This window comes from Halorubrum sp. SS7 (assembly GCF_005435055.1).
Classification (GTDB): Archaea; Halobacteriota; Halobacteria; order Halobacteriales; family Haloferacaceae; genus Halorubrum; species Halorubrum salinarum.
This window is the reverse complement of the sequence record NZ_SGXV01000017.1, coordinates 1-56,832: the sequence shown is the minus strand read 5'-3', so window position 1 is coordinate 56,832 and position 56,832 is coordinate 1. Positions and strand designations below refer to the sequence as shown.

The following is a 56,832-nucleotide window of genomic DNA, read 5'->3' as shown; positions in this document are numbered from 1 at the left end:
CACATCGAAGAGCCGCTCGGCGTCGTCCGCCTGCCGGCGGTAGATGCCCCGCCCCTTCAGCCGCGGGACCTCGTGACGGTGGAGCCGCTCCGCCTCGGTGTCGTACACGAGCGGGAACACGTTCGTCCGTCGCTTCGCGACCGTGAACCCGGACATCGCGTCGAGCAGCGCCGCGTCCGGGTCCGGCGTCGCGAGCGTCACGTAGCCGACGGGCGTCGGCGCCTCGCCGCCGTCGGCGCGTCCCGGGCGGGGGTCGACGGTGTCGGCCAACACGTCGCGGAGCGCCGCCGCGGCGTCGAGCAGCGTCTCCGCGTCTGTCCCGTCGGCCTCGACGAGCGTCGCCAGCACGACCACCTCGCCGAGCGTGTCGTCCGTCTCGCTGGTCGCCCACAGCCGCTCGAACGCGTCCGTCCGCTCGTCGACCGCCTCGAAGCCGTGCTCGCGCCGGTTCGCCGCGACCGCCGCCCGGTAATCGGAGATGTCCATGTGACACCCACGATCCGCATGGTAAAAAATGACACACACGATCGGCGGGCGGACCCCCGACAACAAGGCTATACGCGCGCCGGTGCTGTCGGACCTGTGACACCGACTCGACGGCGGTACCTCCGCGGCGTGTGCGGGGCGAGCGCGGGCGGACTGCTCGCACTCGCCGGGTGTGCGTCGACGGGCTCCGACGGCGGCGGTCCCGGCAGCGACGGGTCCGACAGCGACGGCCTGCCGGGGTCGGACGGGAACGACACCGACGCCGGCGGGACGCGCCCCGAGGGGACCGGCGGCCCGGGCGTCTCGATCGTCGCCACTGACGGCGACGCGGACTTCCCGGTCCGGCCGAGCGTGGCGGTCACGCGCGAGGCCGCGACGACCGACCACCCGCCGCAGTTGCGCACGACGCTGACGAACGCGGGCGACGAGCGGGTGCGCGTCGGCGAGGGGCGCGCCGTCCACTTCGAGTACGTCTCCGACGCCGACGGCGCGCTCGTCTGCCTGCCGGGCGACGGCGAGTACCCCGCCGAACCCGACTGCTGGCGGCTGACCGACGCGATCGCCACGACCGAGGAGTACCGGACGTTCGCGCTCGACCCCGGCGAGTCGAGCGAGCGGCTCGTCGACCTGTACGCGACGCCGGGCGAGGACGCCTGCCTCCCGGTGGGCGAGTACCGGTTCGAAACGACGGTGTCGGTCGTGGCCGACGACGCCGAGCCCCGGTCGTCGGCGGCGTGGGGGTTCTCGGTAGTGCTGGAGTGACCGCCGGACGCCGATCGGCTCCGCGGTCGCCGCGGGAAATATATATCCCCCAATAGCCCTCTTAGGAAGCGTTAATCACGCGGGTCGAAACGAACGGGTATGAACGACGACGCCGTGACGTTCGGGTTCGTCTGCGTCCAGAACGCCGGCCGCAGCCAGATGTCTGCGGCGTTCGCGGAGCGCGAGCGCCGCGAGCGCGGCCTCGACGACCGCGTCGAGGTCGTCACCGGCGGCACGCACCCGGCCGAGGAGGTCCACCCCGAGGTCGTGGAAGCGATGGGGGAACTCGGAATCGACCTCTCCGACCGCGTCCCCCGCGAGGTCTCGACCGCGGAGCTGAACGCCTGCGACATCGTCGCCACCATGGGGTGCTCGACGCTGACGCTCGCCGACGGCGTCGAGGCCCGCGACTGGGCGCTCGACGACCCGCACGGGCAGGAGATCGAGCGCGTCCGCGAGATCCGCGACGAGATAGAGGAGCGGGTCGTCGCCCTCTTCGACGAGTTCCTCGACGAGGCGTAGGTGGCGCCGGACTTCGAGGCCCGGGGCTCGCGGTGGAGTTCGGAAGATAGTCCCGGGCGGATTCGAACCGCGAGGACTCGCTGCGCTCGTCCTCTGGGTTCGAACCCCTGAGGATATTTGCGCCTCACGAGATTGTTCGGCGCAAAATAGTCCCGGGCGGATTCGAACCGCCGTCAATGGCTGACTTCGGGCATCCGACGGGGCGTTCCAGCAGAAACGCCCAACAGCCGCGTGTGAGTCGCGGACGCGGACGGATTCCCTCCAAAGGCCATTATGATTGGCCACTACACCACGGGACTGCGAGTTTGGCTAACCGGCGGGCACTCAAGTACGTTACTCTCCGCGGCGCGTCGGGAGCGTCTCCCGACTACGCGCCCTCCTCGATCCGGTCGAAGCGCTCCTCGAAGTTCTCCCGACAGGAGCCGCAACAGAAGTGGTACAGCGTCCCGTCGATCCGGGCCGACTCCCCCTCGGCGGTGACGGTGTTCCCACACTCGACGCACTCGACCGCGAGGTCCGCGTCGCCGACGGCGGGCGACCACTCGTGGGCGTCGAGCGGTCGGACCGACAGCTCGGTCACGGCGTCTAAGCCGACCGCGTCGTCGACGAGGTCGCGGGCGGTCCCCTCCTCGACGCGCGCGACGACCGTCACCTCGCCGTCGGCGGTGAGGAAGGCGTGTTCGACGCGCTCGTGGGCGGCGACCGCCTCGTGGACGCGCTCGGCGTCCGCGGGCGCGACGGCGAGCGTCGCGAGGACCCGCAGCCCGTCGGAGAGCGCGTCGCCGTCGATCCGGAGCGTGAACCCCTCGATCACGCCCACCTCGCGGAGGCGGTCGACGCGGTCCGACACCGCGGGCGCCGACAGGTCCACGCGCTCGGCGATGTCGCTGTACGGGCGCCGCGCGTCGGCCAGCAGCAGCCGGATGATCTCCCGGTCCGTCTCGTCGAGGGTGCGCATGGGCGGGCGTTCGACCGGCGCGGGCAAAAGCGGTCCGGGCGGTCGGGCGACGCGAGCACGACCCCGGGAACCGGTCGCCTGCGGGGGCGACAGAAAGGCAGTTGTGTCCGCGGCGGCTACGGTCGCGTATGACGACGATAGACGTCGACGGCATGTCGTGTTCCGGCTGCGAGGACAACGTGACCGACGCACTCGGCGAGCTGCCGGGCGTCGAGTCCGCGAGCGCCGACCACGAGGCGGGGACCGCGACCGTCGAGGGCGACGTGGACGTCGACGCCGTCGTGGCCGCCATCGAGGACGCCGGCTACGAGGCCTCGGCGTAGGCGACGGGTCCGAGCCGAGCGCGATCGGATTTTTGTTACTAGGTGGCACGACTCGCACGCGCAGCGCGAGCAGAGCATCATACCCGGCGGGGTCCGCCCCGGCCGACGCGACCGACGCGACGGAGCGTCCCGGGATCGTCGCACCTATGTCCCGGAGTCGCGCTCGCGGTGACATGGACACCGTACTTGTCACGGGAAGCGCCGGCGGCGTCGGCGCGCGGACGGTCGACGCGCTCGCCGACGCGGGCCGCGAGGTCGTCGCCGTCGACCGGCGGACGCCCCCGAGCGATGAGCGCCGCGACGGCGTCGACTACGCGGCGGCGGACCTCACCGACTACGGGGAGACGCGACAGGTGATCGAGGCGGCCGCGCCCGACGCGGTCGTCCACCTGGCCGCGATCCCGCACCCCGAGGACCACGCCGGCTCGCGGGTGTTCGCGAACAACGTCGAGAGCGCGTACAACGTCTTCGACGCGGCCGGCGCCGCGGGCGCCCGGATCGCGTGGGCGTCGAGCGAGAGCCTCTACGGCACCGTCTTCGCCGACGACGACTGGCTCCCAGACCGCCTCCCGATCGACGAGGCGACGCCGACAGAGCCGGAGGACCCGTACGGCCTCTCGAAGGTCGTCGGCGAGGAGATCGCGGCCGCGGCCGCCCGCCGCCACGGCGTCCCCGTCGTCTCGCTGCGCCTCTCGTGGGTGACCTACCCGGGCGACGAGCGGCGCCGCGAGGCACGGGAGACGTTCGACCCCGCGACCGCCGACCCGAGCGGCAACTGCTGGTCGTACGTCGACGTGCGGGACGCGATCTCGGCGATCGAGGCCGCGATCGACCCCGAGACCGCGATCGAGGGCCACGAGGCGGTCCTGATCGTCGCCGCGGAGAACTTCCTCGGCCGCGACACCGCCGCGACGATCGAGGCGGCGTTCGGCGACCTGCCCGCCGACTGCGACCTCGACGGCGACGAGTCCGTCTTCGACTGTACGAAGGCGGAGCGGCTGCTCGGGTGGGGGCCGGAACACTCCTGGCGCGACGAGGTCACAAACACCAGCTGACGCCTTCTCTCACGGAATGGCGGGCTTTGTATGAGTTCTATAAACGCTGTTCTCGCCCAATTAGGGGCTAGGATGCCAAATTCTTGAACGTAGGTGATACACGAGAGGTTGACACACAAATTTATATATTTTGAAACTACTTGTGAAACATTGTCATGTCGCGGCGTACAGATCGGCCAGGTCGCCCCCAGAACGAACAAACAGACTGGCGGGACCGGGACAGTCGCGAACACCGGGGGGATCGGGACAGAAGACAGAAAGGAAGACTATCCGAGCGATCACCGCGCCACGCCGGATCTCGACGGCTCCGAAGTGCGAATCGAAGTTTCCTCTCGGTGTCTGGAATCGCGCTACTGACCGCGACGAAGGCGGCTGACGCGGCTACGACTGCAGTCGGACTCGCGTACGTTCCCGGGGTCTACGAGGCGAACACCGCGGTCGCGTTCCTGGTCCAGCAAACAGGCGTCGCTACCGGACTTCTCGTTACCTCCTTCGCGGTCGTGATCGCGATAACACTCGTCACCGAAGTCGCTTCTATCACCGTGTGTGCGCGTCGGTCAGACGCCCACCTCGCAGCGGTGATCCGCTTGGTGGGATACGGCCTCCCGTCTGTGCTGTTCGCGGCTGTGTCGATGTACAACGTCACTAAACTGCTGGCCGGTATCGAAGCAGCACAGCTGTTTTGACAGTACTCTGACGGCTAACACGCAGGTCCGTAGCAGGTGTTCACTTACGGTTCGACGGCGGGGAGGGTCGACCGTTAGTCCGGAGTGTCGGTTTTGAGAATGGGTTCCACGGCGTCGACGCTTCGATGTCCCGGAACTGTTTATCACACGAGGGGCACGACGCCTCCGACAACATCGACAGATCGACGGTCATGTCGCAGTTTTCGCAGCGTCCGGTATCGATTCCCTTTCGGACCGCCTGCTTTCGGAGCGTGTCGAGCGCCTCGCGGTCCTGTTTGGCGTCAACCATGGTATCGACGGAACTCGAAAGGTCGGTCACCCGGCCGTCAAACTCACGAACCGTATCAAGGATTTGGCTAAATAGGGCCTCGATCTGATCGAATTCCTCGTCGATCCACGTCTCGAACTCGGCTTGCGTCTCTTCAACGTCTTCAAGCCTCGCTTCGACGGAGTCGATTCGGTTTGCTAAATCGCCGTCATCCTGATCCACGCGAGATTCGAGCGACTGGATCTCGCTGTGAAGCCGGGTCACGTCGTCGGAAAGCCGGTCAGTAAACTCCTCTTGTCTGGATCGCTGCTGCTCGACATCGAGCGAGAGGTCAGCGACCTGCCGTCGCATCTCGGCGACCCGTCTGGTGAGTTCGACCTCTGTCGGGCTGAGGTCATCTCGAGGGTCGAGGTCGTCCGGGCTGATTCGGTCTCCCGACTCCGAGTCCGATGAATTCGGTGTGGACGCCTCGTTGCTGCCCGGCGTCTCCGTTTCAGACGGCGCATCGTTCTCGGTTGGTCTCCCCCGAGGCGGGTTCCAATCTTGGTCCTTCTCTGACGCTGTGTTTCCCGGAGCAGACGCAGAATCAAGGGCGATGTCGCCCATCTCGTCGAGGGCCCAGAATGCGGAAACAAGTTGGTTCAGGAGTTCGTGTTCCGTCATACCTCGGGACTCCGCGGTGTGTTTCACCCACTGCTGGAAGGTATCGGCGTCGACCGCGGTGTCGTTTTCGTTGTCCCGAGTACCCATTACGTCAGTAAGCTACGAGATTTGCCTGTTTAATTCTTGGGTGTTGACGCTTACTCGCGGCGAAATAGGCGTCTTGGGGGATTAAGCTCCACCGAGAGTTGGTTAAAAACGTCTGATTCCGTAGAAAACTGGAATAGCCCGCGCTGAATCCGTTCGGTTACGATAGTTTTATAATATGAAACTACTAGTACGATAAATAGTATCAGGATGTCAGAACGCGACGGCCGCCTCATCGTGCGGGCCCGATCCGACCGATGGCCGCAGCCCTCTTTTCCGTCCCGACAGCGAACCGCGTCGGAGGACGACCACCGACAGCCATCGGCGACGCGGAACGAGCGTCGCCCGCAGACGCTTCCCCGGCAATGACTGGATCCGACGGGTCCGACGAAGAGCCCTCGGGAAACCGGTCCGATCGCGCCAGCAGGTTCAGCGAGATCGCCTCTGAGTTCTCCGACGAGTTCGACGTACAATCGGAGGGCGGCCCCGATCCAGACCGCGAGAGCGAGTCACCGGATACCGACGCCGACACAGGCGATCGAACGGGCGAATCGAACGCCGACAACTGGGAGTGGATCGGCGACGGCGAGTCCGAGGTTGCGACCGATCGAAGCCCGTCCGCGTCGCGAGCGAGCAATGCCTCAGAAGGATCGAACAGCGGCAGTCGGCTGTGGAACGGCGCGCAGATGGACGACAAACCGGTCGAGAGGGATCCGACAGACAGTGAACCGATCGGAAGTGGGCCTACAGACAGCAAACCGACTGAGGACAGACCGACAGACGACGAATCAGTCTGGGACAGTTCAACGGAGGACGACAAATCGGTCTGGGGAAGTGTAACGGACGACGAATCGGTCAAGGACAGTCCGACGGGAGGCGGCACGGAGCAGACCACGGTTGACGCGGCCGGAGCAGGATCCGAACCGAGCCCGAACAGGAGAACCGACACGACGAGCTCAGACGGAAGCACCGACGCGGCGGGCAACCGGATCTGGAACGAGAGCGTGACGGCGAAAGAGCCCTCCACGACAACCAGAACAGCTCGCGCGCCGTCAGACGGAGGCGTGTCGACTGAGTCCCCAGTGACCGACACCCCGGGAGCGCCGGACGCGTCCGGCCTCACAGAAGACGAGTCGGTCCTTGACGGTGATCGATTCGACCGCGGAACGAACGTGCTGATCCAGTCGGAGTCGCGGGCGGAACGGACCCAAGACGGCTGTCACGAGCTGCTGTTTGGGCGCGGAAGCGACCGTGATCCGTACGTGCTGCTCGTCCGCTACCAGCCGATGGACGGCGAACGGCTGGAAGGCATCGCCTCGAAGGGGCATCGTGTCCACGTGATCTCTGTCGGGTACGCGCAGTCGGTCCCCCCCACAGCTGATGGAACGGTCGAGGTCACGCAGATCAACAATCCGAACGACATTACCCGGCTCGGGATTGTCGTCTCGAGACTCACACAGGAGTGGTCGACCGACGACCGCGAGATACGCGTCTGTTATGACTCGCTGAACGTCCTGCTGAACTACCGAGATGTGAAGAACGTGTTCCGATTCCTCCACGTGTTTCTCAGTACGTTCACCAAGACGGACGCCGTCGCACACTTTCACGCCGACCCGCTCGAAGGCGATCCGCAGTCGATTAACACGCTCAAGCCACTGTTCGACGAGGTCGTCTCGATGGACTCAACCGGAACGTACGTAGAATAAATGAGCGTGGATAGACCAGAGACACCGCAGAAAGCGCCCGTTGAGATATCGCCGTGAGCGACATCGATCGATCACTCCGGATCCGCGCCTTCTTACAGAAGTGGTCGGGCGTCCTCCTTGCTCTGCTCCTCATTCTCGCCGCAGTCGGCGGGTGGTGGAGCTATCAGGTCCACGCGACGCAGGAAATCGAACGTGAACAGGTCACCGTCGAACAGTGGAGCGAGTCGACGGCGTACGAACACAGCGCGGTGATCACGAACGACTCCCTCGTGTTCAATGAGGGGGAACGCGTCCGAGACCGACCGGTGTACTACGTGAATCTATCTAGGGAACTCGACGTGACGTACGTGTACGAACACACGGCCGAGACCGGCTCGGTGAACGTCACCACCGATGTCCGGCTCCAGTACCGCGGGGTCGAGGGAGAGACAGTGCTCTGGCAGTACGCCGAGCCGCTGGCAAGCGGCCAAGACGAGGGAGTTACGAACGAGGACAACCACACCGTCGACGCGGCCGTAGAGATCGAGTCCGTGTTCGAGACGATCCGAACGATCGAACAGCAGCTCGGCGTAGCCGGAACGATAGAGATCCGGATCGTCGCGGTGTCGTCCGTCGAGGGGACGCTGGGGGGGCAGTCGGTGAGCGAGACCTACGAGAGCACGATGCCGATGACGGTTAACCCGCAGACGTTCCGCGTGCTGGAAACGAACACCGTCGACGAGCCGGGTCAGCGAACGGAGACGGTCGAGCGGCCGGTCGATCCGGGGACAGCCGAGGCAGTCGGGTCGATCCTGCTTGTGCTCCTCGGAGTCGGCGGCGCTTTGGGTCTGGTTTTCGCGCAGCGGAGCGGGTATGCCACCGTCTCTCCCGAAGAGCGTGAACTCCTAGAGATCCGACAGCAGGAACAGGAGTTCTCCGAGTGGATAACCAACGGGACGTTCCCTTCGGAACGCGACTACGAGGCGACGATCCTCGTCGACGACTTAGAGGGGTTAGTCGACGTCGCGATAGACACGAACAAACGCGTCATCAAAGACGAGCAGCTCGGGGTGTGTACGGTCCTCGACGGCGAGTTCGCGTATTTGTACGTCCAACCAGACTCGCCCGCGAGCGACTGGCTCGTCAACTACGCCGACATGACGATGGACGAGTTCCAAGAGTTCGACTTCTGAGTCAGTGGTTTCGTTCGGCGACAGTGCGGTCCAGCTTTCGCGAGGGGGTAGCCCGGCTCATGTCCGGGACGTTCGGTACCGCGGTCACGAGGCGCTCACGGCGGTTCGTCGATGTCGCCGAGGCGGTACCGCCGACTCTGTATCACCTGTGCGATGGAGGAAGCGAGGAACACTCCGACGATGACGGCCGCCCACCCGAGCGCCGGAACCGGCTCCGTGGGGACGAACCCAGTCCAGATACCGCCGAGGACGACAGCCGACAGAAGCGAGATCCCGAGGTAGTAGACCCCCCACGGGATCGACCCTTCGGGGACCACGTCGAGATAGACGTCGAGCGTTTTGGCCTCCTCGGTGAGCTCGATTTCGTCGCCCTCATATTCAATCATCCCGGCATCGGCCAGCCGGTCGAGGTGGGTCTGCTGGAGCGAGGTGTACACGCGCTTGCGCTCGGCGGAGGTGAGCTCGGGGACGGACTTGTCCTGCTCCCGGGCAGCCACCTGCTCGGCGAGATCGGAGAGGGTGATCGGATCGTCGGCCTGTTTACAGAAGTGGATCACGTATCGGCGGCGGTGGTTGCTCAGCAGGTCGTAAAGCTCGTTTTTTTCCGGAGGCGTATATTTCCGTTGCTCGCTGGTCGACACGCTACGTCACCTCCAGCGATATCCGCGTCCAGGCGAGCGTCTCGCACATGTGAGTCACTGCCGTCATTTCTGCGCCTCTCGTCGCTTGAGATTGGAGGCCACAGGCCGGCCGGAAACGAGCGCTCGCCCGAACCCCGAAGACCAACGTATGCTCCCACACATACTGTCAAATAGGCTATCTTGAGTCGATATAATTATTTGGGTGTGCCGCCGGACTCACTTGATCCCGAGCGCGCTCGCGACCGCGTCCGTGTCGGCGATGTCGATCGCCGCGGCGTCGTCGCGAAGCGAGCGGAACCGCTCGACGTGGCCGTTGATCGTTTCGGCGTCGGCGTCGTCTCGAGCGGCTCGCGCGGCCGAGAGCGCGGCGTTCGTCGCGTCGGCTTGGAGCGCGGTCTCGTCCACAGCGGTCTCACAGATGTCCGCCGTCTCGCCCGCATCAATCTGGGCCGCGAGGTCTGCGGCCTCAGCGAAGCCGTCCTCGGCTTCCTCGTAGCCGGAGAGCGCGGTTTCGATCGCATCGACCGCGTCTGCGTACGCCTCCTGATTGAACGCGGTGACCCCCTCGTCGCGGGTCATCGTCGCGTCGTTGCGGGCGCCGAGCGCGTTATCGTACTTCGTGACAATCTCGCGGGACTGACTGTTGCTTCCGCCAGTACCGCCGTCTCCGCCGATTTCATCCGGGAGTGTGTCGAGACAGCCAGCGATCGAAGAGAATCCGAGTGACACGGTGGATGTGATCGCAGCTCGCCTACCGATCATGATTCCTAAACTACCAATTTGTCTGCTTCCACGCAGCCGAATTACTTGAATTCAGGGGAGAGTTGGAGGGCGGTGTTCAGGTGAGAACGAAAATGGGTGGTAGTGCGTTCCGAATTGAATGGCGGTTCCCGATTTTCGGGGTGCTACACACTAGGTTAGATGTCGTCGGTGCTACTCAAGGTACCAAACTGGAGCTCCTTGACTAGCTGAACAGTGTCGTTCGCGCCTCCGTCACCGAATACGTCTGCTTTTCCGGGCGTTGCGATGTCTCTGATCGTTCCTGCGTGGCCACTCAGATCGACGGTGAGGTCGATTGAGACGATATCACCGGTGTCTACGGTGACACCGTTATTCGCGACAGTCTGATTGTCCGGATTAGACGGCGGGTCAGTAGAACTGCCTGTCGATATTTGACTGCCACCGTTTACCTTGAACTGGAAGATGTCCCACACGCTGGTCGTGTTCAGTTCCTCGGTGCCAGGCGAGCTAGAGACGGAACTACCGAAGTCGTTAAACTTGATACCGACATCAAGTTCCTCTGTTCCGGGGTTCCGAATCTGGAGTACCTCGGAGAATGTCCCTTTGTACGGGTCACCAACAGCGCTGTTAACCGCAGCGTTAGAGTGATTCCGGCCGACCCGATTCGGAACAGCCAGCTCGATGCGGAACGGGTCCCCGTCGTCACCGTTCGGTCCCCCAACGACGCCGTCGCTGACGTACATCGCGGGCAGGTCGTCCGGATCATCGATCGCACCGTTGAGTCCTGAGCTGTCCACTCCGTCGAACAGTTCATTACCGCCAGCGATATATGGCGGATCGGTTGCTCCGTAGTCGTAGTCTCCAGTTTGGCCCCCGTCTCTAAACGCTGGACCCGCCTCGATAGCGATGTCGTCCTCGACAACGACCCGCATGTCTGCCGTCGCGTTCGCACTAGCATTGAACGCCGCCGACGAGAAGACCGCGCCGCTCCCTGTTGCTAACGCCCCGAGACCGATCACCATACTGCGTCGCTTAACCATGTGGCTTCCACCTATTTGCCTACTGTAGAGCTATCCACTTAATATTAGGTTACTTGAAACGTTCGAAGGGACGACCTGACCCCGGAAGAGACGACGAGCCCCGTTTCAGGCGGGGCTTGACCGCGAAGGTGGCGATCAACAGACCGACAGACGAGAGTCGAATGGCCCTGCTTTACCCAATATTGCGTGACACGGTACCACACTCAGATTACTGCGTCCGATCATACCTCTCGGTGATCAATCACTCCTCGTTTATCGCAGCTATCTCTAACATGACGCTCGACTGCTCAGGGAGCGTTTCGAGGTCGCCAGGCGCGTCGCTCGCGATCAGATTCACCACGACGCCGAACGTGACCGCATCGCCGGCGTCGAACGTCTCGTCGGGGTCCGCGAGCAGCGTTGTCCGCCCCTCGTCGTCCGTCCGCGTCCGCCCGTCCGCAGAGACCACCCGGAGCGTCTCGGTGACCCCCAACGACTCAGAACCCCCGTCGGTCGCGGAAAACGAGAAAGCGAGCCGGTCGTACGGCACATCGCCGTTGTTCGTCACTTGGACGAGATCCTCGAACCGCGAGATCGCCCGCTGGTTCAGCTGTCTTATCACGATCTCGGTGACTTCGCCGTCGTCGTCAGTGCCGACGTACTCCGCGTTCGCGCGGGCTGGCGTGAGCGTCAATTCCGAGGAGACGATGACCCGGAGGTCCGCCGCCGCGGTCGTACCGGAGAGAAACGAGGCGGAGCTGACGACGGCGCTGCCGAGCGCCATGGAGGCGAGGCCGAGTGCGGTCTGTCGTCGTGTGGGCATCGTGGTTCGGATCGGGAGGTTGCCGCTCGTACCCACCTTCGTCGCTCGACGGCTTTGTATTGGGGGGCTTTCCGTCGTCGTCGCGTGTCATCGAGTTCGAGGCCCCGGTTCAGCCTCGTCGATACTCGTTTCAAGCCCGTCAATACCACTGTTCAGGGAGGTCCCGTAGCCGTTCAAGTGACTCAATACAAAGTGGGTAGGGCCACACGGTGTAGGTATGGCAAGCAGACGAAGCGTCCTGATCGGACTGGGTAGCTTAGTGGCAGGCGGCGGCGCGCTCCTCGGTACGGGCGCGTTCACGACTGTGACGGCAGAGCGGACGGTCAACGTCGAGACGGCGGGAGACGCCAGCGCGTTCCTCGGACTGACGCCCGCGGACCGTGACGGAAGCGGGGGCAACGAGTATGTCGATAGTCCTGGTGATGGCACTATCGAGATAACCCTCGTGAATAACGACGATACCGATGGTAACGCGTCTGGCCTCAATCAGAACGCGAAGACTGTCTTCCGAAATCTGGTCACGATTACGAACAACGGTACGCAAGATGTGGAAACACTCAATCTCGAGTTTATTACCGGTGGTGATCTCACAGAGAGCGAGCTTGACAGCGTATTTGATTTTACTGTTTCCCCTAGCGGAAACGGGAATAACGGCAGCCAATCAACAATAGATAACGGAGACGACGTGATTTCAGACAGCTACTATTCGGATAATTCGCCACTCAGCGCTGGGGAGTCGATTAATTTTGGAATTTCGATTAATTTGCTCGATAGCGGGGTTAGCGATCTGCCTGCGGATGGTAGTTATACGCTTCAGATAACCGCTGAAACTGCGAATACTAACAACTAATATCGTCGGTTCACCACGGCGCCCCGACGAGTCCCGTTCGTTCCAGGCACCGTATTCGATGGCTGGCGACACCGGCTCGCCGCCAAGAATATACGTTAACACCAAGAAAACGGAGATAATCAGCGGTTATCGGTGATTTAGTCCCATGGGTCGAAAACGAAGTCGAGACCGCTCGCGTGGCGGGTCAAGCGGAATCGTCAGCCGCCGCAAAGTCATCGGCGTGCTCGCCGCCGGGGGAATCGGAGCCGCGGCTCTCGAAGGCACTGGTGCTTTCACCACAGTCGACTCACAACGGGATCTCAGCGTCGTGTCGACCGGCGACGACGAGGCGTTCATCGGCGTCGCTGGCGGGCAAGTGAGTGGGTCCGACGGGGATACCGTCGCGCTGTTCCGGCTGACAAACCGGTTCGATCGGCCGCTGACGAGGATTTCGGCGACGGTCGTCAGCTCTGGAAATCCGATCGACCCGGGGACGGTACAGACGCCGGACCGGCTCTCGCCCGGCGGCTCCGGCGACATACGAGCTGCGCTCAACTGCGGCACCGACGGTGCCGTTAAGCTGCGGATCGTCGCCTCCAGCGCGAATCAACGCGTTGAGTTCACGCGGACGGCACAGGTCACGTGCGAGAGTGTCGACGTGTGCGCGCCCCGGGAGCTCCCCTCCGGATGCGTTATTAACAAGGTTCCAAGGAAGTCCACCGACTGTAGCGTCGTAATCGACACGCCGAACCAGATCAAAGAGAATGTGGCGGGCAACACCACGATCGGGGGCGCGGCCGAGTTCCGCTCGGAGAGCCAAGTCGACCTGAAGCTCAGGGGGAATTCGACCGTTCGAGAGTATCTCAGGATCGACACGCCGAGTCAGATCGGCTTGGACATTGGCGGCAACAGTCGCGTCCAAGGCGTGATCAAACTACAGACGGAGTCGCAGGTCGAGTTCAACGTGTCGACGCCCGTCGGTGGAGGGGTCTGCGTCGAGAACGCGGGAGAGGTGACGTTCTCACCGCGCGGCGCCGCGATCAACGGCGGCGTGTCGCTGACCTCCACGGACCAGGTGACCGTCGAGAGTCTAAAGAACGCGACGACGGGTCCGATCACGATCGACGCCGACGGGCAGGTGAAGTTTGCCGGGGCGAAGAACGCAACCGTAACCGGGCCGGTGTCGGTGACTGCGGCAGGTCAAGTCAAGTTGGACAAGCTGGTTGGCGTCTCGACCGGGCCGATAACGGTCGACGCCGACGGACAAGTAGACGTTCTCACCGATAGCGACACAACCCTCGACGGCGGCGTCAACGTCACAGACGCCGGCGGCCAGATCACGCTCGATTTCGCGGCAACAGAGATCGCCGGAGGCGTCACGTTAGCTAACGAGAGCCAGGTGAAAATGTCGCTGACGGACGGCTCGGCCGTTGGGTCCGCCGTTGACATCGACACCGAGAGTCAGGTGGACATCGACCTGACCGGCTCTTCGATCGAGGGCGACCTGAACGTCGACACCGAGAGCCAGGTCAAAATCCATCTGACAGATAGCCAAATAGATGGGACAGTGACGGTCGAGTCGGAGAGTCAGGTCGACGTCGTACTGGACCAGTCGTCAGTCACCGGCGATCTCTCGATCTCGACTCCAAGTCAGATCACCGTTTCTGACTGTTCGGCCGTCCAAGGAGAAGTCAGCCCACAGCGGGCGTGTCAATAGGGATCGTCGTTCTGGTTCCCCCGCGCTTTTATCGGTGACGACGCAGAACGTGACACAAACCGGATGCCCCGGGACGCCGACGCGACGGTCCTGATCATCGAAGACGACCGCGAGGAGGTCGCGGAGTACGCCGATTGGCTGGAGGAGTACGTGGTTCGAACCGCGGTCGACGGCGAGCGTGCGCTCGACGCGCTCGACGCGGATGTCGACGTAGTACTTCTTGACGGCGAGCTCGCTGACCCGACCGCCGAGGAGCTGCTCGGCCGGATCCGTGCTCGTCGCCCTGACTGCCAGATTGGCCTTCTCTCGGGCATGAGCGTCGGCGACGACGTTCTTCGCCTCGACACCGACGAGTACGTTCCGCGGCCGATCGACCGCGACGAGCTCCGAGAGACGGTCGCCCGGCTCGTCGACCACGGGGCCGTGGAGGGCGCCGTCGAGACGTACCTCTCGCTCGTGGCTCGACGCCGACGGATAGAGAACCGACGCGATGACGCGGATCTGGCTGACGACGAGCACTACCGAGAGCTGACCGGCGAGATCGCCACCCGTCAGAGACAAATCAACACACTGCTCGCGGAAATCGGCGACCCGGTCGCGGGTGCGAGCGATGAGACGGGCGCTCCGCCCCCTAGTGGCGCCGAGATGACCGAGAGCGGTGGAGGCGGACCGCTGTACCAAACCCGTCCCCGCGAGTTTTACGGCCTCTGGTTTCTCGCCGTGCTCACGTATGGGGTCGGTGACGTCGTCTCGACGCTGTACGCGACGGTAGCGGTCCCTGGACTTATCGAGGCGAACCCGATCGTCGGGACGCTGCTCTCCTCAAGCGGACTCCCCGGGTTCCTCCTGTTGAAACTACTCGTGTTGTTCGTGTTGATCTCCGTCAGCGTCCAAGGCGCACGACGGCGCGAACGGTTCTCCTACTACTGGCCGCCGGTCGTCGCGACCGGGATCGGACTGTTGCTCACCGGCTGGAACGTTCGCTTAGTGATCGGGGCGTGACCGACGCGGGCACCGAGTCGGTCAGCGCCACCGTCTGATAGCCCGGCGAACGCGGTCAGAGAGGGACAGATCACGGCCGCGATCCCGGAACCGGAACGGGCTGAGCCCGACCGCGAGGATGTACACAACCGTCACCACCGCGACGATCACGGCGTCGATCGCGGCGACGGCGAGAAACGGGTGGACCGCGTGAAGCGAGAAAATAACTGACGCGGGGAGGAACTGAACGTACTGCCACTCTGAGACCGATCTGATGTACGCACCCGTCTCTTCGGGCGCGTGGAGCGTGACCGCCGTTGAGGCAGTCTCCCCGCGAGCCGGAACGAGCGAGTTGTCGGCGACGTCAACGCCGGTGCTAGCCGCGTTTACCGTCGCGATCCGCGGAATGAATCCCTCGTTAGTGAAGTTGTAGCTGTACTCGACCGAGCTGCCGCGTTCGATGACGGTCGGGTCTGAGCTCGGCGTCTGTGAACTCACAATCGTAATGTCGTTTGTCCCCGAGGGAATTATCATGCTTGCGGTCGCCGGGACGGTGATGAGGAGCAGGATCACCGCAAGGATCAAGACCGAGCTCATCTCGCTGCGCCGGTCGCGGGAGCGATCGCCGCGGTCGGATCGGCGGTTCGTTCCGCCGATCCCCTCGGCGACGAGGCTGTACGCGAGCAGCACCACGCCGACGAGGACCATCGACGAGCCGACGTTTCCATCGGCGATTCTTCCCAGTCCGGGGATCCCAGAGAGCGCCGACGCGGCGGCGGAGAATCCCGACTGGAGTGCCAGTGCGACCTGGCCGATCCGCGGGATCACAACCACGTCGCCACCAAGCTCCAGCGCGACAGCAGCGATCTGTGACTCCTGAACCGGCGGCTCGGGACCGTCTTGGTCGGTAAAGGGGTTCGCGTCGCCACGGGTGATGTATCCCTGATCCGTTTCGTCGACAACCCGATGGGTGGTTAAGCCGCCTCCCTGAAGCTCCTGCGCCTCGAACGTGACGACATCACCCTCCTCGATGTCACCGGCGATCGCCGGCGGGACGGCGACGAAGCCGTCGCCGGGAGCCATGTTCGCCGGCTCGGCGTTCATGCTGCCGGTGAGCACGAATCCGAGAACGATCGGCTGGCCGAGCTGCTGACCGACGAGCATGGCGACCATAAGGATGACAAGAAGAGCCGTCAGAGTGGAACCGGCCAGCGATCGGAGATTCATTGTGGCGCGTGCGGGGTGGCGACGCTGGGTTGGTAATAAGACCGTCTCACGTATATGTGGTTCGACGGACCACCTGTCGGTTGATATCTTCTCGTCACTGAGAAGGTGGCTTCCGCTCGCAACGTGGTAGTCACGAACCTACCACTGGTGGCGGCCAGAACGGAGGTCCACACGAGAATCGCACCCACAAGAATGTGAATCGGGAAGCCCCGAACGAGAAAGATGGGGTAGCCAACACGGAGTCGAGTGTGGCCGCGCAAAGAGTCGCTCCGCTGAGAGGGATCTCGCCTGGCAGTTTTACAAAATAAGTCAGCAGACACATACACAATTTTATACAATAACATCTAAACAAATGGTTCGATATTTAACACATGCTGACAATATATCAGTATGCGGAAACCACGGGTCCGCGATGAACAGAGAGTCCCATCATCGACGCAGACCTACGAGAGCAACGCCAAATTGCTTGGACTCCTGCTGTGGGCCCTGGTTGTGGCGCAGATGTCTGTGTTTATTCTTCTTCGCGACCAGCTACGCATCCTCTCTCCAGGAGAAATAGTGTCGTTACTATTCAGTATCGGTAGTGTTGTTGCGGTCATGCTGATTGCTTGGCCACTGCTGTATCGATTACTCAGTGGGTGGCGTCACACAGATCACGATGTGACCGATATTTTCTAAACAATCCAAACGTCGGGGCGAAACCCAGAAGGACCCGATACAGAAGACTGACTGCGAACTATTCACTCGTGGGAGACTCACCTCTAATGAGGTCGGGTCACAGAGCTCTCACAGACGGTATTGTGCTAAGGATCGAAATTAGGCCCACCATATCAGTGGCAAGACGAGAGTCAACGGCTTCAGCTATGAGAGAGACGTAATCCCGAAATTAACAAGCGTCAACATCCGTCAGTCGTTCGGTACAGACCGATCCTGGTGTGTTTCTGTATCTTCAGTCGGGTTCCTCGTGTCGGTGCGAACGATGTCCACAAACCGTGCCGCCGTCTTTGCTGAAAGCTGATCACGAAGCCGTTGGATCAGGTGTGTTCGTCGCCGGACCTCCGTTTGGCTAACCGCACGAACGAGCGAGAGCGCACGACGGAGTTGGGTCTCCTGCCACGACTGCTCACGGGCTTCATACGTACGAATGGCCCGGGCAAATTCGACTTTACTGAATTCTGGCCAATACGGTGTACAAAAATAAACGGCGGCCTCATTTCCGCTCGCATGCCACGGGAGGAAATTTGAGGTGCGTTCGTCTCCGCCAGTTCGGATAACTAAGTCGACATCCTGAACGGGCTGCTGATACAATTGCTCGCCGATCATCTCTGCCGTGATTTCCTCCGGTTTCAACTCACTATCAGCAACTTGTCGTGTGAGCCGCTGTGCTGTCCGCAACAGTTCATTTCGACCGCCGTATGCTAAGGCGATGTTCAGTTTGAGTGTGTCGTACTGTTGGGTTCGGTCTTCAGCGTACGCAACCGCATCGACCACGCGGTCGGGAAGCCGTTGGATTTCACCCAATCCGTGTATCGAGACCTCGTTATCATGAACCAGGTCAGCATCCGCAAACGAATACAGCCGGTCCTCAATGAGATCAAAGAGGTCAGTGAGTTCCTCATCTGGTCGTGCAAAATTCTCTGTTGAGAAGGTGTACAATGTGACTTCAGTAATATCGAACTCGGAACACCAATGTAGCATGTCTTCAGTGGTTTCCGCACCGTGAGCATGCCCATCTGACGGATCAAGACCTCGTTCACGGGCGTACCGCCGGTTTCCGTCCTGGATCACAGCAACGTGATCTGGTGTCAGAGCAAGTGACTGCTTAATCTCGCCAATATAGATGTTGCGAAGCCACTGTCTCGCCCACTTAAACATTTTGTGTGAGTATACCTCATCACGTGTGTTAATTAAGGTGTTCACTTGACATGGTGCGGCGGAGAATTACCGTACCCTGTGTGCTCACGGCTGATGCTGGTCGTCTGTGAGGCGAAACTGCCTTGCTCCAGTACGATTACGTCCCTGTCCATTTCGAAATCACGGTAGAATACGGGGATGTCCACACAGTCACATCGGCCTCGCTGTTGAAATACAGACTCACCGTCGTTTGAAAGTGGAGGTGTAGCGCCGTATTCAGCTCAGACCTGAGATTCAACAGGAAGTGTATGGCTTCAGGAGTTCAGGCCGAAGCTAGTGGGCTTTCACCTCGCTACCGTGAACACAGCCACAGTTCTGTGGGGCCGACGCGAGACGCATGAAGATGCGAGCCAATTAATTAATCAAGCCGCGAGCGGACGTCACACGAGTAACACGCCACACTCCCAAGATTCCTCCAAGCAGTGCGAATCCACCAGCAACAATTCCACCAGCAACGTAGGCATACCCTGGCACCTGGACGAGTCCCTCGAATCCGGTCACAGTAAACGCAAGCTGGTCAAGGGCAGCCGCAAGCGGCGGGGTAAAAGCGATGCCCAGAAGATATCCTCCGAAGGCAATACTGACTGCTTGGACGATCGCAATACCAGCAATACCACGCCGAGTTGCCCCAGTGGCACGGAGCACAGCAAACGGTTTGCGCTGGATGTACACTAACGATAAGAGCAGATTCAATGCGAGCATCCCACCAGCAACTACACCTAACACCACAAGGCTCGTACCGGCAGCGAGTACAACCGCCTGCTGTTGGAGGACCTCGACGAACTGCTCTTGGTTCGTGCGGAACGTATACTCGGGATATGCGGTGGCAAGGTCTTTTCGAACGGCCTCGCGGTCGGCACCGTCGACAGTGCTGATGGTAATCAGGGTTGCGCTATCATCATACGCATTACCAGTAAGCGTCTGGAGTTCGCTCAGCCGCAGGGTAACAGTGGATGTCCCCAAGAAATTCGAGAAAGTGGGCGAGACCCCCACAATTTCGAACTCGTGAGCGCGGGCACTCGCAATGGTCCCACCGACGTGGATGGAATCTCCGACAGTCACGTTGTGTTGCGCGGCAAACTCAGGCGAAACCAGCGCTTGATGAGTGAAATTCCCGCTGTAATTGCCATCAGCGTAGTGTGTATTTGGACCAGTAAATCCCTCGCCGGCTGTTATGCGGACGGAACCACCTGCTCCTGGTGTTCCGCTGCCAACAATCGTCTCGAACTCTTCACCGTCAGTGCTGACGTAGACAACTTGGAATGCCAGTGGGACTGCTGTTTGGACATCCTCGTGTTGTTCGATCTGTGTAGCGACTGTGTGTGCGTTTGGAACTGGATTTTGGAAGCCGCCAACAGAGCCGGGCGCGAGATTGATTGGACCGCCGGTAACCCACAGATCACGGTCTGCTTCGTTGAATAACTCATTTCCAGTTTCGGTGACGCCCGTCCCAACACCAGCAAGCAGGGTCACAGATAAGACGGCAAGCGCAATACCGATGACAGCAAGGACAGTTCGGGTTTTATCCCAGCGGAGCTGTCGAAAGGCAATCCATATCTGCCCGAAAATCTGTCTGAGTCGTGTGTTCATGAGCGAGTGAGTGCTGCCAACACGTCTGTCTGTGTTGTGAGGTACAACGGGTACGGAACAGCAAACACGCCGACCGCGACGGCTGCGGCCAGCGCATACAGGATGATACCGGGTGTGAGTGTCGCCAGCGTCGTAACACCAACAAACTCCGCAATAGCGACGTTCAGACCAACAACTCCGACACTCCCGAGAGCAACGCCAAGCAGCCCGCCAAGCACGGCAACAGTAACTGTCTCCGTAATGACAACCAGAACCCGAGCCCGTGCCGAGAAGCCGACAGCGCCGAGAATGGCTATCTCTTGACGGCTCGCAGTTAGCTCTAAGCCCATCATTGTCGCGACGAACGCGACCCCAATCCCCCCAGCAACGACAGTGGCAGCCAGCGCCATTGCGAGCGGTAAGCTCGTGGTCGATGTCTCTGCGCCAGTCAGCCCGACGCGTGAAACCACGCTCGTCCCCGGATAAATATCAGTAAGCAGTGAGTGAACGCTGGGGTCAGTCGTACTCACCAGAATCTGGTCAGCGGTATCACTGCTGGTCTGGCCCGTGAGTGTTTGAAGTTCAGCAAGCGGCATCACAACCGCTGGCACCTCACCCACGCCAGCGTCGAGATCCGTGTCTGTCACGTGGGAGACGGTCCCAGTTCGGGTGCTCCCACCGAGTGTGAGTTCATCCCGTTGTGTCACGTTGAGTTCAGTGGCAACAGCAGGGGAGATGACCATCTGTCCTGTCCACGGCCCAGCGTATGACCCGTTGTCATAATGGACGTATGAGTCCGCTAATGGTGTCGTATTGAGTCCAGCAACATGTCGCCCGGATTCGGGGATCACGCCCAGCGCGAGGACATACGTCTGCTCGTTGGTTGCTGGGTGCCGAAGCTGAATCGGGGTGATCGCAACGGGAGTGACATAGTCAATCCGTGAATCCGCGCGTAACTGGGCCGTAATGCGATGGACCTCGCTCAGTTGGGCTCCCTCTGCGTTGAGTGGGACGCTCCCTGCGCCCGACTCGTCAGGGACGATCCAGTAGTCGATATCCTCACTCTGGACGGTTGCGCCACCAGCGAGCCCCGCTGACAGACTCGTGACAACGACCAACAAGGCGACCGCAAGGGCAACACCGGTGATTGAGACGAGTGTGCGGCCGCGTGCGCCTGTTCGGAGGCGCCCAACAACGCGTCGGACACCGAGGCCACAGATCCCTGCCAATTGACGTAGCCGGCTACTCACGTCTCTCGGCGTCCATCACGCAGTTTGATCACGCGGTCTGTTCGGGAGAGGGTATACTCATCGTGTGACGCGATGACGACGGCCCGGTCCGTAGCAATATCAGTCAACACATCAAGCACCTGTTTGCCGGTCTCGCGATCGAGTTCGCCGGTCGGTTCATCAGCAATCACGACCGCTGGATCCGCAGCGAGTGCCCGAGCGATCGCGACGCGCTGTTGTTCGCCGCCGCTTAACGAGCCGGGGCGGTGTTTGTGACGCCCGTCGAGGCCGACCGCGTCAAGCAACTCCGTGGCGCGGTCACGCCGTTTGCGACGGCTGTCACCGGCCTGAACAAGCGGCAGCGCGACGTTTTCAACAGCGGTGAGCGCGGGCAAGAGGTGGAAGCGTTGGAATACCATCCCAATATGCGACCGGCGAAATGCGGTTCGTTCACGCGACGAGAGGGTTTGGATTGAGGTTCCGTAGATCTGAATATCACCGGCTGTTGGCGTATCAAGGCCTGCGAGCAGGTGAAGCAGTGTGGATTTGCCGCTGCCACTCGGTCCCGCAACCCCGACGACCGACCCGTGTGTGATTTCACACGAGACGTTGTCGAGCGCCGTCACGGTGGTCCCGCTCGTTCCGAACCGGCCTGTGCTGCCGTCGTACCGACGGGTCACGTCCGAGCAGACGACCGGAGCTGAGCTGTGCTGAGTTGCCATGTGGAGGGCGGGTGAAAGAGTCGTGTGTTAGCTACTCTTGCTCATTGACGAAGTAGTAGATGAACCCGCCGGCAATCAGAAGGCCAAACAGGAGGGCAACGAGAGCGATGCCGATGTTCCCGCCGTCATCGCCGTCATCCCCACCAGTACCATCGGTCCCATCGGTACCGTCAGTACCGTCGGTGCCATCTGTATCGGCACTCACCACAGAGACATCACCGGCGCTGACCGCGTTGACGGTGACTTCGAAGTCACCTGCTTCGGCGACGCTCACCTCAAATGTTTCCTCCGTGGTTTCACCACCATCAATGGTCACCGTTCGCGTCTCAACGACGTCTCCGTCAACGAGCACTTCCAGCTCGGTTTCTCCGGTCTCATCACCGGTATTTTCGACCGTCGCTACGACATCGAACGCCTCATCGACCGTAACTTCGGTTGCGCTGAGGCTAGCCTCGGTGACCGAAAGTGAGGCGGGCTCAACTGCCGTGATTGCGAACGTGGAGAAGCCAGGCACCTCAGCCACGAACTCGCCATTGCCGCGGTGCGTCGTCTCGAAGCGTTCCCACGCACCCCGTGTCTCGTTGTACCGCTGGAGTTGGACGTTTTCCGGATCCACGTCGTTTTCCTCAAGCCGCTCGGGGTCAACCGTGAAGTCCCACTCAACACTGTTGTAGTCCTCATCGGTGAGGTTCCCTGCGTCCACGTCGACGTACGTGAAGGGGGTGCCAGTCTCAACCGGCGGTGCCGTTTCCGGCGGATCGTCACTCGTCGAGACGTTCACGGAGAAGGTGTCGCGATCCTGTGCGAGATTCACCGTGAAGTTCCGGACTGAGGCCCCGTTCCGGGACACGTTCCGGCCGACACCGAACCGGGTCGGCGTATTCGCGCGGATGTTTTGGACCGTGACTGCCGCACCGCCGTCGCGCTCAACAATCGTGAGATCCTCGGGCGCTGGTTCGACGACCTCTGGTGGCTCGTCATCAGCAGGTTCGTCGTCGGGATCACTGGGATCATCGTCGTCATCATCATCGCCGGGGCCGGGACCTGGACCTGGACCGGGGCCGGGACTCGTATCGATACTATCGACGATGTCGACGGTGGTCCGGCTCGTGCTGATGTTGCCGTCTTCTTGATCAGCGGCAATATGGAGCACAGTATACTCACCAGTCTCCCACGCATCAAGCGTCTCAACCTCGATCGTCTCCTCTCCAGTGGCGTTCCCGATGGCGGTCATCGAGGCATTAAGTGTTGTATCACCAACAGCGTTGAACGTGGCTGCGTCACCAGCCTGGTCGCGAACGTCGAATCCATCGACAATCGCATTCCGAATATCAAAGAAGCTGCTCGCTTGCTCCTCAGTACTCACGGTGCCTGAGAAGCGGTCAGACGCAATCTCCGTACCAGAGATTCTGACATTTGGCGCGACGTTCGCAACACCCTGAATCTCGGCGATTGACGAGTTGACTGTGACATTACCAGTCCGTAGATCACGCGAGAACTCATCGTCGATGATAATCCGACTGGAACTTTGACTAAACGTACTCTCGTCCATCACGACGACGGCGTGTGAAACGTTGCCGTCAGCAGCAAGGTTAGCCGTCGCATCTACGGAGACATTGGTACCTGCTTCAACCTCACCATTTGTCGTGGCGACATCAATTGTCGATGCCGCTTCTTGAGCAGTGACAGCATCAACTGAGAGGGCGGTCGTTCCGTTGAAGAACGGCCGATCATCGCCTGCTTCATACACCTCGCCACCAACATGGCCGATTAAAAGGTACGTCCCTGCCTCGTCGAGGTTAATAGTCGCTTCCGCGTTCCCGGTGGCGTCAATCACGCCTCCAGATGTAGTACTGAATTCGGTGAGATTCAAGAACTCTTCAGAAGTAAGTGCTTGCTCAAACCGCTCTGTCGTCAGTGTCTGGTTCGCTTCGAACGAGTCGGCAAACTGCTCGAACTCCTCAGTCCCATCGAAGAAGTCACGAACTGTCCCGAACCGCACCTCGTTTTGATCTTGGACAGTCTGATTAAAGTCGTCGTACCCATCGACGTCTTCGAGCGCTCGCTCAACTTCTTCAACCGTGACATTTTGAGCGTCAAGGAACACCTCTGTCGTATCTCGCTCCGCATCGATCCGAGTAACAAGGACCTTGAATTCGTCTCCAGAGAACTGAGCCGTATCCGCCGCAGTCTGTGGGGCTAACTCGAAGGAAACCTGTGCCCCCTGCTGAAATACTCCTTCTTGTGAAGTTTGGATTTCAGCGAGCTCGCTCTGTGTTTCTAGAAATACCGTTTGGCTGTCGACTGCCGTGACTGCGTTGCTCCGATCAACGACCGCAGGCCGAAGCGGGGCTCGTTCCCAAACAGCTAACTCATCGGTGATGTTTACGGTTTCAACGTCGTGAGTAGCCACTGGATCCCCTGGCTGAACTGCGGCCGGCGTTCCCGTGTGCGTGGCGCCGCTCGTTGCGGCAAGCGCTCCCCCGACGAACGGCCCCATCAGTGAGGTAATCATGATGAGGCTGAATAAAATAGCGAGTACGATCTGTCTCGCTGGACGTGTCATGGATAGTAATTTTTGGCATTCGGTTTATATCTTTCCTACCTGTCGGACGATTATGAATTAGCTTCACCTGAAATACCGGTCACCGTGAACGCTCTTTTTTCAGGAGTGTCACTCTTTCTCGCCCATGACGAGTTGGCTTTTACCTCGATTCCGATGTGATCACAAAACTGATACGGTTCTATCTATCCAATTAGGACATGAAAACCCGGTATGCCCTCCTCGCTGTTTTTTTATGTATTGTGGTTGCGGTCGGGACGCTCGGTGTTGCTGGTCAGTCGCCCGCTGAGTTCTCATTAGAGTCAGAGTCAACAGTCACTACCCCTCCACAAACGGTTTCAAACCAATTTACCGACGGTGAACTCACAGTCCGACAGACCGCAGTGGTTGAGCCCGATGCGGCACTCACGGGGACAGCTACCGTCCCAGACCCAGATGAGCAGACGTACTTTATTCAATTCCGCAATTCAGACCGGCGTATTATTGATGATAAGGCAACAGATGGGGCTGAAACCACATACGACTTTGATGCCGGTCCGGAGTCCCCAGGCAGCTATGCTGTCAACATCTGGGATCCGAATGAGCAACTTGTAAAGGCGGTGTTACCGGTCGTCATCGCCTCACACGACGTGTCCTCGATACAGATCAACAGTTCCACCCCATCGAATGCCGATGTGGCACCATCTGAGACCGTCCCCGTAGCCGTATCGCTTACCACACTAGAAGCAACGACAGTTGAGAGGGTTAACCTGACTGTCTGGAATGACGATGAGGAGCTCTCAACCACCCTCGAGAACACTGCGACAAACGAATACGAGGGCACGCTTCCCTCACTTGATGAGGGTGAGTATCAGGTCCAAGTACGTGTCCGTGGTGGAGAGACGGTGAATGGACGCCCGTCACTCATCGGATTGAGTGACGCACACTCGCTGACCGTGGCTTCAACACAGGAGTCTGATGGCGACAGTACAGATACGGGGTCATCAGGTGACGATAGTGGAGACAGTGGTAGTCCCGGTGGGTCGACAGGTGGTGAGGGCGGCACAGACGACTCCAACAGTACTGATGGCTCCAACGGCACAGACGACTCCAACAGTACTGATGGCTCCAACGGCACAGACGACTCCAACAGTACCGATGGCTCCAACGGCACAGGCGACTCCGACAGCACAGATGGAGACTCAACCAACACAAACGGGACAGACACGGGAGCAAACGATTCTGGGTCTGGTAGCTCCTCAGACGCAACTGGAAATGGCAGTGACGGAACTATCACACCGAACGATGGATCTGTGTCATCAGGAGAGACTGATGAGAGTACGCCACTGTACGCCGTCCAAGTGCTGTTATTAACTGTTGTATGTGGTGGTGGACTCCGCCGATTCAGACGAGCCACCTAAAATCCGATACGAAGAGAATTAACCGAACACTACACATGTTCAGGTCGTACTGAATCAATGGCACTTGAAAAACGGCGGCGGTTTGTGTACGCACTCGTTGCGTGGATGGTGAGTGTAATTCTTCTATTGACCGCCCTCAACGCCTTAGAACTAGAGTTATTCTTTGTTGTGTCCCTCATTGGCCTACTCGTGGTTGTTGAGCTTACTGCCCCGTTCAATGTCACACCGCAGTGGCGACGACGACTCTTTCCAGTGATCCTCGCGGGCCTTGCGGGGTTCAGCTATATTGTCATCCGCCGCATTATCGAAATTCTACCAGAGGGGACCTTCTAAATGCGAACGCCACCACTGCCACGACTCGTATTATATGTCCTCATCGGACTTCTCGCAGGTGTGCTTATTTTTGCCGCGAGCACCTCGACAGCCTCGTTTGGGGCATACAACTCCCAGTGGGACGGGACAAGTGAGTTCCGGACGCTCATTGAGGAGCGCCCAGACAGCCGGATCGTCTTCGAGACAACACCATACGAAACAGCGAATGCGACAAACACCGTTGCGATCATTCTGGCACCCACAGAGCCGTATTCAGCCACTGAATCACGACGTATCCGAAATTTCGTTGAGCGAGGTGGAACCGTTGTCATTGCTGATGACTTCGGCCCACACAGCAACCCACTCCTTGCGTCGATCGGCGCAGACGCACGCTTCAGCCGACTCCAACTCCGGGATGAACGAGAGTATTACCGCGGGCCGTCACTCCCGCTCGCACCGAATGTAACGGCAGCGCCGTACACCCAGAATGTCTCACAACTCACGCTCAATGGAGCTACTGCGGTTGAGCCGGGGAATGCCACTCCAGTTGTGACAAGTTCTGAGCTTGCCTATCTGGATCGGAATGCCACAGGGAGTCTCTCGGCTGGCGATGAACTCGGTGCGTATCCTGTTGTCGCATCCGAGTCTATCGAAGGGGGCCAGGTCATTACTATCAGCGACCCCAGTATCTTCATCAATTCGATGTTGACACAGCCCGATAACCATGTCTTTGCGACACAACTCATCGACACTCATGAACGAGCGATTCTTGATTATTCACACGCAGGCGCGCAACCGCCGCTTGCGCGCGCGCTGGTACTACTTCGGACATCACCGCTTCTCCAAGTTGGTGGGGGCCTCGCGACACTCGGTGTGTGGCTGCTGATATGGCGCCGTGTCCGTGAGGGTACAGTCAGTAGCGCTGTGGAGACGCTGCTACCAGTGCGTGTGCTGTCACTCCTTCCGCGGTGGGTCTGGGACCGCTCCAAGAGCGGACAATCGGTTGAGCTTGACGCAGACGCGCTCCGATCAGAACTGAATGAGAAGTACCCTGATCTCGATGAGCCGCAGCTTCAACAGGTGATGACAGCTGTTTTATCTGAGCGGTCACGAGACGAACACGATGAGTAGCCCCGAGGCGCTGTACGAAACGCTCCGTGAGGCAGTTGGTGATGTTATCGTCGGCAATGAGGAGGTGCTTGAAGGCCTGACAATCGCGCTACTTACTGATGGCCATCTTCTCTTAGAGGGTGTTCCGGGCGTCGCAAAGACAACGATCGCTAACGCCTTTGCACGGGCATCTGGACTCTCATATAGCCGGATTCAGATGACGCCCGATATGGTGCCCGCTGACGTCGTCGGGACGAACGTCTACCAGCAGGCGACTGGTGAGTTCCAGCTCAAAAAGGGGCCCGTCTTCGCAAATCTGGTTGTAGCCGACGAGATCAACCGGGCCACGCCAAAGACACAGAGTGCGCTGCTTGAAGCGATGGAGGAGTCAACGGTCACCATCGACGGCGACACACTCGATCTGCCGGCGCCGTTCATGGTGATTGCGACGCAGAACCCAATTGAGATGGAGGGAGTCTTCGAACTTCCAGAGGCCCAACGTGACCGCTTCCAGCTGAAATACACGGTTGAGATTCCTGACCGGGCTGGTGAGCGCAAGGTACTCGATCGGTTTGATACGGCGCCCGGTCTTGGTCCGTCAGCGGTTGAACAGGTCATCGAACCGGAGACACTCCAGCACGCAAGCGATGCTGTCAGTGAGGTCTACATCGCTGAGCCGGTCAAAGAGTACATTCTGGATCTCGTGGCGGCCACACGGGCGTCACCGATGTTACAACACGGTGGGTCCCCGCGGGCAACGCTCGCCTTCTTGAGCGCTGGCAAGGCTCGGGCTGCGATTCAGGGGCGTGAATACGTGATTCCAGACGATATCAAATCACTCGCCGCACCTGTGCTCAAGCACCGTGTGATCCGCACAACTGATGCTGAACTCGCTGACGAATCTGTGTCTGCGATTATTGACGAGATACTTGCGGATGTGACGCCGCCAAGCGCCGACACAACGTTTGCTGAGACAGACGAGCAGGCAGTCGCTGGCGAATGAGACGCAATCTCAACTGGCGAAAACAGGTGCCAGCGGCACCCACTAGTTAAGTTGTGTCTTCGTCGCGGCCATATCGACAGGTCACCGTAAGCGGGTCATCCGCCGTGACCGTAACCTCAACAGGTTCAGCGAGAGCCTCAACGAGACTGACGGCAAGAAATGAGGAAATCGGGTGATCAATAGCTGTCGGGTCACCTAACCCGGCACCACTGATCTCAAACGTGATGCGCTGGGTGTCGGTATCGACTGCCGACTCAGCGGTATCAGCGAGTTCAAACACCTCAACCAACGCATCAGCAATGACTGGCGCAGCCGACTGTGGGCGGGGGCCAAGCGACTGATCGATCGTATCTGAGAACTCCTCGAACAGGGGCACCCCCGTTGGATGAAACGCAACGCCACCTGTCGTGGGGTCTTCAGGCACGACAAACAAATCGAGATCGGTCGCTAATCCGGGGAGTGGCGCATCTGCGTCTCGCGGGACAAACAGCCGGACCGCCTCTCCCGGGATGTACACTGGCTCCCCCCGCAGCCCTAACTCATCAATCGTTGCTTCACGGTCGGCACGAACCGCCTCAAAAATTTGCCCACCAATCTGCGCTGAGATGAAGCGCTCGGGAGTGATGAAGTACGTAAGCACGCCGGCAAAGACGCCTGTGCCACCAAGTGCGAACAGGACGGTGCGAGCGTCAGTAAACACAACACCGCCAGCAACAGCAACCAACCCAACAAGTAAGAGACTCACTGCGGTTCGGCGGTACGTGGTCTGGCGGGCGCGAGCATACTCCTCGCGGAGCTGTCTGTTTTTAGCTTCAAGCACCGCCACGCGGGTCTGGAGTGGTTCTGACGTGTCGGCTGTGGACGCCGACTCATCAGATACCGGTGAGTGTTCAGACTCGGTGCCGCCAGAGTGAGCCATCACGGTGTCCTCCGATTCATGTCTGTATCAATCATCCTTGTGTTTTCAGGTTTGACTCGTCTGCTGGCTCGGCGGGCGTAACAAGATTGAGACGGACGAGCGTGACTCGATACGTGACGTATATGCCAGCCCCGACAGCGAGGGTGAGTAGCCCGCCTGTAACGAACACCCCTTGCTCACGTATACCCACCACGAGTGCTAGAAGAGCGGCCCAGCTGATGCTGGTTACGACCAACGTAACTATATCATGCGGCGACCGGGCAGGTTCTGTCAGGACGGCGAGAAGGCCAAGCTGGGCGACGCCCGCGAGCGGCGAGATACTACTCAGTACAGGGATAAGCGCGACTTGTCCGAGCACGAACGCGAACGGTGCGGATCGCACGACCCCCGCAGCGCCGAGGACCGCCAGTGAGACAATAGGTAGCGACGCTGATGCGCTCACTAGCGCGACCGCAACGAGGCTGAGCCCGAGTGCGCTGCCCCAGTCACGGGCCCACAGATTAAAGGAGGCAGGGTCGTCTGGATATGGTAGCTCGGGTGTGTGCTCTGTCATTGTGTGCTGATTGCTGCTGCTTGTCGGTGCGCAAGGACCTGCTGGATACGTGAGGAGGGTGCCACCTCAAACGCACTGACCCGAGGATGCCGCTCGAGGTCACGCCGAACCTCTTCGAACTCGCGATACCGCTCATACAGCGCGTCCAGATCGGAGAGTGCTGGCGGCTCGAACAGACAGTGCGGTGTAATAAATACCAAAATCCGACTGTCACCGTGGATGGCTGTTTTGACTGCCTCTTGGAGTTTTACCGGATCCTTATCGCTGGTGACGATCACAATGAGTCCTTCACCCCCACCGTTTGCGTGTACTTGACGAACGGTACTCACAAGCGGGTCAGCCCTGAAGCGCTGGACGTACTGTGTTTGATCCCCGACGTATGCGCCGAGGACGGTCCCAAAGCGGCTCGTATCGCCGTCAAGCCGGGTGGCAAGCCGGCGTGCTTGGGGTGCCGACCGGGTTCCCTCTGTACTCGTCTCGGCTGTTAGCTGGAGAGAATACAGTGCTGACTCAATCCGGGAGTACGTCTGTGGCGTTGTCCCCGCTGTGATCTGTGTTGTAATCCCTTGCGAACCAACCGCACGGAACCCAAGTGGGTCACCGTGTTCGGCGGCCGTCTGTGCGATCCCACCAGCCACTTCACGCGCGTATTCAAGCATCGTCCCGCCATCGGTTCCAGTAGCCATTCGATTGCGATGGTCGACAATGAGAAGCGTCCGCCGATCGGTTTCTCCCTCCGTTTCACGGACATATGTCTCTCCAAGGCGAGCCGTCGCGTTCCAGTCAATCTGTTGGACGTCGTCGCCCGGCACATACTCACGCAGCTCCCGGGTTGTCACGCCCGGCCCGGGACGATCTGAGCGGTGTTGGCCATACGCGCTTTGGACGCCGGTTCCGCCTTGACCGATATGGAGCTCTGGCGTGTGGGGTTGAGCGGTGAGCGTGGGGGTCTCCGTGTACGGGAGCGCCACCTTGTATAACTGGTAGCGGTCCCCGATCGAGATGGTTGCTGGTGGGAACTCAAACCGACCAACAACTGATGATGAAATCGTACAGGTTGTTGTCTGGGTTGTCTCTCCAGCCTGAAGCGCGACAGACGGTGATTCAGTCTCAGCCGAGATGCCGGGTGGGAGTTCAGCGTCGATAACGATTGGTTCCTGTGCCGTCTCTGGGGGACGGGATACACGAAGCGTGAGCTCAGCCGCTGTGTCGACAAAGATCTCGGTGGTGGCAAGTGTGTACTCGATCGTGAGCTGGCGTTGCTGAGCAGCAAACGATTGGCTAGCGGTGATCGCTGCCCCAAGTAGCCACGCACCAAGGCCCGCTGCGGCAGCAAGAAACACAAGTTGGTCTGCGAGGACTCCGAGGCCGACTAGCAGCAGGCCGGCGCTCGCAAGCGTCCACCACTGCTCAGTGACCTCCATTACCTCTGTCTCAGTGCGGGGCAAATTGAAACTTGGCTTCTCGGTTCTTGTGGTGGGTGCCGCTCATGGGAGTGGCCATAAAGTTGAAACTCAAAGCTGTAGTCTAACTGAACTATGACTGACGAGGATACGGAGTTGGCACAACAGTCACAGTGGGAACGATGGACCGACGACAGTGGCCCCTTCTACCGCTCGTGTGCCGTCTGGCCGTTCGATCCGGGAAGCGAATCCACGACGTCAGGAGACCACGATCGACCAGCAGTACAGTTTACCACAGGCAGTACACGACAGCTGCTTCGGCACCTACCAACATTCTTGGGAGTCTCAATGGTACTGTATTTTGGTATTAATTTGGCCCGAAGTGTTGGAACCGGAGAGGTTCAGCTTATGTTCCCACAGCTCACACCCCGCAGCGGTGCGGTTCTCGTGGGTGCGATTGGAGTTGGGTTGGTGTGGGCGTATCTCGTCTACCGGCTGGTGACATCCGGGATACGTGGTTCTGGGATGTATCGGGGGGTGGTATTTTTCGCAACAGCGCTTCCACTGGTAGCTGGAACAGCCTACGCGGTCTACAGGGCAGTGACAGTGGATGGAGGCGGTGCTGACCCTGCGCTAACTGTTCAAGCCGGCTACTTTTTGTTTGTCTTGGTTGCCGGACACCTCGTCTATGATGGATTGGCGCTCAAAACTGAGAATCTATTTACTCAACTGAAAGACAGCAGTATTGTCTCGCAACCGGCGTATGACGAGTTTTATGCCGAACTTACGACCGTATTAGGTGATACGCTCACTGTTGGGCCGATAGCGATATCACGATCAGTGGCGTTTGCGCTCGTTGTTGCGTTGGGCCCACTACTGTTGCCAGTTATTGTGAGCCCGTGGGCCGGATGGGGTGAGATTGCGTATGTGGTCTATGCCATTGTAACACTGTTTGTGATCGCGATGCTGTATGACGTGTTTCTGTTGGTGTACAAATTTACGGACCTTCTCCAGCGAGATATCCTCACATATCAGCCATTCCATCCCGACGATCATGGTGGCTTTCGTGATTTCGGTCGGTTTGCAACTCGTGTCAACGTGATATTGGTGATCGCTGGAGGCTACGTTGCGTATCGGTTTTACGCTGAAGGGGTGCTTAATATTCCCGCGGATGGGATCGAGCCAACGCTGCTGGGCCTCACGTGGGTAGTGTTGTATATCGGCCCGATTGCCGCGTATGCCGCGTTAGCGTTGTTCTGGCTGTATCACTCGTTTTGGCGTCTTCATCAAAAAATGGAAGACGGACGCCAGAAGCGGATCGAAGAGCTCCAACGAGAGACAAAGGGGGACGACCAACAGCCACGACAAGACTTCGCTGACCTAGACGTGTCCGCTCCAGCGTGGGAATCGCTCCGAGATGCCCCAACATGGCCGATCAAACGACAAGGGCTGTTTGGCATCCTCGTAATGGATGCCGTGCCAATTGCCATTACGTTTGTGTGATAACAACCGAGATCTGACCAGCAGCCGAACGGTTAGCTGTGGGCGTTCGTCGTCGCGCTTTTTAATATGGTCGCCATTAGAGGGCAACTGTGTCGGCTCGTATGCGTCGGTTCGCACTCATCCTGGCCACGATCATTCTCGTGAGTGGACTTGCGGTCACCGCGAGTGCGACAACACCTGCTCCCGAGCCACTCAATTCGACAGACACGAACACTACGCCGTCACATCAGAACCCAACCGAAGTGTCTGAGAGCGGCGACAGCCAGCAAGTTGGGACGTACCTGGCTCGGCAGCTTGCAGCCCGACTCAACGCGAGTGCTATTGCCACTAGTAATGAGGAGTACGAGGAGGGGCGTACCCTCATCGGCGACGAGTATGATGTCATATTAGAGCAGTATGCCACTGTCGCCGCCGGTACCGACCTCGAGGAGACAGCAGAACAGTTCAATCTCACGCGCGAGCAGCAGCGTGAGATCATTGCGTCGGCCCAGCAACTCAACCAGACGGCTACCGCTTATCAGCAGGCTGTTGAGAACGGGAACCAGGAAGAAGCACGCGCACTCGCGCGGGATCTGGTTCAAAATGCGAGCGAACTAAACCAGAGTACGACGACCCTTGTCCAGCAGTACGACCAACTCGAAACACAGACCAATCTAAACTTTGACCCCGCACAGGACGCACTCAACACGAGCCAACGGCGGCTCACACAAGCGGCTGCCGCCGTGGCGACCCGTGAATTTACCGAAACGAATCTCACTGTCCGGCCGGCGCGCTCGAACCTGTCAGCGGCAGAGCCAACAACGGTGCGTGGGCGACTGACGGCAGCCAACGGGACGGCAATCGCAAACGCCACGATCCAAGTTGGAATTGGTGAGGATACAATTACCACCGACACCGACGCAAATGGCACGTATACAACGACGTATCAGCCACTCGTCGTGGCATCGGATGCGTCCACGCTCACGGCGACATATACGCCGGAGCCGGCAGCACCGTATCTGTCAAGCACGGCGACTACACCCATCGCAGTTCGTGGACAATCAGCGACTTCGATTACGGTGACAAACGCAACCACGACAGCGCGCTTTGGAGATTCGGTGGATGTCTCCGGATATATCAATATCACTGGTGTGGACGCCCGGTCAACCGCAGGACTGCCGATCACAGTACAGGTTGCTGGTGAGCAACTGACGAGAACGGAGACCACAACCAATGGCGGCTTTGTCGTTCAAGCAGTGCTTCCCGAGCGAATCCCTCCTGGTGAGACGACACTTCGGGTTGCGCTTGCTACCGAGGACCTGATTCTGGGACCGTCGAACACAACCGTTCCACTAACCGTCGTCTCGACACCGACCTCACTCTCAGTTGAGACGGTCGCTGACGAGCAGGAGACGCAGAACGTGTCGGTTGCTGGGAGACTTACAACCGACGCAGGCGAACCGCTGGCGGGTCGGTCCCTACAGCTCCACCTCGGGGATACACCCGTTGAAACTGTTGAGACAGACGCGACTGGACAGTATCAAACCACCATCGATCGGGCTACCATTGCTGCGGAAGGCCAAACACTCACCGTTCAGTTTGCTCCCACCGGAAGTAGTCTCGAAGGCAGTACAGCAGAGCAGACACTGCCAATTGCGTCGACGAGTCCGGTTCGTCGCCCGGCACTTGTTGGCGGAATACTCATCCTACTGGGTGGAGGTAGCCTGCTCGTGAGTCGCTGGCGAGACGGAGCAGTTTGGACACAGCTCCGCAGCCAACTGGGGGGAACAGCGACGACACAGTTGGCATCCCCGACACCAGCAGAGACACAGACCGGAGAGCCCGCAGTCGCCGCGACACGTGATGACAGCAGGGGGCCGGCTGAGACCTCTCTCATCGACCGTGCACAGATGGCGCTTGATGCGGGTGATCCAGATGCGGCTGTCCAGCTTGCGTACGCCGCGTTCAGAGCTCACGCAGCAGAGGTTGTTACAGACGCCCCGCAGACACATTGGGAGTTGTATGAGCAGTACCAGAAAGATCACGCTGAGGCCACAGAAGTGTATCAGCTCACCACCGCGTACGAGCAAGCGACGTTTGCTCCTGACTCAGTCTCTGTTGAGACTGCGCAAACGGTCATTGGGATACTGCCTTCAGCCACGGCAGGATTCGATTCGGCATCAGACGGTGCGTCCGTTAGTGACGACTAGCTGGATTGGTCAATATCCAGCGGGGACTTCCAACAGGTGAGTATCCCACACGCAACCCCCTTCGTTTCTGTTTCTAGTGGACAAAATAATTAGGAGGTCTGGAAACCTCGCACGCACCGTATTGAGTACGTCAATACCGTCCATCACCGGCAGTTCATAGTTAGAGACCACGCCAATCTGTGGGTGGTGAGGTGTGGTCTAACGCATCTGAAACCGTCGTCGCTATTGTCACTATAATTTGGTCATCCTGTTGTTCAAGATACATCACCCCCAGAGCCACAATCATAGGGTCGTCATCAACGTGTACTACAGACACATCGCTCGGTATTCCGTGGCACACTACTCGCATAATGATCGGATGGGTGACTAGAACAACAGAAATCTCGTAAAATTACTGGTCGTGGTATCCACGCCGTGCCCAAGACCGGTGGTGATGGTCACGCCGCCTGGTCACTCGCTTCGATCAGCCGCGAGAGCACCTCCTGCCTATCTGGGGGCTCTGACCCCTGGGTGATTCGGCCGGTCACGAGATCTATCAGGTCGTACTGTCGCAGGATTGTGCGAGTCTGGGTGTCATCAACGCCGAGTCCTCGCCGAACCTCATACACGGTTCGTGAGTCGGTGAGTACTGAGACGAGCTCGGCCACGGACACCTCACCGGGCAGTTCAAGTGATTCAACCGCAGAAAGTGTCGGTTGTGTTCCACCGTCGGTCGCTGTCGACGTGGTTGTGGAAGTGGCACGGGCGGCCTCATCCGGTGGATCAGCAGTCGTGTCGGCAGCCTCGTTGCCGCTGGTTTGTGCCTCTGTCGTCACTGTCTTGTCGTCATCTGTGTGGGCAGACGCTGTGGCGCCACTCTCCTCCGATTCAACTAACTCAGTGGCCGTATCAGGCCTTTCGGGTGTAGAAGTCTCGGGGGCACTAGTGTCGTCCTCCCGGGTATCGCCACCTGATGGCTGTGAGTGTGCCTCGTTGGCTGGAGCGGTCTCTGCTGATGTCGGCTGCGACTCACCAGTTTCGGGGTCTGGAGTCTTCGCGTCATGCTCAGATTGGATCTCGGCACTCGTCACTTCTTCGCCGTCCACGTGCGTCTCGGTAAGCGTATCGCTGGTCCGTGAGGTTGGCTCATGGATACCATGTTCAATCATATATTTCCGGACCGTTTGCGGTGTCACGTCCACTCCGAGCGCATCGGTCATTTCGGGGAACGTCGCCTCCGGATCGTACACCGCTGTGAGCTTGTCGGGATCGCGATACGCTGGACAATCAGCATCTACAGACGCATCGCTGTCAGCGGCGGCTTCGCTGTGTGCTGAGTCGGCAGCGCCTTCAGCCTCCGACTGTGTTGAATCGTGCTCGGCGGGCGCGGGCTCATCATCTGTCGACCCCGCGGAGGCATCTGTATTGTCAGGGCGTGATGAGTCGGAGGCAGCCGATGAGGTCTCACCACATGCTGTCGACTGCTCGGCGCCAGCGGGGGAGTCAGCGCCGTCCCCGTCAGGTGTCTCAGTTGTCGCAGCCGCTGGTGGGGTTGTCTCGTCGCGTGTCGTCTCCAGCGTCTCTGTGCCGACATCAAGCTCGATCTGAAGTGTACTATCAGTGAGCGTTGCGGCGGCGAGATCGAACTCACACGCAGTGTCTACATCTTCTTCGATAATCGGCACCGAGACCTGCGCTGTGCCATGGCCGCCGTCGTCGTCGACAGTGACACGCAAATCAGTGATCTCGTTTCCGGCAGCCTCGATCGCAGCAGCGACATCCGCGACTGTCTCCAGTCTGTCGCTGGGTGTCTGTCCCATAGTGGCATGGAAGTATTAGCTCATATAAATCTCTTTTGTGGCGACATTTTTTAGCTTGCTACGTTCAGCGGAACACGCAAATCGGTTTCCATACCACATATTAGTGAATTCAGAACCACCGGATCATAATTACATAAATTCGATATATACAAAATCGTCTCGGAAAGCTACGTGCTCAGTGACTAGAAACGCATCGACGAGAGATTGCTGAACGTTTGCGCATAAAACGAATTCAAACAGCAGGTGGTTCTCAGCGTATTAATTCTGAGAGGGAGCCAGATACTGGCGCACGCGAAGCCCCACAAACACAACGATAGCAACAACGATGAGGGTAATCTGGGGATGTGTGCCCATTTCTTGGTAAATTTCGAAGAGTCGAATCCACGGCGCAATATCGTCAGCCGGAGACTCCGGGACGGGAAACAGCGGATACAGCAAAACCCGTGCGGCCCACAGATCACCGGAGAGTAAGAACCGGTAGGTGTCGCCAAGGAGGTGACTTGCGTAGCCGATGGCGAACGCCGCGGGGGTAACGATTCGAAGTCGTTCAGGGCGCGTCTCGGCACTCCAACGCCCACGAAGCCAGGTGGCGAGCCACCAAACGGTGAACGTACACAAAGCGAACGTGAATAGCGAGTGAGCGAGTGAGCGACCATACGTGAGCACCCCAATGTACGCGAGTGGTTTGTCAATGAGATCTGGAAATTGGCTGCCGAACGCAAGCGGGAGCAGCGCAAGCCGAGCGGGGAGCCGATGGGTGCTGGTGGCCGCGTACAGTGCGTACCAGAGATACGCGAAAGCAAGATGGCCTAGTGGGAGCACAGGCGAAAGATGTGAGGTGACATGAATAAGCCTCGCTGATCGAGAGAGCTAACCGACCCTCAGAGGTGGCTACTGGTACGGTTCACACACCCGTGACACACCCTCTTCGAACGTAATTGTTGGCTCCCAGCCAGTGGCCGCATGAAGTTTTGAGTAGTCTGCCATTGTATCGTGGACGTACTCATCCAGGGGATTCTCAATGTACTTAGGGTCGACGTTGGTCCCAAGCTCTTCATTAATCAGCTCGACCATCTCGTTGAACGAGTAGCTTTCTTCAGTGCCCACGTTGTAAATCCCTTGGAGTTCGTGGTCGGCAGCAAGTTCGCACGCGCGGACAACGTCGTCGACATGTGTGAAATCGCGTGTCTGGGTGCCATCACCGAACAGTTCCGGGCGCTCTCCGTTCGCAATCTTATCGGTGAACTGTGCGACCGTGTTCGCGAACTCACCTTTGTGCTTTTCAGCGCCACCAAAGCCCTGATAGACGGAGAAAAAGCGCATCCCAGCGAGGGTCATCTCATGGAAGTTGTGGAAATACTCTGCGTAGCGTTCGCGAGCGAGTTTGGAGGCTTCATACCCAGTTCGGGCTTCGACGGCCATGGTTTCGGGTGAGGGTTCGGTGCGATCCCCATAGATTGAGGAGGTCGTTGCGTACACAACAGTATCACAGCCGTCCTGACGTGCTTGCTCGACCGTGTTCACAAATCCCTCAACGTTGACGCGAGCGCCCTGTGCGGGATCCTCCTCATGCATTTTGTAGGATGAGAGGGCAGCAAGATGGAACACAACGTCAACGTCAGTCGGGAGATCGTCGTCGATGACCGAGGCGTTGACGAACTCGACATCATCGCTGAGGTTGTCGGGCGTCCCGAGGTAGCAGTCGTCGACAGCGATCACGTCGTTGTGTTCTGCCAGGTGGTTCGCGAGATTCGAGCCGATGAACCCGGCACCACCCGTGACGAGGACACGTTGGCCATCCATACATGGTTTAGCTCAACGGTTCGGTGAAAGAGTTGCGATATTGAAAGAACAGCCCCCAATCGTCGTGCCATCGCTGTTCAGGCATACTGAAAAGACAAAAGCCGCACTAAGTCAGACTCTCAGCTCTACAGTAGGCTATGACGCGAGGAGGCACCGGAGAGACTGCGGGTCGCAGAAGAGAGTACGCGTGATCCCACTACTGGCGTTTGTCCTGCTGTCTTCGACACCGATCGCACTGCGCTGCCGCTGAGAGTCCCCGTGGAATCCGCCGCCCACAGGAACAACGCGGGCCGTCTAGATTCTCTGACATAAACTATTGATAGAGGTAACTCGGTATAGTTCTTTCCTAGCAATCACTTGGTTTACTCAGATTGTATTGACTGGTACACGTTAATCTATTGGCACGCATTCACACAATTTGACATCCTCCCCGCGCTAAAGCGCGAGGATTCCTCCGGTGGGGATTCGGCTATCGACCCACGGAGGCAACTTGCGGGTTTGTGCGCGCTTCTTTGGGACTTTCGTGAGGGTGTGGTTGCCCCGACCAGTCGTGGTCGTCCCACTCGAATCGCACGGGCCGTGCCATCGGCCTGACTTCCGTATCGCTGTTTTCTCGAAGGAACGTCTCTGACGCTGTGAGGTCGGCGTGTCCCTCGAAGCCACACGAACACGTCAACGTATCTCCGTGGCGAACCGTCTCCTCGTGGTCGCCACACTCAGGACACGTCTGACTCGTCCACGCTTCCGACTCGGCTTCAACACTAATGCCGTACTCCTCACAGACGCACGCGAGGCGGTGGATGAACTTCTTGAACGCCCAGAAGTTGTGCGTCTTCTCATTCACCCTGACCGACCAGTGCGTGTCCAGCACGTCAGTCAAATCGCCCACGTACACCATCGCCACGCCCTCGTCGTACAGCCGTTCAACCAGGTCGCGCACCAATGCGTCCTGTGCGTGGTCACGGCGTTTCGTCCGCTGTCGGTACAGCCGTCGAATCCGCTTCGAGGAGGAGCGATCCTCATGGAGCTTCGACTGTAAGCGGGCGATTTCGTCTGTTGTCTCGCGGAACCGCCCGAACAACTCACGACCGTCGTAGAGGTACTGGTTCCCAGTGGTCGTGGAACAGGCGACGAGATTGTTCGCACCAACGTCAAGGGCGGCTTCGTGAGAAGCCAGTGGTGACTCCAGTCGAGAATCAGGGACGGTGACTGGTTGAAAAGCCCTGAACGTGTCGCTCACCTCGTCGTATTCGAGTTCCAGACGACCCTGTTCGCCGTCCCACTTCGGGTTGCCTCGGACTTCGAGGCGGAGCCGTTCGTGGTAGCCGAGTCCGTACTCATCTTTCAGTTCTTGCCCAACAGGGATTTGGAGACGGCTACGCTTCCCCCACTGAATCGTGTACTGGTCGTTTCGGATGTAGGTGCGGAGTTCGCGTCCGTCCTCTTCATTGCCCCAGTACGACGGTGGGTTGGCGTTTTCGCCTTTCTCCTTGAGGGCGAAAAACGACCGCCACGCTTCGCTGTTCTTGCGCGTGACCTGTTGAACGGTCGCGCTTCCGACGACACCGTTGTACTGTCCACGGTACTCGGACGTGTCCCACACGTCGCCGTCACCGAAGTAGTTCTGACGACGTTCATAGGTCAATTCGTTCCACAGAGAGGCGGACGCATCGAGGAGCCGTCGAAGGCACTCTTCGTCGTTCTCGGTTTGTGGAACCACTTCGAAGGTGTTGACGCGCTTCATTTGTCGCCACCCTCCTGTTCAGCGATGTACTGTTCGACAGCGCCCTTTGAGGCGCTTCCCGCTGTTCCGACGTAGTACGAACGAGTCCACTTCACGCGGTCGTCGTATCTCTGGTTGTACTTGCGGGCAGAGATCCCCTTAATCCAGTTGACGATGAGTGACGGGGCGTTCTTGGGTGGACTCCCGATGAACAGGTGTACGTGGTCGGGCATGACCTCGGACTCGGCCAGTTCGAGGCCCTTGTCCTCACAGATTTCCGTGAAGATGGTTTCGAGACGTTCCTTCGTCTTCCCCGTCAGGTGCGAACGCTGGTATTTCGGCACGAACACTATGTGATAGTAGAGTTCGTATTTCGCGTGACGGGTACTCTTCGCCATCTGTACATACTATCACAGTCCGACGGGTTAAAGACTGCGTTAGAACCCCGTCTGTGCCATCGTCGGCGGTTGAATACTGTTGGTCAGCTTCATCCCCGCCCTGAAGGGCGAGGCTTTCGCCTCGTATTTTCCGTAACTGTACTCGGAGTGACGCCCGGTGTGTCGGACTTCTCTTGGCGGACATCAAGGAACACGCTACTGTCTGCTTGACCTGCTCTCGAGGGGGGCATAATGTCAAAATACCCAAAAATATATTATACTGAACTAACTAGTTCAGGTTATGACTGCTGAGAAGATTATCCTTCTCGTGGAGGATAACGATGATCTCGCATCTCTCTACCAACACTATCTTATGAATGCTTATCAAGTACGCTTGGCTCAGACAGGGAAAGAGGCGATCCGAAAGGCGACCCCAGCTGTCGATCTGATTATTCTTGATTATAAACTGCCAGATATGCTTGGCACGGATGTGTATGACCAGCTCCGTGCGAATGGGTCAACGACGCCAGTGGTACTGATCTCTGGCAGCGATCCCGAGTCACTCCCGGATCGTGTTGATCCGGTTACGTGGCTTACGAAACCATTCTACAAAGAGAAACTCCATAACACGGTTCAAAAGGAGCTTAGCCCGACTGAAGAGTCGGTATGAGCGCTAGACAGTCAATATGTCGTTCCTAGCTCCGACCGATCACTGCTGGACAAGCCAATACGCTAAGCCGAGCGCCTCGCGCAACACGACGCCAGCAGCAAATACATAAACTGCCTCTAGGGGAAGCGGGAGGAAGTCAATGGTCGCAACAGCTACCGACATGATGATACCCATCCCAACCCACGCGAACGCGAACTACCGGTCAGCGCTTGTTGACTGTGTCCCCAGGCGAGCCATACCATCTGTTCTCGCGAGTTTAACAAAAAATTTTGCTCGTAAGGGGGGCCCGAAGCCGAGTGGGGTCGGTGGTCGGCCCTGAACCGATGGCGAGTTTATAGCCTAGCAGACGCCACTAGGTGGCTCTCGCATAGTAGGGGCCAACCTGTAGAGCGAAAGATAGTGACTGAGGTTGTGGCTACTGTCTTATCATTGGCTTAGTTTCGCAATCGTATCCAGAACTATATGTGAAACTATATTATAAATTGGGTGTAACATAGATCACATGGGATCCGACAGCAGGCGCACGTTTGATTGTCCAGAGCCCTGTCGTGATGTCCTCAACATTGTCTTAGCAGAGGAAACAACACTTGTGGATGCTGTATCGAGCGGCGAACTTAATCGCAGAGATATTGAGACGTTTCTTCACTATGCGGCTGATCATGATGTCGAACCCGGAATCGTTCCTCTCGTCAAAATCGTCGATACGCTGCTTGAGGAACGCAATGTTCAAACGGGCGGAGATGCGGGTGCGGCGTCGACGAGCTAAGCACGATTTTATCCGTGGTTATCGCGATCGACTAGTTCTCAAACCGGAGGCCAGCACACACGACAGCCACCACCAGTAGCACCCCGCCGACACCGCTCATGACGACTGAGTGGGCCGTCAGTCCGTATCGAAGCGGGCTCGCAGCATGTGTGCCCCCTACAAGCACAAGGGTCAACACGTTGGTCGTCGCCGACTATCTCCAGATCGTCGCAATCGAAGTGACAGCGATAGCTAGTCGCGAGGTAGTGTTTCGACTCGACGCCGTCGACAGCCGCGGTCTCGTAGAGATGTTCGTAGGTGCCGAGACAGCCGTCTATCGCGACAGATTCTCCGAGTTCGTCGGTGGCCACGCGGTGGACAGCCTTAGTGCGCAGTTCGTTTTTGCGGACCGTACCGCCGGGCACGAACCACTCGCCTTTTGCGGGTTCGTTCTTTCGCCTACCGAGGAGAACGCCACCGTCGTGTTCGATCACGAGATCGACCGAGACGAGCGGGACGTTCGCGACGATCGTCTGCCACTCTTCGCCGGGGATCCATCGGTCGTGCGCATCGTCGGTGTCGGTCTGTGGGTCAGTCACCACGTGAGTCCCTCGTACACGATCCCGTCGCGGCGGTCGATCGCCCGCCGGCCGTCAACGACCACGGGCGTCCGCATCGCATCGAATTCCTCGTTGAGGGCCGTGATCTCTTCCCAGTCGGTCACGACAAGGGCAACATCCGCCCCGGACAATGCCGCGTCGGGGGTGTCGACGTACTCGACATCGGGGAACCGCTCGCGCATGTGCTCTATCGCGACCGGGTCGTAGGCGACGATTTCGGCGCCGCGCGCCTGGAGCCCCTCGATGACGGGGATCGCTCGGCTGTTACGGATGTCGTCTGTCCCTGGTTTGAACGCGAGGCCGAGCACCGCCACCTGCTTGCCGGCGACATCGACGTGGTCGTCCATGAGCGAGAGCAGCCGGGTGGGTTGGCGATCGTTCACCGTGGTCGCGGCGTCGAGCATCGACGGCTCGTAGTCTTGTTGTTGTGCGGCCGCGCGAATCGCTGCCGTGTCCTTCGGGAAACAGCTTCCGCCCCAGCCGACGCCAGAGCGGAGGAATTGCTCGCCAATTCGGTCGTCAAGCGCGATCGCATCTGCGACCTCGTAGGCGTCAATGCCGAACTCCTTACAGATGTTTCCGATATCGTTGATTAGGCTGATTTTGGCGGCGAGAAAGCCGTTGTTCGCGTACTTGATCATTTCGGCCGTCCGGGTGTCCGTCTCGACGACCGGTGCGTCGCTCCGCTCGATGAGGGGGTCGAAGACTTCATGTATGTCCGCGAGAGCGCTCTCGTCGTCGGCGCCGAGCACAACCTTGTCGGGAGCGAGGAAGTCGGGGACTGCCGTCCCTTCACGCAGGAACTCGGGATTCATCCCGACGCCGAAGTCGTCGCCTGCTGTCTTGTCGCTGGCCACTTCGAGAATCGGCGTGATCGCGTCTTCGGTCGAGCCCGGGACGACAGTGCTTTTGACGACCACGGTGTGCCACGTGTCCTTGGCGGCGAGGGTCATCCCGAGTTGTTCGGCAGCCGCCTCCATGATCGAGAGGTCGATGCTCCCGTCTTCGTTCTGGGGCGTCGGGAGACAGAGGAAGGTTATGTCAGTGTCGAGGACCGCCTCGTAGTCGGTGGTTGCTTCGAGTCGGCCCGTGCCATTGGCGCCGGCGTGGTCGGCGACGAGGTCCGCAAGCCCGTCTTCGTGGATCGGCGCCTCGCCGTCGTTGATCGCGTCGACGATTTCTTGATCGACATCGACGTTGACGACTTGGTGACCGAGGTCGGCGAAGCACGCCGCGACGGTCGTGCCGACGTAGCCGCTGCCGATGATGCTGACGTTCATACGGGCGGATGACACCGAGGTAGCAAGAGGATTGGGTTGCGGAGATGAAAAGATACATATCGGCATCGAAACTGTCCACGTAGTATGAAAGCCGTCGTACTCGCGGCTGGCGAAGGTACGCGACTCCGCCCCCTCACCGAGGACAAGCCGAAGGGGATGGTGGAGGTCGCGGACGAGCCCCTGCTCACGCACTGTTTCGATCAGTTGATCGAGCTGGGCGCCGACGAGCTGGTCGTTGTCGTCGGCTACCTGAAGGAGGTGATCATCGACCACTACGGCGACGAGTATGAAGGCGTGCCGATCACCTACGCCCACCAGCGCGAGCAGAACGGGCTGGCGCACGCGCTGTTGACCGTCGAGGAGTACATCGACGACGACTTCATGCTCATCCTCGGGGACAACGTCTTCGAGGCGAACCTCCAGGACGTGGTGCGGCGCCAGCGCGAGGAACGCGCGGACGCCGCGTTCCTCGTCGAGGAGGTGCCGTGGGAGGAGGCATCGCGGTACGGCGTCTGTGACACGAATCAGTACGGCGAGATCACCGACGTGGTCGAGAAGCCCGACGACCCGCCGTCGAACTTGGTGATGACCGGGTTCTACACGTTCACGCCGGCGATCTTCCACGCGTGTCATCTGGTACAGCCGTCGAACCGGGGGGAGTACGAGATCAGCGAGGCGATCGACCTGTTGATCCAGAGCGGGCGGACCATCGACGCGATCGGGATCGAGGGCTGGCGTGTCGATGTCGGGTATCCGGAGGATCGGGACAAGGCGGAGGAGCTGTTGCAGGGAGACGAAGTCGAGGCGTAAAGGTCGTCAAGCAGCGCTCCGGCGCGTTTGACGACCTCGAGCTAGGCCCGATAGGAGGTGGTGGGTCTCACACCCACAATTTCGCAGGACACGAAGACGTTCCGCCTTCTCGGACCCGACTGATGGGAAGGGTTTGGTCTTCGTCTTCACCGAGGATAGTTTCTCTTAAATATCATATAGATGGAGTGTCAGTATGGATGCGTCGTTGCCTGCCGTGATCGCAGGCACATCATCAACGACGGTACTCACTGTGGCTGGTGCTCTTCTCTTCGGCTTTACGATCTCCTGTGTCGTCCGGGCTCTCGACTAATGAACTACCCCACCCTACTCGCTCACCGCTGACGCGGTTCGCTCTTTGAGGGTGGGGTTTCCTGTTTCCACGACGCGCTTTACAGATACAGGTGTATCCGTAGGGAGCACAGTCTTCACAGGCGTTGATTTGGAGTATCCCACTTCTACGTCTTCGAAGCCGCGCGAAAGGATGTTTCACGCCGCGTTCGCATCTCTGTCCGCCTCAAACCCGCAGGCGGGACAGGAGTATTCACGGATCCACAACGGCTTCTCCGTCGAAACGCCGCACGACGCGCACTCCTTGGTCGTCCCTCTGGGATTGACCGTAACGTTGAGAGCCCACAAGAACTCGCGGGATCGTACGGAAGACGAAGTTTTCTGTGATGACGAGACGCTCCGCGTCTCGAACCACTTGCCCCGAGACAGTTCACGGGGGATTTCGGCCAGTATTGAGCGGGTCGTACGAATCCATGTGATAGGCGACCCGCCAGAGTTTGAGGACGGCACGAGTGACCAATACTTCGGGAGCATGTTTGATACAGGATTCTTCGACCTCATCTGGCTTTGAGCTCGCAGTTGGCGGCGGATGATAATGTTCGAGCCCCGTGACGTTGAGATAGTCGTCTGTATGTGGATGTTTTTCCCATCGAAAATTCACCGCTTCTGTGTCCGTATAGTGGAACTTGTAGTCAGCCTGTGTGGTCCACTGGACGTCTATCCGCGCCGCGTCGGCCGTACACAGTCCATCGTCAAGCGCAACTTCGAGGACAGATGGATGAAGATAGTCATCGAGTTCAGCTGTCGCAAGCGGCTCCATTTCCTCGATAACATCGCGAATCGTTAGCAGTGCCGGACGGTCTGTCGCTCCACGGAGCGTATGGTGTTCGTCGTGATCTGAAGCGTTCACCATCGCTTAGGCCGGGACGTTCTCATCAGTCGAGCGACGGTCATCGTCGACAAACTGCTCGGCGGTGCCGATCGAGAGGGCCGCATTTGCGAACGCGAGGTTTCGACGGAGCGTCTTCCACTCACGAATCCGCTCGGGATCGATCTCCTCTTGTGGAACTCCAGACTCGGCGAGAGCCTGATTCGTTTGGTTGACGGCTAACGCTTCAGGGGACTCGACACCGAATTCAGTCTGACACTCTGTGAGCTGCTCGCGCATTTCCTGAATCCGTGCGACGAGTTCGTCAGTCGAAACGTGCTCTAGGATGTCGGACGCCTGTTCCATGACCAGTGATTCGGGCGAGCGACGATACCGCGTACTGCCGTGCTCGCCGGGTGTCGTCTCGACGAACCCCTCGTCTGCGAGTGTGCTCAGATGCTTTCGAGCGGTCTTCGGAGCGGTCCGCGCATTATCAGCGACCGTATCAGCCGACAGTGGGCTGTATGTGTGGCTAATGACATGCCGGATGCGCTCGTATGGCGTCGTGTTAGACTCCCAGTCTGTCCCGACTGCCTCGTTGATATCTGTAAACGTAGCTGGTGGGTGTCGGTCGCTCATGTAGGCACACACGAACTAGGGGAAAATAGTACTTTGGTATCATAGTATATTCTTTCATTGCTCTCGAAAGCAGTGGTCCGTCCACGCAGACCAGTACGCGGCGGTCGGTCTGTGCTAACAGCGGAACCGGTGGGGTGGGTGTGTTACCTCCCAGCGCGAAGACCGGGTCGATGCCGCGTTCCTCGTCGAAGAGGTCGACTGAGAAGACGCGTCGCGGTACGGGGTGTGCGACACCAACCAGTACGGCGAGGTGACGGGCGTGGTCGAATAGCCCGACGACCCGCCGAGTAATCTGGTGATGACCGGGTTTTACACGTTCAGTCCCGGCATTTTTTATGCGTGACACCTCGTACAGCCGTCGAACCGGGGGGAGTACGAGATCAGCGAGGCGATCGACCTGTTGATCCAGAGCGGGCGGACCATCGACGCGATCCCGTTGGACGGGTGGCGCGTCGATGTCGGGTATCCGGAGGATCGCGAGAAGGCCGAGGCGCGGTTGGAAGGGGAGAGTTTGAAGAGGGGAGACGGCGGAATCGAGGGACTGAGTACTCACGAATCCGCGAGGTGACCGATCGGAGGAGCGCTTTTTCGTGTCGGTGGTCCGGATCGGATGATGAGTAACCGGTCGAATTCCACGTACTCACTCTGGCTTGTCTCCGGAGCAGAGACAACGGCTCACCGTCAGCTCCAAGCGACGATCACGGAACTTGCTGAGCGGGTCGAGGACGCACCGGTCTTCGGTCCACACGTGACGGTGGTCGGCGGTATCGATGACGAGCGTACAGCGCTGGAGGAGACGACGCGGACGCTTGCGGCTCGGACCGCACCGCTCGCGTTCGATGGCGTTCGCTGGTCGACGACGCGGCACCAGTGTGGGTTCCTCTCCCTGGTACCGACCCTTGAGTTGATGGAGGTACACCGGTCGGCACGAGAGGCAATCAGTGGGTCGACCGCAGCGTATTACCCACATCTCAGTCTCGTCTACAGTGAGATGGATCTCACGGAGCGACGCGACTTTGCGCAGTCGATCGACACGGCAACGCTTCCGGGCAGCATCACGTGTCAGGCGCTGGCGCTCGTGGACACCACAGAGTCAGAATCCGAGTGGGAGACAGTCGTCGCCGTTCCGCTCTCGGAGTCGTGACACGCCGGTGGCTTCACGGTCGTCGCGGTCGCGAGACCGGGTATGGACGCGCTCATCCCCGCGGCCGGCCGCGGGACGCGGCTCGGCGAGCGAACGGAGACGCAACCGAAGGGACTCGTCGAGGTTGCGGGGCAACCCTTATTGGCACATGTCTTCGAGACGGCCGTCGAGGCGGGCGCCGAGAAGCTCGTCGTCGTGATCGGGTACGAAGGGGCGCAGATCGTCGATCAGTTCGGCGACGCGTTCGCGGGCGTGCCGATCACGTACGTTCACCACGCGAGCAGCTCGGGTTGGGCCACGCCGTCCGCCAAGCGGAGCCGCACATCGACGGGTCGTTCCTCCTCTTGAACGGTGAGAACGTGTTCGCCGGGAGCGTCGTACCGGCGGTTTCCGCGGCCACCAAAGCGGGCGTCGACGGCGTGCTTGCCGTCGAGGAGGTGTCGACAGCGGAGGCGGCGACGACAGGTGTGCTTGCGCTTGACGGAGATCGCGTGACCGGACTTGTCGAGAAGTCCGACGACCCGCCATCGACGCTCGTGATGACTGGGTGTTACCTGCTCCCCGCGGACGTGTTCCACGCGTGTGCGCTGGTCCAACCGTCTGCGGAGGGCGAGTACCAGCTGAACGAAGCGGTCGGGCTGTTGGTTCGGGCAGGGTACGAGATCGAGACCATCCATCTCGGTGAGCGCGTGAACGTGAATACGCCCGCCGATGTCGAGCAGGCGGCACGGCTCGTGCGGGAGTAGTCGGGTTAGCGATCGTCGAGGTATCGTTTAACGTACGGATGGAGATTCTCGAACGGCGGCCGGAAGACTTGGAAGGCGCTGTGTTGGTCGTCGCCGCCGATCTCGGGATCGTCGCGGTCGAAGTGACAGCGATACCCAGTCGCGAGATAGTGTTTCGAATCGACGCTATCGGCCGCTGCCGTTTCGTAGAAATGTTCGTAGGTCCCGAGACAGTCGTCGATGACGACAGGTTCTCCGAGTTCCTCGTTGGCCACGCGGTGGACAGCATCAGTGCGAGGTTCGTTTTTGAACACCGTTCCACCGGGCACGAACCACTCGCCTTTTGCGGGCTCGTTCTCGCGTTTCCCCAAGAGGACGCCGCCGTCGTGGTCGATCACGAGATCGACGGAGACGAGCGGAACGTTTGCGACGATCAACTTCCATTCCTCGTCCGGGATCGGGTCCGTATCGGCCATCAGTCAAGGTAGTAGTCGACAGCGCGTTCGAGCCCCTCCTCGAAAGAGTACTGCGGCTCCCACCCCAGCGCTTCGATCTTCTCGGTGTCGAGCGCGTATCGCTGATCGTGACCTGCGCGGTCTTCAACGAACTCGATGAGGTCGTCGGACGCGCCGACGGCATCGAGAATCGCCTCGGTAACCTCGAGGTTCGTCTTTTCCGCGTGGCTGCCGATGTTGTATACTTCGCCAATCTCTCCTTCTCGTAGCACGAGATCGAGCGCCCGACAATTGTCCTCGACGTAGATCCACTCACGGACGTTGGACCCGTCACCGTACACGGGGAGCGCCTCCCCGGCAGCCGCGTTCTGGATGAATTTCGGAATGAGCTTCTCAGGGTGTTGTCGCGGGCCAAAGTTGTTACTGGTTCGCGTGATGACCACGGGGAGGTCGTGGGTCGTCTGGAAGCTGTTCGCGAGCAGATCTGCGCCCGCCTTCGTCGCAGCGTAGGGATTGCGCGGGTTGAGCGGGTCGTCTTCCGAGAAGGTCCCGTCGAGCACCTGCCCGTACACTTCGTCAGTCGAAATCTGGAGGAAGCGATCGATGTCCGCCTCACTAGCCGCATCGAGCAGGGTTTGTGTCCCTTGGACGTTCGTGCTCACAAACGGCTTTGCACCCTCAATGGAGCGGTCTACGTGTGACTCCGCGGCGAAATTGACGATTGCGTCCACGTCAGCAACGAGGTCTCTCACGAGTTCCTGATCGCGGATATCCCCTTCGACGAACTCGTGGCGCGGGTCGTCGAGGACGCCCTCCAAGTTGTCTTTTGAGCCCGCATACGTCAGCGCGTCCAGTGTGACAATTTCGTCGTTTTCGTGGGTGTCGAGTACGTGGTGAACGAAGTTGGACCCAATAAAGCCGGCCCCGCCTGTGACGAGAATTCGCATACTACTACCCTCAACAGCACCTATTTATATTTCTGTTGAAAAATCGAACTATGCGTCTTCTCGTCGTCGGAGCGAACGGGCTCCTCGGGAGCAACGTCGTTCACTCCGGGCGTCAGCGCGACTGGACCGTTATGGGCACGTATCACTCGACACGGCCCAAGTTCGAGATCCCGCTGACACAGTTCGATCTTGTAGAATATGAGGCGTTCGACGAGGTCCTCGAAACACACGATCCGGGCCTCGTCATCAACTGTGCCGCGATGACGGACGTGGACGGCTGTGAGAAGAACCCGGAGCAGGCAAACGTACTTAACAGCGACGCACCGGGCGCGTTAGCGGATCAGTGTGCGGCCAACGATGTCGAGTTCGTCCACGTCTCGACCGATTATGTCTTCGACGGCACCGCACGCGACCCCTATGGTGAGGAGGCGTCGCCGAACCCCGTCCAAGTGTACGGCGAGTCGAAGCTGGCGGGCGAGCGAGCAGTCCAAGAGGCTGACGGAGACCACCTGCTCACGCGGCTCTCCTTTGTCTGGGGCGTTCATCGGAGCTCGGGTGCGCTCACCGGGTTCCCGGAGTGGGTTCGAGACCAGTTGGAATCGGGTGACACGGTCCCACTCTTTACTGATCAGTGGGTGACGCCGACGCGAGCGGGCCAGGCGGCTACGACGCTGCTCGACCTAGTTGATGCGGGTGCAACCGGACTGTACCACGTTGCGTGTCGATCCTGTGTCACACCCTACGCATTCGGCGAGGTACTTGCCGACCAGCACGGCGCAGATACAGCGCTGCTCAAAGAGGGATCGACCGACGACATCGATCGGGATGCGGAACGCCCGACGTACTCCTGTCTCGACGTGGCCACCGTCGAGTCGCAGCTCGGTCGGCCACAGCCACCCCTCGAAGAAGATGTGAGCAAAATCTGGGACGCGGTGCGTTAGATCTCGTAGCGCTCGCGGTTGTCGAGAAAGTGATCACGTGCCTCTTCTGGGAGCTCGTCAAATCGGAGAACACCCTGACAGCCGAGTCCCGGACACTTCATCACGCGGTTGGACTCAAGCTCGTTCGCGGCGACAACGGTGCCACAGTCCGGACAGGAGTGAGTGATGATGCGCATGGTTACAGTTTGAGCTGGGAGTTCTCGCCGACGACGAGGCGACGGCCCTCGGGAAGGTGATTTTCGGCGCTTTCGACGTTCGCGCTCCGGCCGAGAAGACTGTCGACGATCCGGCCTGACGCCGTGATCGTCGAGTCGCCAATGACGACGCTGTTCTCGATATGGACGTTCTCCAGCGTGGAGTTCGCGCCGATCGAGGTGTACGGCCCGACGTAGGTGTCGCTCTTGATGACCGTGTCCGCCGCGATGGAGACCGGCCCTCGGACGACTGCGCCGTCCTCGATAACCGACGATTCGTGGAGTTCGATGCGGCCGTCGACCTCAGCCCCATCTTCGACTGTCCCTGCAGTGTCGAGAGATTCATCCTCGAGAACGAGCCGGTTCGCGTGGAGGATGTCCTCCGGCTTCCCGGTGTCTTTCCACCAGCCCGTGACGACGTGCGAGTCGATCGCGTGGCCGTCTTCGAGCAGGTCCTGAATGGCGTCCGTGATCTCGAGTTCGCCGCGCCACGACGGTTCGAGGTCGTCGATGGCGTCGAAGACCGCGGGCGAGAAGACGTACATCCCAATGAGCGCGAGGTTCGTCGGCGGGTCGTCGGGCTTCTCGATGAGCTCCGTGACGTTGCCCGCGTCGTCGACGTCCGCGATGCCGAACGCTTGGGGGTTCTCCACCTCTTGGAGTGCGATGCCCGCTCCGTAGTCGCCGGCTTCGAAGCTCTCGACGAGATCGGTGACGCCGGACTTGAGGATGTTGTCCCCGAGGTACATCACGAAGTCGTCGTCGCCGACGAAGTCACGGGCACAGCCCGCGGCGTGGGCGAGTCCAAGAGGGTTCCCCTGGACGATGTAGGTGATGTCGACGCCGTACTTCGAGCCGTCGCCGAGGAGCTCCTGAATTTCGACGCGGCCCTTGTTCCCGAGGATGACGCCGATCTCGGTGATGCCGGCCTCCTTGAGATCGTCGATCGCGTATTCGAGGACCGGCTTGTTCGCGACCGGGACGAGTTGTTTGGGACCAGTGTGGGTGATGGGGCGGAGGCGTGAGCCCGTGCCGCCTGAGAGAAGGACGCCTTTCATCTTTCACTCGTGAGGTGGTTCCTCCCAGTCTAAAGGTATTTCGTCAGTGTCATATGGGAGTCGCACCTCATCCGGTTCTTCGTAGTCGTAGAGTTTCGTCGGATAGTTGATGAGGAGCGACGGTTCGTCGCCGATCGCTTTGAAGCCGTGCCAGCAGTCGCCGGGGATGCGGATCAGCTGTTGGTTGTGCTCGCCGATAACGAACGTATCCAGTTCGCCTTGGGTGGGGGAGTCGTCGCGATCGTCGTAGATGCCAACCTTGATTCGGCCCTGCGGGCAGACGAAGTGATCGATCTGGCCTTCGAGGTGGCGATGCCACGCGCGGATGATCCCCGGATAGGTCATCGAGTAGTAGGACATCGCCGGATCGATATCGTACACATTCCAGTCTTCGCGGAAGACTTCGACGAGGTGGCCGCGTTCGTCGGTGTTTACTTGGAGGTCTCTGACTTCGATGTCGTGGATCATTCCACTGAGGATTATCTGTACAGGGCTTTGACCTTTCGATGTCGATCTAAGCATTCATATGTACTGACGAATAGGTTCAGATTAAATGGATACGCTCGTTGTTGGACTCGATGGTGGCGAATGGGATGTGATTGATCCTATGATCGAGGCCGGTGAGCTACCAAATCTCGGTCAACTCAAAAACGACGGCGTTTCTGGTCCGCTTGAATCGATTACCCCACCCGTTTCTCCTCCGGCGTGGAATTCCATTCAGACTGGAACGAATCCTGGCAAGCATGGTATCTTTGACTTCAGCACTTTCGAAGAAGACTACAATCGACGGTCGATCAACTCTTCCGATCGTCGATCATCTCCGTTCTGGTCGATTATGAACGATTATGGAACGACCACAGGATTGTTCAAAATACCATTTACTTACCCGCCGGAAGAGGTTGACGGATATCTCGTCAGTGGGTTCCCAACACCGAATAGTATTGAGGATTTTGTTCAACCGGAACCACTCAGGGACACAATAGGCACAGCTGAAAACCTCTTTGAGGACAAGTCCCTCTACAAGGCTGGAAATGAAAGGGAATTCAAAGAGAATCTAATCAAGGTAGCGGAATATCAGACAGAACTGTTCCTCACCTTGATCGATGACCACGAAACGGAATTTGCGATGTCTGTCTACGACGGAAGTGATCGTATCCAACACTACTTTTGGAAATATTTAGATGAATCTCACCCACGGTACGATCCCGACTCTCCGCATACTGACGCCATTAAACGGTATTACGAGACCGTTGACGACGGTATCGGACAGATTCTAGAACAAACAGATGACGAGTGTGACGTGCTCATCATTTCTGATCATGGGTTCGGTCCTCTCTCGTATGATATCTATATTGACGAATGGCTAGAAGACACGGGATACCTCACCCGAGAAACTCAGGGTTCACCTAATCAAGTTGCTATTGATCTCGCAGCCGAGATACTCAAGTTCGGGTGGGATGTAGTAGGCAGCGCTGGGCTACAGAAATTAGTAAAGTCGGTGCTCCCTGCCTCATGGTTTGAGTTTGGAGGGTCTCTTCAAGATAATTCCCATCGAACAATTGTCTGGGATGAAACGGAGGTCTTCTTTTCGACGCTTTCAGGACAAGCACTCTTCATTAATCTTGAGGACCGATTCACTCAGGGGACAGTAACTCACGAAGAGTATGATACGGTGGTGGAACAGGTTCGTGACTCACTTCGCTCCATTCGACATCCAGAAACCGACGACCAACTGGTGGAAGCGGTGGTTCGGAGTGAGGAAGTATACTCTGGTTGGATAGTGGATGACGCACCTGACCTAATCGTTCGCACAAACCCTGAGTACACCTTGAAAAATGGCCACTCCGATGAATTGATTCGTCCCTCGAAACAGTACGGTCAGGACAGATCTGGGGACCACCGTAGAGACGGCATATTCATCGCCTCAGGACCGAATTTCAACTGCGGCACGATAGAGAATGCAAGCGTTGTGGATATTGCACCGACTCTGCTTCATCTTCATAATTGTCCGATTCCGGAGACGGTCGATGGAATAGTACTACAAGACGCAATGACGGAAGAACACAAAGGAGTTTCCTCGATTAAGTATACAAATAATTACGGCGAAACGGATGGGGAGAGACGAGAATGGAGTGAAAGTGAGGAAGAGGCCTTAGAAGAACGGTTGAGTAATATGGGTTATCTCAATTGAACAAATGAGCGAGAAGAATGATAATGGGATATTTACAATCGCTAAACAAGGTAGCATCACCTTTCTTGGGAACATATTGGGAAAAGCACTCGGTTTTTCGTTTGTCGCTACAGCGACCCGACTCGTCACTCCTACACAATACGGGGTCTACACACTAGCGTTGTCGATCGTTCTCTTTGTTCAGGGCTTCGTCAGTCTCAACATTCACCGATCAGTCGATTACTTCATTCCACAATTCCTCAATAATAATGAGTACGGAAGGGCTAAATCAACGCTCCGAAACGTTTTGATAATTGGAACCTTCTCTTCATTAGTTGGATTAACGATCGTTTTTCTGAGTAGATCCTTCATCGCAGATCTGTTTGGCGAGCCTCAGCTGGTCATCGTACTCGCACTGTTTGTGCTACTGATCCCGATTCAGACGGTCAATAAGGTACTGATTGCATCTTTCAACAGTATCAAGCGAATGGAGTATCGGATGCTGGTGAAAGATCTGCTGAACCCCCTTTGCCGGATCGTCGCAATAGTCGTGCTTATAACCACCGGGATGGGTCTTATGGGTTTGGTCGGGGGGTATCTCGTCGGGGTTGCGTTTGCAGTATTTACTGGACTGATAATTTTTATATATAGGGTAGAGTGGATCAGAGAGTCTGAAGTGGAGTCAGTCTCTAACCGTGCGCTATTGTCCTATTCACTTCCGCTAGTCCTTGCAGGTGTGATTTATTCTCTTGTTGGACAGATCGACTATTTCATAATAGGATATTTTCTCGGCTCGGCAGAGGTTGGCCAGTATCAAGTCGGGTTCTTGCTCGCTTCAAACCTGCTTATTGCACTTCGGGCAATTACTCCGATCTTCAAACCGATTGTGGCCGAGAATATGAGCAATAACACGCTCCTTCAGAACCGGTTCACACTAACGACGCGGTGGGTGACTATCCTGACGATCCCTCCGACTCTGACACTCGTGTTAGCCCCAGAGACTTATCTTTCTCTCCTATTCACTGAGCAGTACACTGCAGCAGCGACCGCGGTTGTCGCACTCTCTATTGGATACCTTCTTAATGCAGCATTCGGACCAGAGGGAATGATGCTTGAGGGGCTTGGTCACACTCGTCTTACCCTGCTAAATACGGTCGTTCTCGTTGGTGTAAATGGAACTTTGGACGCGTTGTTGGTTCCTACATTAGGAATTCTTGGGGCGGGAATTGCGACTGGTACTGCTCTTACAGTTGCCGGAATGGCGGGGGTCATCGAGATTTATTATCTCCGTGGGATCCACTCCTTTAGCAGAGGTTTAGTACGCGTTTGGACAGCTGCGCTACTTCCGCTACTAGTAGGGATTGTGATTGTGACCAATACTGGTGGTCTGGTACTCGTGATTTCACTCCCGATCCTCGTTGTCTTTTCTTTCGTCGTGGGGCTTCGCCTGATTGGTGGATTCACCTCCGAGGATGTACAGGTCGCTACCCAGTTCGACGAACGCCTCGGATATCCAGTGTTTGAAAAACTACTAATGCCTAATATCGACACCTAAAATAATAATAAAGCAAAATAAGATCATAGTGTCTGAGAGTACTGGAAGAGTTGTAACGATTAAACGAGTAATTCAAGGAAGTTATAAAATTCGATTACGTCTATACGTAGCGGACAGCACCTGAGGGCCGGTTTATCGATAAGTGACCCCTGTTTGGCAAAGCAGGCATTGTTCAGATTAGTTTGCTCTGTTGAATCCACAGTGAGCGGCGGGATAGTCACTGTGAAGCCGGAAGCGAAGCGGAAAAACCGAATGTGTCCAAACCCTCTTCCGCTTCGTTAAGCAAGCCGCGTCGCTGGCTCAAAAGCGCTGTGCCGCCAGTCCGACGGCGGTAAGTGATATGACTGGCCACGGATTTCTCGGCTGGAAGCATATGACGCTCCACTTTTTACGGATTCACATGGTGTGGCATACCGCGAGATCGTCGATTGGGCGAGTGAGATGGATCGCGTTCGTGATCTGTTACAGCGCTCAAACAGCATTCCCGTACCCTCAACGCTGTGCCGGTCGTTTGAGAGGATCCCATGTCGATATGGCGTGTCTTTCTTCGTGAGTCCGCGACCAGCTGCGATCCGGGCTCGCACGGTGTAATCGATGCCACATTCTTCGACCACGAAACGGTATCGAGACACAACCAATACTGCTCTGATCGCCACATACGCTCAAAACGACGACGCTCGCCGATACAGACTTATGTTCCGTCCTCGACATTCACTGCTCGGCACATTGGCCTCGCGACACTCAAACTAGCCGTCGAGTCCCCCTTCGTAACACCAAGAAAATCGAGATTCTCGCTGGCGAGAAAGGCTATGACGACCAATCGCACCGGGACGCCCTCCGGTTAGAGGGCGTCCGACCCTTGCTGCGTCACCGGCTGTTTGCTGCGTACGATCACGCCCACAACGCCCGGTTGGACAGAGAATTAGACGGCCAGCGCTGGATGGCCGAGACTGCCTTTTCGGCCATCAA

Annotated in this window: 53 protein-coding genes, 1 tRNA gene and 3 pseudogenes (1 of these 57 only partly in view); 25 read left to right on the top strand and 32 right to left on the bottom strand. The window is 58.7% G+C overall.

What is annotated here, in order from left to right:
* A protein-coding gene (locus tag EXE44_RS13860) for a hypothetical protein (protein ID WP_137717639.1) crosses the window boundary here: on the bottom strand, window positions 1–486 show its 5' portion. The gene continues 3 nt to the left of window position 1, outside the view; only the first 486 of its 489 coding nucleotides appear in the window; the start codon lies at window positions 484–486; its stop codon lies beyond the left edge, outside the window.
* A 96-nt stretch (window positions 487–582) separates the two neighbouring features.
* On the opposite strand from EXE44_RS13860, the gene EXE44_RS13855 reads away from it, so the two are divergent.
* Both EXE44_RS13855 and EXE44_RS13850 read left to right on the top strand, forming a co-directional pair.
* Complete coding sequence (locus tag EXE44_RS13855) at window positions 583–1,248, top strand: hypothetical protein (RefSeq protein WP_137717638.1); 666 nt, start codon at window positions 583–585, stop codon at window positions 1,246–1,248.
* Between the two features lie 99 nt (window positions 1,249–1,347).
* Window positions 1,348–1,770: a low molecular weight phosphatase family protein gene (locus EXE44_RS13850; protein WP_137717637.1), complete on the top strand. Its 423-nt coding sequence runs from the start codon at window positions 1,348–1,350 to the stop codon at window positions 1,768–1,770.
* A gap of 147 nt (window positions 1,771–1,917) precedes the next feature.
* Here EXE44_RS13850 and EXE44_RS20265 read toward each other — a convergent pair.
* Both EXE44_RS20265 and EXE44_RS13845 read right to left on the bottom strand, forming a co-directional pair.
* Window positions 1,918–2,069, bottom strand: a tRNA-Gln gene (locus EXE44_RS20265).
* Between the two features lie 68 nt (window positions 2,070–2,137).
* On the bottom strand, window positions 2,138–2,728 hold the full coding sequence (locus tag EXE44_RS13845) for an AsnC family transcriptional regulator (protein WP_137717636.1): 591 nt from the start codon (window positions 2,726–2,728) through the stop codon (window positions 2,138–2,140).
* Between the two features lie 128 nt (window positions 2,729–2,856).
* On the opposite strand from EXE44_RS13845, the gene EXE44_RS13840 reads away from it, so the two are divergent.
* From EXE44_RS13840 to EXE44_RS13830, 3 genes are all read left to right on the top strand, one after another.
* Entirely contained in the window at window positions 2,857–3,051 is a 195-nt protein-coding gene (locus EXE44_RS13840) for a heavy-metal-associated domain-containing protein (protein WP_137717635.1), read from the top strand.
* 173 nt (window positions 3,052–3,224) lie between these two features.
* On the top strand, window positions 3,225–4,106 hold the full coding sequence (locus tag EXE44_RS13835; protein ID WP_137717634.1) for an NAD(P)-dependent oxidoreductase: 882 nt from the start codon (window positions 3,225–3,227) through the stop codon (window positions 4,104–4,106).
* A gap of 335 nt (window positions 4,107–4,441) precedes the next feature.
* Window positions 4,442–4,792 (top strand): hypothetical protein, encoded by a 351-nt coding sequence (locus EXE44_RS13830; protein WP_137717633.1) that lies wholly within the window; start codon window positions 4,442–4,444, stop codon window positions 4,790–4,792.
* 40 nt (window positions 4,793–4,832) lie between these two features.
* Here EXE44_RS13830 and EXE44_RS13825 read toward each other — a convergent pair whose 3' ends face one another.
* A complete protein-coding gene (locus EXE44_RS13825) occupies window positions 4,833–5,810 on the bottom strand; it encodes a hypothetical protein (protein WP_137717632.1) in 978 nt (325 codons plus the stop codon).
* A 362-nt stretch (window positions 5,811–6,172) separates the two neighbouring features.
* On the opposite strand from EXE44_RS13825, the gene EXE44_RS13820 reads away from it, so the two are divergent.
* Complete coding sequence (locus tag EXE44_RS13820; protein WP_137717631.1) at window positions 6,173–7,513, top strand: hypothetical protein; 1,341 nt, start codon at window positions 6,173–6,175, stop codon at window positions 7,511–7,513.
* Window positions 7,514–7,566: 53 nt separating this feature from the next.
* Window positions 7,567–8,685: a DUF5305 domain-containing protein gene (locus EXE44_RS13815; protein WP_137717630.1), complete on the top strand. Its 1,119-nt coding sequence runs from the start codon at window positions 7,567–7,569 to the stop codon at window positions 8,683–8,685.
* Window positions 8,686–8,780: 95 nt separating this feature from the next.
* On the opposite strand, the gene EXE44_RS13810 is transcribed toward EXE44_RS13815, so the two are convergent.
* The 4 genes from EXE44_RS13810 to EXE44_RS13795 all read right to left on the bottom strand — a co-directional run bounded on the left by EXE44_RS13810 (window position 8,781) and on the right by EXE44_RS13795 (window position 11,945).
* A complete protein-coding gene (locus tag EXE44_RS13810) occupies window positions 8,781–9,326 on the bottom strand; it encodes a hypothetical protein (RefSeq protein WP_137717629.1) in 546 nt (181 codons plus the stop codon).
* A gap of 216 nt (window positions 9,327–9,542) precedes the next feature.
* Window positions 9,543–9,905: a hypothetical protein gene (locus EXE44_RS13805; protein WP_137717628.1), complete on the bottom strand. Its 363-nt coding sequence runs from the start codon at window positions 9,903–9,905 to the stop codon at window positions 9,543–9,545.
* Between the two features lie 338 nt (window positions 9,906–10,243).
* Entirely contained in the window at window positions 10,244–11,089 is an 846-nt protein-coding gene (locus EXE44_RS13800; RefSeq protein ID WP_137717627.1) for a hypothetical protein, read from the bottom strand.
* A gap of 259 nt (window positions 11,090–11,348) precedes the next feature.
* Window positions 11,349–11,945 carry a hypothetical protein gene (locus EXE44_RS13795; RefSeq protein WP_137717626.1) on the bottom strand — a complete coding sequence of 199 codons (597 nt, stop codon included), beginning with the start codon at window positions 11,943–11,945 and terminating at the stop codon, window positions 11,349–11,351.
* Window positions 11,946–12,126: 181 nt separating this feature from the next.
* Between EXE44_RS13795 and EXE44_RS13790 the strand changes: the two genes are divergently transcribed.
* The 3 genes from EXE44_RS13790 (at window position 12,127) to EXE44_RS13780 (ending at window position 15,457) form a co-directional block, all read left to right on the top strand.
* On the top strand, window positions 12,127–12,759 hold the full coding sequence (locus tag EXE44_RS13790) for a hypothetical protein (protein WP_137717625.1): 633 nt from the start codon (window positions 12,127–12,129) through the stop codon (window positions 12,757–12,759).
* Between the two features lie 145 nt (window positions 12,760–12,904).
* Window positions 12,905–14,455, top strand: coding sequence for a hypothetical protein (locus EXE44_RS13785; protein ID WP_137717624.1), 1,551 nt, complete (start codon window positions 12,905–12,907; stop codon window positions 14,453–14,455).
* Window positions 14,456–14,518: 63 nt separating this feature from the next.
* Window positions 14,519–15,457 (top strand): response regulator transcription factor, encoded by a 939-nt coding sequence (locus EXE44_RS13780; RefSeq protein ID WP_137717623.1) that lies wholly within the window; start codon window positions 14,519–14,521, stop codon window positions 15,455–15,457.
* A gap of 21 nt (window positions 15,458–15,478) precedes the next feature.
* Here EXE44_RS13780 and EXE44_RS13775 read toward each other — a convergent pair whose 3' ends face one another.
* The 6 genes from EXE44_RS13775 to EXE44_RS13750 form a co-directional block, all read right to left on the bottom strand.
* Complete coding sequence (locus tag EXE44_RS13775; RefSeq protein ID WP_137717622.1) at window positions 15,479–16,663, bottom strand: signal peptidase I; 1,185 nt, start codon at window positions 16,661–16,663, stop codon at window positions 15,479–15,481.
* Window positions 16,664–17,569: 906 nt separating this feature from the next.
* Window positions 17,570–18,538 carry a polyprenyl diphosphate synthase gene (uppS, locus tag EXE44_RS13770; protein WP_137706872.1) on the bottom strand — a complete coding sequence of 323 codons (969 nt, stop codon included), beginning with the start codon at window positions 18,536–18,538 and terminating at the stop codon, window positions 17,570–17,572.
* A 393-nt stretch (window positions 18,539–18,931) separates the two neighbouring features.
* Complete coding sequence (locus EXE44_RS13765; protein ID WP_137694967.1) at window positions 18,932–20,167, bottom strand: ABC transporter permease; 1,236 nt, start codon at window positions 20,165–20,167, stop codon at window positions 18,932–18,934.
* Window positions 20,164–20,889 carry an FtsX-like permease family protein gene (locus EXE44_RS21440; RefSeq protein WP_241991837.1) on the bottom strand — a complete coding sequence of 242 codons (726 nt, stop codon included), beginning with the start codon at window positions 20,887–20,889 and terminating at the stop codon, window positions 20,164–20,166. Before EXE44_RS21440 ends, EXE44_RS13765 begins: the two co-directional genes overlap by 4 nt.
* Before the next feature lie 503 nt (window positions 20,890–21,392).
* Entirely contained in the window at window positions 21,393–22,097 is a 705-nt protein-coding gene (locus EXE44_RS13755) for an ABC transporter ATP-binding protein (protein WP_137717621.1), read from the bottom strand.
* A gap of 31 nt (window positions 22,098–22,128) precedes the next feature.
* Window positions 22,129–24,663, bottom strand: a complete 2,535-nt coding sequence (locus tag EXE44_RS13750) for a PGF-pre-PGF domain-containing protein (protein ID WP_137717620.1) — start codon at window positions 24,661–24,663, stop codon at window positions 22,129–22,131.
* Window positions 24,664–24,860: 197 nt separating this feature from the next.
* Here EXE44_RS13750 and EXE44_RS13745 point away from each other — a divergent pair, with 197 nt between their 5' ends.
* Genes EXE44_RS13745 through EXE44_RS13730 form a run of 4 tightly spaced genes read left to right on the top strand, consistent with a single transcriptional unit; the run spans window position 24,861 to window position 28,485 of the window.
* Entirely contained in the window at window positions 24,861–26,060 is a 1,200-nt protein-coding gene (locus EXE44_RS13745) for a hypothetical protein (RefSeq protein WP_137717619.1), read from the top strand.
* A gap of 57 nt (window positions 26,061–26,117) precedes the next feature.
* The gene (locus tag EXE44_RS13740) at window positions 26,118–26,393 is read left to right on the top strand and encodes a hypothetical protein (RefSeq protein WP_137694997.1); all 276 of its coding nucleotides are present in this window, start codon (window positions 26,118–26,120) and stop codon (window positions 26,391–26,393) included.
* Complete coding sequence (locus EXE44_RS13735; RefSeq protein WP_137717618.1) at window positions 26,394–27,503, top strand: DUF4350 domain-containing protein; 1,110 nt, start codon at window positions 26,394–26,396, stop codon at window positions 27,501–27,503. It abuts the gene before it with no gap.
* Entirely contained in the window at window positions 27,496–28,485 is a 990-nt protein-coding gene (locus EXE44_RS13730) for a MoxR family ATPase (protein WP_199233666.1), read from the top strand. The genes EXE44_RS13735 and EXE44_RS13730 overlap by 8 nt, the downstream gene beginning before the upstream one ends.
* A 46-nt stretch (window positions 28,486–28,531) precedes the next feature.
* Here the strand turns inward: EXE44_RS13730 and EXE44_RS13725 are convergent, their stop codons facing one another.
* The 3 genes from EXE44_RS13725 to EXE44_RS13715 are packed head-to-tail and all read right to left on the bottom strand — an operon-like array spanning window position 28,532 to window position 31,381.
* Window positions 28,532–29,404, bottom strand: a complete 873-nt coding sequence (locus tag EXE44_RS13725; RefSeq protein WP_241988397.1) for a hypothetical protein — start codon at window positions 29,402–29,404, stop codon at window positions 28,532–28,534.
* A 31-nt stretch (window positions 29,405–29,435) separates the two neighbouring features.
* Complete coding sequence (locus EXE44_RS13720) at window positions 29,436–29,957, bottom strand: hypothetical protein (RefSeq protein ID WP_137717617.1); 522 nt, start codon at window positions 29,955–29,957, stop codon at window positions 29,436–29,438.
* Entirely contained in the window at window positions 29,954–31,381 is a 1,428-nt protein-coding gene (locus EXE44_RS13715) for a DUF58 domain-containing protein (RefSeq protein WP_137717616.1), read from the bottom strand. Before EXE44_RS13715 ends, EXE44_RS13720 begins: the two co-directional genes overlap by 4 nt.
* A gap of 327 nt (window positions 31,382–31,708) precedes the next feature.
* Between EXE44_RS13715 and EXE44_RS13710 the strand changes: the two genes are divergently transcribed.
* Complete coding sequence (locus EXE44_RS13710) at window positions 31,709–32,863, top strand: hypothetical protein (protein WP_137717615.1); 1,155 nt, start codon at window positions 31,709–31,711, stop codon at window positions 32,861–32,863.
* A 101-nt stretch (window positions 32,864–32,964) separates the two neighbouring features.
* Window positions 32,965–35,052 (top strand): hypothetical protein, encoded by a 2,088-nt coding sequence (locus EXE44_RS13705; RefSeq protein WP_137717614.1) that lies wholly within the window; start codon window positions 32,965–32,967, stop codon window positions 35,050–35,052.
* Between the two features lie 437 nt (window positions 35,053–35,489).
* Here the strand turns inward: EXE44_RS13705 and EXE44_RS13700 are convergent, their stop codons facing one another.
* From EXE44_RS13700 to tnpA, 5 genes are all read right to left on the bottom strand, one after another.
* Entirely contained in the window at window positions 35,490–36,851 is a 1,362-nt protein-coding gene (locus EXE44_RS13700; RefSeq protein ID WP_137717613.1) for a hypothetical protein, read from the bottom strand.
* Between the two features lie 258 nt (window positions 36,852–37,109).
* Complete coding sequence (locus EXE44_RS13695) at window positions 37,110–37,673, bottom strand: metal-dependent hydrolase (protein ID WP_137706917.1); 564 nt, start codon at window positions 37,671–37,673, stop codon at window positions 37,110–37,112.
* 69 nt (window positions 37,674–37,742) lie between these two features.
* A complete protein-coding gene (locus EXE44_RS13690; protein ID WP_137717612.1) occupies window positions 37,743–38,654 on the bottom strand; it encodes an NAD-dependent epimerase/dehydratase family protein in 912 nt (303 codons plus the stop codon).
* A gap of 469 nt (window positions 38,655–39,123) precedes the next feature.
* Window positions 39,124–40,398 carry an RNA-guided endonuclease TnpB family protein gene (locus EXE44_RS13685; RefSeq protein ID WP_137717611.1) on the bottom strand — a complete coding sequence of 425 codons (1,275 nt, stop codon included), beginning with the start codon at window positions 40,396–40,398 and terminating at the stop codon, window positions 39,124–39,126.
* Window positions 40,395–40,775, bottom strand: coding sequence for an IS200/IS605 family transposase (gene tnpA / locus EXE44_RS13680; RefSeq protein ID WP_137717610.1), 381 nt, complete (start codon window positions 40,773–40,775; stop codon window positions 40,395–40,397). Before tnpA ends, EXE44_RS13685 begins: the two co-directional genes overlap by 4 nt.
* A gap of 280 nt (window positions 40,776–41,055) precedes the next feature.
* On the opposite strand from tnpA, the gene EXE44_RS13675 reads away from it, so the two are divergent.
* Both EXE44_RS13675 and EXE44_RS13665 read left to right on the top strand, forming a co-directional pair.
* On the top strand, window positions 41,056–41,424 hold the full coding sequence (locus EXE44_RS13675) for a response regulator transcription factor (protein WP_137706931.1): 369 nt from the start codon (window positions 41,056–41,058) through the stop codon (window positions 41,422–41,424).
* Window positions 41,425–41,926: 502 nt separating this feature from the next.
* Window positions 41,927–42,190 (top strand): hypothetical protein, encoded by a 264-nt coding sequence (locus EXE44_RS13665; RefSeq protein ID WP_137695131.1) that lies wholly within the window; start codon window positions 41,927–41,929, stop codon window positions 42,188–42,190.
* Between the two features lie 38 nt (window positions 42,191–42,228).
* Here EXE44_RS13665 and EXE44_RS13660 read toward each other — a convergent pair whose 3' ends face one another.
* Both EXE44_RS13660 and aglM read right to left on the bottom strand, forming a co-directional pair.
* Window positions 42,229–42,768: an NUDIX domain-containing protein gene (locus EXE44_RS13660; RefSeq protein WP_394348232.1), complete on the bottom strand. Its 540-nt coding sequence runs from the start codon at window positions 42,766–42,768 to the stop codon at window positions 42,229–42,231.
* Window positions 42,765–44,069 carry a UDP-glucose 6-dehydrogenase AglM gene (gene aglM / locus EXE44_RS13655; RefSeq protein ID WP_137717609.1) on the bottom strand — a complete coding sequence of 435 codons (1,305 nt, stop codon included), beginning with the start codon at window positions 44,067–44,069 and terminating at the stop codon, window positions 42,765–42,767. Before aglM ends, EXE44_RS13660 begins: the two co-directional genes overlap by 4 nt.
* Before the next feature lie 84 nt (window positions 44,070–44,153).
* Between aglM and aglF the strand changes: the two genes are divergently transcribed.
* Window positions 44,154–44,879, top strand: a complete 726-nt coding sequence (aglF, locus tag EXE44_RS13650; RefSeq protein ID WP_137717608.1) for a UTP--glucose-1-phosphate uridylyltransferase AglF — start codon at window positions 44,154–44,156, stop codon at window positions 44,877–44,879.
* A 324-nt stretch (window positions 44,880–45,203) separates the two neighbouring features.
* Here the strand turns inward: aglF and EXE44_RS13645 are convergent.
* From EXE44_RS13645 to EXE44_RS13635, 3 genes and pseudogenes are all read right to left on the bottom strand, one after another.
* A pseudogene (locus tag EXE44_RS13645) lies at window positions 45,204–45,500 on the bottom strand (zinc ribbon domain-containing protein); the annotation flags it as partial.
* Window positions 45,501–45,597: 97 nt separating this feature from the next.
* Window positions 45,598–46,077 carry a hypothetical protein gene (locus EXE44_RS13640; RefSeq protein WP_394348231.1) on the bottom strand — a complete coding sequence of 160 codons (480 nt, stop codon included), beginning with the start codon at window positions 46,075–46,077 and terminating at the stop codon, window positions 45,598–45,600.
* A gap of 6 nt (window positions 46,078–46,083) precedes the next feature.
* A complete protein-coding gene (locus EXE44_RS13635; RefSeq protein WP_137717607.1) occupies window positions 46,084–46,674 on the bottom strand; it encodes an Rrf2 family transcriptional regulator in 591 nt (196 codons plus the stop codon).
* A gap of 142 nt (window positions 46,675–46,816) precedes the next feature.
* On the opposite strand from EXE44_RS13635, the pseudogene EXE44_RS13630 reads away from it, so the two are divergent.
* From EXE44_RS13630 to EXE44_RS22060, 3 genes and pseudogenes are all read left to right on the top strand, one after another.
* Window positions 46,817–47,242 (top strand): annotated as a pseudogene (locus EXE44_RS13630) (sugar phosphate nucleotidyltransferase); the annotation flags it as partial.
* A gap of 45 nt (window positions 47,243–47,287) precedes the next feature.
* Window positions 47,288–47,818: a 2'-5' RNA ligase family protein gene (locus EXE44_RS13625; RefSeq protein ID WP_158293462.1), complete on the top strand. Its 531-nt coding sequence runs from the start codon at window positions 47,288–47,290 to the stop codon at window positions 47,816–47,818.
* A 42-nt stretch (window positions 47,819–47,860) separates the two neighbouring features.
* Window positions 47,861–48,564 (top strand): annotated as a pseudogene (locus EXE44_RS22060) (sugar phosphate nucleotidyltransferase).
* A 5-nt stretch (window positions 48,565–48,569) separates the two neighbouring features.
* Here the strand turns inward: EXE44_RS22060 and EXE44_RS13610 are convergent.
* Together EXE44_RS13610 and rfbB are read right to left on the bottom strand one after the other, a co-directional pair.
* Complete coding sequence (locus EXE44_RS13610) at window positions 48,570–49,019, bottom strand: GDP-mannose mannosyl hydrolase (protein WP_137706921.1); 450 nt, start codon at window positions 49,017–49,019, stop codon at window positions 48,570–48,572.
* Window positions 49,019–49,945, bottom strand: coding sequence for a dTDP-glucose 4,6-dehydratase (rfbB, locus tag EXE44_RS13605; protein ID WP_137717603.1), 927 nt, complete (start codon window positions 49,943–49,945; stop codon window positions 49,019–49,021). Before rfbB ends, EXE44_RS13610 begins: the two co-directional genes overlap by 1 nt.
* Window positions 49,946–49,995: 50 nt before the next feature.
* On the opposite strand from rfbB, the gene rfbD reads away from it, so the two are divergent.
* Window positions 49,996–50,886 carry a dTDP-4-dehydrorhamnose reductase gene (gene rfbD, locus EXE44_RS13600; RefSeq protein ID WP_137717602.1) on the top strand — a complete coding sequence of 297 codons (891 nt, stop codon included), beginning with the start codon at window positions 49,996–49,998 and terminating at the stop codon, window positions 50,884–50,886.
* Here the strand turns inward: rfbD and EXE44_RS13595 are convergent.
* The 3 genes from EXE44_RS13595 to EXE44_RS13585 are packed head-to-tail and all read right to left on the bottom strand — an operon-like array spanning window position 50,883 to window position 52,606.
* Window positions 50,883–51,062: a hypothetical protein gene (locus EXE44_RS13595; RefSeq protein ID WP_137707084.1), complete on the bottom strand. Its 180-nt coding sequence runs from the start codon at window positions 51,060–51,062 to the stop codon at window positions 50,883–50,885. The two genes, rfbD and EXE44_RS13595, sit on opposite strands and share 4 nt — an antisense overlap.
* Window positions 51,063–51,064: 2 nt before the next feature.
* Window positions 51,065–52,138 (bottom strand): glucose-1-phosphate thymidylyltransferase, encoded by a 1,074-nt coding sequence (locus EXE44_RS13590; RefSeq protein WP_137717601.1) that lies wholly within the window; start codon window positions 52,136–52,138, stop codon window positions 51,065–51,067.
* 3 nt (window positions 52,139–52,141) lie between these two features.
* On the bottom strand, window positions 52,142–52,606 hold the full coding sequence (locus tag EXE44_RS13585; RefSeq protein ID WP_137695072.1) for a dTDP-4-dehydrorhamnose 3,5-epimerase family protein: 465 nt from the start codon (window positions 52,604–52,606) through the stop codon (window positions 52,142–52,144).
* 85 nt (window positions 52,607–52,691) lie between these two features.
* Here EXE44_RS13585 and EXE44_RS13580 point away from each other — a divergent pair, with 85 nt between their 5' ends.
* Window positions 52,692–54,329, top strand: a complete 1,638-nt coding sequence (locus tag EXE44_RS13580; RefSeq protein ID WP_137717600.1) for an alkaline phosphatase family protein — start codon at window positions 52,692–52,694, stop codon at window positions 54,327–54,329.
* Between the two features lie 4 nt (window positions 54,330–54,333).
* Complete coding sequence (locus tag EXE44_RS13575; protein WP_137717599.1) at window positions 54,334–55,863, top strand: oligosaccharide flippase family protein; 1,530 nt, start codon at window positions 54,334–54,336, stop codon at window positions 55,861–55,863.
* Window positions 55,864–56,832 lie beyond the last annotated feature (969 nt).

What these genes read in the sequence shown, in the direction of transcription:
- rfbD (WP_137717602.1), top strand. Translation starts at nt 49,996, where the DNA reads ATGCGTCTTCTCGTCGTCGGAGCGAACGGGCTCCTCGGGAGCAACGTC.
- uppS (WP_137706872.1), bottom strand. Translation starts at nt 18,538, where the DNA reads ATGTTTAAGTGGGCGAGACAGTGGCTTCGCAACATCTATATTGGCGAG.
- EXE44_RS13800 (WP_137717627.1), bottom strand. Translation starts at nt 11,089, where the DNA reads ATGGTGATCGGTCTCGGGGCGTTAGCAACAGGGAGCGGCGCGGTCTTC.
- EXE44_RS13710 (WP_137717615.1), top strand. Translation starts at nt 31,709, where the DNA reads ATGGTACTGTATTTTGGTATTAATTTGGCCCGAAGTGTTGGAACCGGA.
- EXE44_RS13580 (WP_137717600.1), top strand. Translation starts at nt 52,692, where the DNA reads ATGGATACGCTCGTTGTTGGACTCGATGGTGGCGAATGGGATGTGATT.
- EXE44_RS13790 (WP_137717625.1), top strand. Translation starts at nt 12,127, where the DNA reads ATGGCAAGCAGACGAAGCGTCCTGATCGGACTGGGTAGCTTAGTGGCA.
- EXE44_RS13740 (WP_137694997.1), top strand. Translation starts at nt 26,118, where the DNA reads ATGGCACTTGAAAAACGGCGGCGGTTTGTGTACGCACTCGTTGCGTGG.
- EXE44_RS13590 (WP_137717601.1), bottom strand. Translation starts at nt 52,138, where the DNA reads ATGAAAGGCGTCCTTCTCTCAGGCGGCACGGGCTCACGCCTCCGCCCC.
- EXE44_RS13845 (WP_137717636.1), bottom strand. Translation starts at nt 2,728, where the DNA reads ATGCGCACCCTCGACGAGACGGACCGGGAGATCATCCGGCTGCTGCTG.
- tnpA (WP_137717610.1), bottom strand. Translation starts at nt 40,775, where the DNA reads ATGGCGAAGAGTACCCGTCACGCGAAATACGAACTCTACTATCACATA.
- EXE44_RS13705 (WP_137717614.1), top strand. Translation starts at nt 32,965, where the DNA reads ATGCGTCGGTTCGCACTCATCCTGGCCACGATCATTCTCGTGAGTGGA.
- EXE44_RS13730 (WP_199233666.1), top strand. Translation starts at nt 27,496, where the DNA reads ATGAGTAGCCCCGAGGCGCTGTACGAAACGCTCCGTGAGGCAGTTGGT.
- EXE44_RS13720 (WP_137717617.1), bottom strand. Translation starts at nt 29,957, where the DNA reads ATGACAGAGCACACACCCGAGCTACCATATCCAGACGACCCTGCCTCC.
- EXE44_RS13805 (WP_137717628.1), bottom strand. Translation starts at nt 9,905, where the DNA reads ATGACCCGCGACGAGGGGGTCACCGCGTTCAATCAGGAGGCGTACGCA.
- EXE44_RS21440 (WP_241991837.1), bottom strand. Translation starts at nt 20,889, where the DNA reads ATGGTCATCTCCCCTGCTGTTGCCACTGAACTCAACGTGACACAACGG.
- EXE44_RS13780 (WP_137717623.1), top strand. Translation starts at nt 14,519, where the DNA reads ATGCCCCGGGACGCCGACGCGACGGTCCTGATCATCGAAGACGACCGC.
- rfbB (WP_137717603.1), bottom strand. Translation starts at nt 49,945, where the DNA reads ATGCGAATTCTCGTCACAGGCGGGGCCGGCTTTATTGGGTCCAACTTC.
- EXE44_RS13610 (WP_137706921.1), bottom strand. Translation starts at nt 49,019, where the DNA reads ATGGCCGATACGGACCCGATCCCGGACGAGGAATGGAAGTTGATCGTC.
- EXE44_RS13775 (WP_137717622.1), bottom strand. Translation starts at nt 16,663, where the DNA reads ATGAATCTCCGATCGCTGGCCGGTTCCACTCTGACGGCTCTTCTTGTC.
- EXE44_RS13665 (WP_137695131.1), top strand. Translation starts at nt 41,927, where the DNA reads ATGGGATCCGACAGCAGGCGCACGTTTGATTGTCCAGAGCCCTGTCGT.
- EXE44_RS13750 (WP_137717620.1), bottom strand. Translation starts at nt 24,663, where the DNA reads ATGACACGTCCAGCGAGACAGATCGTACTCGCTATTTTATTCAGCCTC.
- EXE44_RS13635 (WP_137717607.1), bottom strand. Translation starts at nt 46,674, where the DNA reads ATGAGCGACCGACACCCACCAGCTACGTTTACAGATATCAACGAGGCA.
- EXE44_RS13625 (WP_158293462.1), top strand. Translation starts at nt 47,288, where the DNA reads ATGAGTAACCGGTCGAATTCCACGTACTCACTCTGGCTTGTCTCCGGA.
- EXE44_RS13765 (WP_137694967.1), bottom strand. Translation starts at nt 20,167, where the DNA reads ATGAACACACGACTCAGACAGATTTTCGGGCAGATATGGATTGCCTTT.
- EXE44_RS13725 (WP_241988397.1), bottom strand. Translation starts at nt 29,404, where the DNA reads ATGGCTCACTCTGGCGGCACCGAGTCTGAACACTCACCGGTATCTGAT.
- aglF (WP_137717608.1), top strand. Translation starts at nt 44,154, where the DNA reads ATGAAAGCCGTCGTACTCGCGGCTGGCGAAGGTACGCGACTCCGCCCC.
- EXE44_RS13575 (WP_137717599.1), top strand. Translation starts at nt 54,334, where the DNA reads ATGAGCGAGAAGAATGATAATGGGATATTTACAATCGCTAAACAAGGT.
- EXE44_RS13835 (WP_137717634.1), top strand. Translation starts at nt 3,225, where the DNA reads ATGGACACCGTACTTGTCACGGGAAGCGCCGGCGGCGTCGGCGCGCGG.
- EXE44_RS13840 (WP_137717635.1), top strand. Translation starts at nt 2,857, where the DNA reads ATGACGACGATAGACGTCGACGGCATGTCGTGTTCCGGCTGCGAGGAC.
- EXE44_RS13715 (WP_137717616.1), bottom strand. Translation starts at nt 31,381, where the DNA reads ATGGAGGTCACTGAGCAGTGGTGGACGCTTGCGAGCGCCGGCCTGCTG.
- EXE44_RS13785 (WP_137717624.1), top strand. Translation starts at nt 12,905, where the DNA reads ATGGGTCGAAAACGAAGTCGAGACCGCTCGCGTGGCGGGTCAAGCGGA.
- EXE44_RS13585 (WP_137695072.1), bottom strand. Translation starts at nt 52,606, where the DNA reads ATGATCCACGACATCGAAGTCAGAGACCTCCAAGTAAACACCGACGAA.
- EXE44_RS13755 (WP_137717621.1), bottom strand. Translation starts at nt 22,097, where the DNA reads ATGGCAACTCAGCACAGCTCAGCTCCGGTCGTCTGCTCGGACGTGACC.
- EXE44_RS13850 (WP_137717637.1), top strand. Translation starts at nt 1,348, where the DNA reads ATGAACGACGACGCCGTGACGTTCGGGTTCGTCTGCGTCCAGAACGCC.
- EXE44_RS13700 (WP_137717613.1), bottom strand. Translation starts at nt 36,851, where the DNA reads ATGGGACAGACACCCAGCGACAGACTGGAGACAGTCGCGGATGTCGCT.
- EXE44_RS13595 (WP_137707084.1), bottom strand. Translation starts at nt 51,062, where the DNA reads ATGCGCATCATCACTCACTCCTGTCCGGACTGTGGCACCGTTGTCGCC.
- EXE44_RS13690 (WP_137717612.1), bottom strand. Translation starts at nt 38,654, where the DNA reads ATGGATGGCCAACGTGTCCTCGTCACGGGTGGTGCCGGGTTCATCGGC.
- EXE44_RS13745 (WP_137717619.1), top strand. Translation starts at nt 24,861, where the DNA reads ATGAAAACCCGGTATGCCCTCCTCGCTGTTTTTTTATGTATTGTGGTT.
- EXE44_RS13685 (WP_137717611.1), bottom strand. Translation starts at nt 40,398, where the DNA reads ATGAAGCGCGTCAACACCTTCGAAGTGGTTCCACAAACCGAGAACGAC.
- aglM (WP_137717609.1), bottom strand. Translation starts at nt 44,069, where the DNA reads ATGAACGTCAGCATCATCGGCAGCGGCTACGTCGGCACGACCGTCGCG.
- EXE44_RS13820 (WP_137717631.1), top strand. Translation starts at nt 6,173, where the DNA reads ATGACTGGATCCGACGGGTCCGACGAAGAGCCCTCGGGAAACCGGTCC.
- EXE44_RS13825 (WP_137717632.1), bottom strand. Translation starts at nt 5,810, where the DNA reads ATGGGTACTCGGGACAACGAAAACGACACCGCGGTCGACGCCGATACC.
- EXE44_RS13735 (WP_137717618.1), top strand. Translation starts at nt 26,394, where the DNA reads ATGCGAACGCCACCACTGCCACGACTCGTATTATATGTCCTCATCGGA.
- EXE44_RS13675 (WP_137706931.1), top strand. Translation starts at nt 41,056, where the DNA reads ATGACTGCTGAGAAGATTATCCTTCTCGTGGAGGATAACGATGATCTC.